Here is a 57,671-nt window from a genome sequence, read left to right on the forward strand (position 1 = left end):
CCGGCCCCCAATGGTCCCGAAGGAGCCTTGGTTATGAAATATCCGTTGGGCTTGGCGTTACTGTACACGCCTTTCTTTTGGCTCGGCCATTGGGCGGCTAGTTTGCTAGGATACCAGCAAGACGGGTTTTCGGCACCTTATCAGGTGGCCATTGCTTTCGGCGGATTGCTGTACGGCCTGCTGGGCTTGGGCGTACTGCGGCGGGTGCTGCTGCGCTACTTCTCCGACGTGGTAACGGCCCTCACCCTCGTGCTGATTGTGTTGGGTAGCAACTACTTCCAGTACGCCGTGTTCGATGCCGGCATGCCTCACACGTACGACTTCACGCTCTACGCCATTCTGCTTTGGGTCACCATTCAGTGGCACGAGCGGCCTCGCCGGTGGTTGGCAGCGGCTATCGGTTTCACCCTAGGGCTACTCATTCTTACGCGCCCTTCCGAGGCCGTTTCCGTAGTGGTACCGCTGTTGTGGGGGATAAGCTCGGTAGCCGCTGCCCGGGCCAAAGCACAACTCTTGCTTCAGCGCTGGCCCGACGTGCTCCTGTTAGGGGCGTTCTTGTTTTTGGGGGTGTTGCCGCAATTGCTGTACTGGAAATGGGCTTCCGGTTCGTTTATCGTGTATAGCTATCAAGAGCAGGGCTTTAGCTTTTTGAAACCGCATACGCTAAGCGTATTGTTTAGCTTCAAGAAAGGATGGCTGACCTACAGCCCCCTGATGGTGCTGCCCCTACTGGGCTTCGTGGTTTTGTGGCGCCACAACCGGAGTATCGGGCTACCGACCCTGGCTTTCTTTCTGTTGAACTTGTGGGTGGTATCGGCCTGGGACGTGTGGTGGTACGGCGGCAGTATTGGGCAGCGCGCCCTGGTGCAGTCGTATGCGGTGCTGAGTTTGCCGCTGGCGGGTTTGCTGGCTTGGGTGTTTGCTCCCAGCCGTCGGCGCGTCATGGTGTGGGTGCTAGCCCCGCTGCTCGTGCTGCTCGTCGATCTGAATCTGTTCCAGCACTGGCAGTACATGTACGGCATCATTCACCCCGAAAATATGACCAGTAACTACTACTGGGCTATTTTCAATAAAACCAAAGTCAGCCAGGACGACTACGCGCTGCTCGATGTAGACACCAGCATTCGGCAAGTCACGCGCCATTTCGAGCGCCGCACGGTGGGCCTGCTCGATTTCGAAAGTATGCCTGCTTCCGATTCTGTGGGCATCACGAATGCACGCGGCTACGAAAGCCGACAAGCCAGCAGCATCGGGGGAGGCCGCCAATACAGTCCGGCGCTGGTAGTGAAGGTGGGCGATGCGCAGCTCGGTCCGGGCCAGTGGGTGCGGGCCTCCTGCCAAGTGTACTCGGATTGGGGCGCCTGGGAAGACCAATTGGTGATGTCGATAGAGCGCGAAGGAAAGTCGGTGGAGTGGAAAGCGGTCCGGCTCGTTACGCCTAACTCGGTAAACAAAGCCTGGAACGAAGTATACTTCGATTTGCCGCTCCCCGCCGACGTCCAGCCCACCGATGAGCTCCGCATTTACGGGCTCAGCAACAACGGTTCCCCCGCCCTCGTCGACGATTTACGCGCCGAGTTGCTCACGCCAACTTCCTCGGCTACGGCCAGCCGCTGAGGCAGTAGCCACTGAACCCCCAAGGGTAGGTAGAATAGGCAGGCTAACCAGCAACAAGCATAACCCGCACAATTATCGATTGTGCGGGTCATGCTTGTTTTACTTCAGGTTGGTTTGCTGCCACCAGGCCTGGCAAGCAGCTAGGTTGTGGGCAGCACGTAAATCCTGGGTTGGCAGCTATTAAATTCCTAGCCCGTACTTCACGATGCAGTAAATAGCGCGGAACCCGTCGCGCCAACCAATTTTTTTGCCTTCGGCATAAGTCCGGCCGTAGTAGCTGATACCTACTTCGTAGATGCGCACATCCGTCACGCGCGAAACTTTGGCGGTTACCTCCGGTTCGAAGCCAAACCGCTTTTCTTCTAGCTTCAGTCCCTGGATAATGTCGCGGCGGAAGAGCTTATAGCAGGTTTCCATATCGGTCAGGTTCAAATCCGTGAACATGTTCGAGAGGAAAGTAAGCACCGCGTTGCCGATGCTATGCCAGAAGAACAGGATGCGGTGGGGCTTGCCCCCCATAAAGCGGGAGCCAAACACTACATCGGCGAAGCCTTTCAAAATAGGCTTGAGCAGCAAGTTGTATTCCTCCGGGTCGTACTCCAGGTCCGCATCCTGAATAATAACATAGTCGCCGGTGGCCTCCCGAATCCCGGTGTGCAGAGCCGCCCCTTTTCCTTGATTTACAGTGTGTTGGAGCAGACGTAAACCCATTTCGGGGTAACGAGCGGCGTACATCTGGATAGCTTCCACTGAATTATCAGAAGAGCAGTCGTTCACCAGAATAATCTCTTTTTGAATATTGTTGACCAGTTTCAGCTCGCGTAGTAGATCCAAAATTTGATGGATTGTACGGCCCTCATTGTAAACTGGGATGACGATAGATAGCTTGTTGAAAGTGACCAAAGCGCGGAGGAAGTAGAAGGAAAATTAGGAAAAATAGAAGGAAAGAGAGTAATAATAGAAATTAATCTTTAAAGTATGGTCAGAGTACCTGAAAAAATGAATATTAACTTTACAGTTAGCTTTTCCTTAGTACTCATTTTAAGTTAATTAGCTGGCTTGTTAATTCACAAATTTCCGGTGCGCCCGCCATCGACTGGCACGTTGATTCCGTTGATGTAACCCGCTGCCTCCGAGGCCAGAAATACCACGGCCGCCGCTACTTCTTTGGCCTGCCCAAAGCGGTTGGCCGGAATTAATTTAAGCATGCCCGCTTCAACCTCTTCCACCGATAAACCGGTTTGCGCAACTCTTTTATCGATGAGGGAAGTGTGGCGCTGGGTAACGGTAGCACCAGGCAGCACGTTGTTCACAGTAATGCCGTCAGAGCCCAATTCGGTTGCCAGGGTTTTCGCCCAGTTGGCTACCGCCCCCCGAATCGTATTCGATACACCCAAGCCCGGCAGAGGCTGCTTCACGGAGGTGCTGATTATGTTGATGATGCGGCCGTAGCCTCGTTCACGCATGGCCGGTACCAACGCCTGCGCTAGCAGATGATTGCAAATAAGGTGCTGCTCGAAAGCTGCCCGAAAAGCATCAATTGGCGCCTCCAAAATAGGCCCGCCCGCCGGGCCACCCGTATTATTAACGAGAATATCGAAGCCGGCCGCCTGCGTGGCCAGATACGCTGATAGCCGCTGGGCCAGCAAGGCAGGCTCGGAAAAGTCGGCTACTAGATAGTCGTGGCTTTGCCCGTTGAGGGTAGGTAGGGCGGCGGCTACTTCGCGCAAACGGCTTTCGTCGCGCGCTAGCAACGTGACGGTTACACCCTGTTGGGCTAGTTCTTCGGCCACCGCGCGTCCAATGCCCTGCGTGCTGCCGCCTACCAAGGCCCGTTGAGAGGAGAAGTCGTATTTCATGGCAACAGCAGCTAAGTTCAGGGTCAAAACTAGGCAAAATACCGTCCTAAACGCGTAAAGCGGCCGGAAGTACCGAACGAACTCATGCGTAAGTTTGCGGAAACATGTGTGGGCTAAGTTGCGCGAGGTCCTATCTGAATTATCGGTCTTGTACGACTAGGTTGCTGCTGGTAGCGTTTATTGGTGAGTTTCTATTCTTCACCTTTCTGCCCAACCTGTTCGGGTTTTTGGTAAGTCCGATAAGGTTCTGGCTGGCCGACGCAGCGTTTGCGCTGAGTGAGTTACGGGCATTTCGGGGAGTAGCCCTACCTGCATAAGGACCCAGCGGGCAGAAGGTACTAGCTATGCTTTGGCCACTACCCTACGTATACTTGTTTGACGCTGGCAGGACGGAGTTTGACTTGTGTCGTGCTGCCATCAAGGCAAAATGATTCTCCGTCCAAGCTGAAGGACTTCCGGCAAGCGTCAGCTATTTGCTGCGAAGCGCATGCGGGGAGGCAGCTTTTGCGTAAGTTCAATGATGTTGCGGGCCGCAAGGGCTACGGCAACTATTTCGTACCTAATTACCCCACGCTATGCCCGTTGCTCGGCCTTTCAACTTTCAAAAGTGGATCGATGAACACCGCCACCTACTCAAGCCGCCCGTCGGCAATCAGCAGGTCTACAAAGACAACCAAGATTTCATTGTGATGGTCGTTGGTGGTCCCAACGCCCGCAAAGACTATCACTTCGATGAAGGCGAAGAGCTGTTCATGCAGATTGAGGGCGATATTGTAGTGAAGATCATCGAAGATGGTAAGCCGGTCGATATTGAGATTAAGGCGGGGGAAATGTTTCTGCTGCCGCCGCGGGTGCCGCACTCCCCGCGTCGGCCGGCGGGTACGGTGGGCTTGGTGCTGGAGCGCTACCGCACAGCCGGCGAGCTAGACGGCTTCCAGTGGTACTGCGAAAATTGCGGCAACAAGCTCTACGAAGAGTATGCCGAAATCACGGACATCGTAAGCCAACTGCCACCCATCATGAACCGCTTCTGGCAAGACGAGCACAAGCGCACCTGCCAAGTATGTGGCACCGTAATGGCGCCACCAGTGCCGGTTGCAGTTCCCGCCGCGTAATTTTGGTGCCTGTTTTTCACTTGTAGTTGCGGCAATGCCCTCGCCTCTTCCTTCCGCTGCTTCGCCGCCTGTCCCGTTGCTTTCCCAGGCCCTTACCGTCGACATTCACACCCACATCTTGCCCGAGCAATGGCCCGATCTGCGCGAGCGGTACGGCTACGGTGGTTTTATTCGGCTCGAGCACCACAAACCCTGCTGCGCGCGCATGATGCAGGACGACAAGTTCTTCCGCGAAATCCAAGACAACTGCTGGGACCCCGCAGTGCGCCTGCGCGAGTACGACAACTTTGGGGTGCAGGTGCAAGTGCTTAGCACGGTGCCCGTCATGTTCAGCTACTGGGCCAAGCCGCTGGACACGCTGGATTTAAGTGAACTGCTCAACGACCATATTGCTGATGTGGTGCGGCGCTACCCCGCACGGTTCGTCGGGCTCGGCACTCTGCCCATGCAGGCGCCTGATTTGGCGGTGCGCGAACTGGAACGGTGCATGCAAATAGGGCTGGCGGGCATCCAAATTGGCACCCACGTCAACGACTGGAACCTCGATGCCCCGGAGCTGTTCGAGGTGTTTGCGGCGGCGGAAGAACTAGGCGCCTGCGTATTCGTGCATCCCTGGGACATGATGGCCCAACAGAAAATGCCGAAGTACTGGTTGCCCTGGCTGGTAGGCATGCCCGCCGAAAGCACGCTGGCGCTTTGCTCGCTGATATTTGGGGGCGTGCTAGAGCGGCTGCCACGCCTGCGGGTAGCGGTGGCGCATGGTGGGGGCTCGTTTGCCAGTACCATCGGGCGCATCGAGCACGGCTTTAAAGTGCGCCCCGACCTGTGCGCCGTCGATAACAACGTAAACCCGCGCCAGTACCTGGGCCGCTTCTGGGTTGATTCATTGGTCCACGACCCGCTCATACTCGACTACCTGATGAAAACGCTCGGGCCCGACAAGATCGTGCTGGGCACCGACTACCCATTTCCGCTCGGCGAGCTGACGCCCGGCGAGTTGATTCAATCCATGCCCTGTCCGGCCGACGTAAAAGCGCGGATGTTGGGTGAAAATGCTCTGGATTGGCTGGGGCTGCCTGATTCACATTTAATGAAAATTCTGGCGGGGCGGTAGCAGCCTATCGGCGTACCTTTGCCTTCGATGACCTCTTTTGAACCCACTCCCGACTTCGCCGCTCAGTTAGATGCGCAGGACCCGCTGCGCGAATTTCGCCACCAGTTTCATATTCCGCTGGCTCCTGATGGCCAGGAAAGCGTGTATATGTGCGGCAACTCGCTGGGGTTGCAGCCGCGCACCGCTCGGGCCGCCGCCGAGCGTCAATTCACGAATTGGGAGGAAATGGCAGTGGAAGGCCATTTCCGGGGCGATACGCCTTGGCTGAATTTCCATGCGCGGCTCACTGAAGCTACGGCTCGTGTAGTGGGCGCCCAACCTGTGGAAGTGGTGGTAATGAACAACCTAACCACCAATCTGCACCTGCTGCTGATTTCCTTTTACCGGCCGACCATTTCCCGTTACAAAGTGCTGATGGAAAGCGGCGCCTTTCCCTCCGATCAGTACGCGCTGGAGTCGCAAGTGAAGCTGCATGGCCTCAGCCCCGACGATACCATTGTCGAGCTAGCACCGCGGCCCGGCGAACACACCTTGCGCACCGAGGATATTGTAGCCAAAATCGAGGAGCTAGGTGGTTCGCTGGCCACCGTCATCATGGGCGGCCTCAACTACTACACCGGCCAGGTCTACGACATGGCGGCCATCACCGAGGCCGGGCACGCAGTGGGGGCGAAGGTGGGATTCGACTTGGCTCACGCCGCTGGCAACATCCCGCTGCACCTGCACGACTGGAACGTGGACTTTGCTTGCTGGTGCACCTATAAGTATCTGAACTCCGGCCCCGGCGGAGTGGCCGGGGCTTTTGTGCACGAGCGGTTTGCCAATCAGCCCGAACTCTTGCGCCTAGCCGGCTGGTGGGGCCACGACGAAGAAGAACGGTTTAAGATGCGCAAAGGCTTCCGGCCTATGCGCGGCGCGGCAGGCTGGCAGCTTTCCAACAGCTCTATCCTAACCATGGCCGTGCACGAAGCGGCCCTAGCCGTGCACGAAGCCGCGGGCGGAATGGCGGCCCTACGCAGCAAAAGCGAGTTGCTTACTGGGTATCTGGAGTTCTTGATCAAGCGCCTTCAGTTGCCCAAAACCCATTTGGAAATTATTACGCCCCCCAACTCTGCCGAGCGGGGTTGTCAGCTCTCCTTGCTGGTGCACCGCAATGGCCGTGCGCTGTTCGACCACCTGATGGCTGCCGGTATCATTGGCGACTGGCGCGAACCCAACGTAATTCGGCTGGCGCCGGTGCCTCTCTACAACTCGTTTCAGGATGTGCAACGCGTCGGTGCCGTACTGGCGGAGTGGGCCGCCACGCAAAAACTGGCATAGGCAAGCGAAGCGTTGCACCGCCGGCTTGTTCTTTGCCACGGCTTAGAGCAGCACAAGTAGTTGAACCTACAGGCGGTAGTTGCAGCTAATTATTGGTGTCGTACAACATTTCGGGCATTATTCGTCAAGTAGCGGTGTTTTACGTTCTATTACCTAACTCCCGTCGTCTTTCTATTGAAGCATAGTGTCATGGCTGATGAATACGCGGAGAAAATGTCCCGCAAACCTCTTTCTGAGCTGCTGCTTTACGTGCAAAACCGCACTGAATACCGTGAGGATGCTGTTTTAGCGGCTCTCGATGAATTGGAACGGCGCGGCGAACACCCTACTGACGCCGCTGCTCTTCGAACGGAACTGCGGCCTATTGTGGAGCAGCAGCGGCAGCAGGAGGCTGCTGTGGTGGCGGCTAAGCCACTCCTAGGCGATACATCTGCTTCGGTGTCGGCCGACGAAGAAGCGCCCGCCCTATACTCGCCGGGTACTATCGTGTTGTTTTCGATACTACCCATATCTATGATGATAGGGGGCGGTGTACTGCTCGGAATCAATCTGTTTCGGCTCCGGCGCATGCGGGCCCTCTTGGGTTTGGTCGTATTTATTGTTGTGTACATGGTGGTGGGGTCCCAGATCCTAACCTGGGCTGTTTTGCAGCAAGGACTGAACCCATTCCTTGGTACGTTGCTCTTCAATGTGCCCGCCGTATTAGCTTACTTGCTGTGGTTCTGGCCGCGTTATGTGCACACCGACACCTATCGGAGCAAGAGCATTCTTCCACCCATCTTCATTTGCTTTCTGATTGTTTGGGGCCTGCAAAAAGCAATGCCGTACCTTATCAAACAACAACCCAAGGAGGTGCAGGTGGAAATGGAAAAAATGATGAAACGGTAGGCGTAGCTTACCTGAATGCTCAACTCCGTGCCTCTCACTCACCTGTCCTTGCCGCATGCCGATGTGCTGCTCGACCCTTATTTTCTCGCCCCGGAGGTTGCCGCTAGCCTATTGGACGAGCTGTCCAACACCATTGCCTGGCGACAAGAGCCGATCAAGCTTTTCGGGAAGGCGGTAATGCAACCGCGCCTAACGGCTTGGTACGGCGACCCCACGTCCCGCTATTCCTATTCCGGCTTAGCGCTGGACCCGCAGCCCTGGACGCCCGCCTTGCAGCAGCTGCGCCAGCAGGTACAAGCTGCCACGCAGGCTAGTTTCAACAGCGTCTTGCTCAATCTGTATCGAACGGGTCAGGACAGTATGGGGTGGCACGCCGACGACGAACCCGCGCTTGGGCCTGCACCTATTATTGCGTCCGTAAGCCTGGGGGCTGCCCGCCGGTTTCGCCTGCGGCCGCGTGATCCTAGCCAGTTGCTCCACCCACCAGTTTCGCTGGATTTGCCAACTGGGAGCTTGCTACTTATGGGCGGTACCACCCAGCAGCACTGACTGCACGCCGTCCCAAAAACAGCTCGCCCCACTGCTCCCCGCCTCAACCTGACGTTCCGGTTGATAGTCGATGCTAAGTAGCTGGGCTTGGTGGATTGGTTTCTGATTAGCAGATAGTTGAGGTCTGCTATTGCGCCGACGGATACCAGTCGGCCGATATTAAAACTAAAACCACGGTGTGCTCTGGGCGCTGAGCGTCAGTAAGTGGCTTACAATCAGAAATTCAAGATGAACTAGTAAAAGGCGCAATAACTACAAAAACCGCCCGTAGGCGGCTCATGCTTACGCAATGTATGGCGCGAGCATAGCTCCTTGGCGTTAGTAGCGAATATCCGGATGACCACCCAAATTCGAACAGTCGCTGCTGCCAATCAAAAATTCGCCAATACGAAAAACTTCCTTGCTGTCGTGCTTGGTTGAATCCGAAACGGGCACAGAAATCGAATTGCAGTCTTGGAGGTCGAATACAACGATTGGCATACTAGTAGGCAGTTGAGATGGAGAAGCCGAGCCAGCCACAACGAAGCAAGGAGAAGATGGGAGAGAACTTGAGTGTTGAGCTTTGCGAAGAAGCTTCGGTTTAAACCTGAGTTTTTGTTCAACTGCTTCGTTTTATAATTCAAATCTAGAGTGCTTAATGGTACACAAGTAAGGTTTCCGATGAACCTAGGGGGAAAACAAGTCGAACCCTCCCGTTTTTCCGGTGAACTGCTTTTTGCTGGACAAGTTGAAATTGATGTTGAACAACTAGCTTCGCCGCTCTTACCGTATAGGTCTTCTCTATGTCTGCCGCCACACCATCTGCCACTACACCTGCCGGGACTATTGCCGAGCCACTCACGCTTATGGGCGCGGGCCTAGTTGGGTCGCTGCTAGCGTTATACTTAGCGCGGCACGGCCATCAGGTCGACGTATTTGAGCGCCGCGCTGACCCGCGGTTGGCCGGGGTTCTGGAAGGTCGCTCCATCAACCTCGCCCTTTCTGACCGGGGGTGGCGGGCCCTGGAAGGAGTAGGTATCGGCGATGAAGTCCGCCAGGTAGGCATCCCCATGTACGGCCGGATGATGCACGACCAGCGCGGCCAGCTCACGCACCAGCCCTACGGGCAAGACAACCAAGCTATTTACTCGGTGTCGCGGGCAGGGCTGAACCGCAAGCTGCTGGATCTAGTGGAAGCCGAACCCGGAGTGTCGCTGCACTTCAACCAGCAGTGCCTGAACGTAGACCTGCGCGAGCACACGCTGCACCTGCGCGATGCCGTTACCGGGCAGGAGCAGGTTCGGCCCTTTCGTCGCTTGTTCGGTACCGATGGGGCCTACTCGGCCGTGCGCAGTGCCATGCAGAAAACCGACCGCTACAACTACTCCCAGAGCTACCTCGAGTACGGCTACAAGGAACTGCACATTGCGCCCGGCCCCGGTGGCGCCTGGCAACTCGAAAAGCACGCCCTGCACATTTGGCCCCGCGGGCAATACATGATGATTGCCCTGCCCAACCTGGATGGGTCATTTACGTGCACGCTGTTCTTCCCGTATGAGGGCCCGCACTCGTTTGCCGCGCTGCAAACTCCGGCGCAAGTGCTGGCTTTCTTCGAGCAAGTATTTCCCGATGCCGTGCCCCTGATGCCCGAACTAGGCGTCGATTTTTTTGAAAACCCAACCGGCTCCCTCGTAACCGTGCGCTGCTTTCCGTGGGCTTTTGATGACGATGTGCTGCTGATTGGGGATGCCTCGCACGCTATTGTGCCGTTTTATGGTCAAGGCATGAATGCCGGCTTCGAGGACTGCTCGGTGCTCAACGGGCTGCTAGCCCAGTACGGCACCGACTGGCGCACCATCTTCCAACAGTTCCAGACCCAGCGCAAACCCGACGCCGACGCCATGGCTGACTTGGCCATCTACAACTTCGAGGAAATGCGGGACCGGGTGGCCGACCCCCGGTTCTTGCTACAGAAGAAGATAGAAAGTGAAATTTCCGCTCAGTATCCGGGCCAGTGGCTACCGCTTTACTCGCAGGTTACGTTCTCGCACATTCCTTACGCCGAGGCCCTGGCCAACGGTCAGCGGCAGGAACGTATTATGAATCGTCTGATGCCCTACATTCAGACCGAAGCCGATTTCCAGCTAAACCAAGTGCAGGAGTTGTTGCGCGAGGAAATGAGCAAGCTGCACTAGCGTGGGTGAGCAATTTAAGTGTCAGGTGTACCTGCGCTTCTGTTGTCCCGATTTATAGCCGCGCTAGGTTAACAGAGCGCCCACGCTGAACCCCACTACCAGTGCTACTCCCAAGGCAAAACCAGCCCATACTTGGGTGGGAGTGTGGGCGTCGAGAGCTAGCCGGGCGCTAAGCACCGTGCCCGCCAGCAAAATGCTGGCTAGCAGCCAGCCCATAGTGAAAGCATTGGGGGCATCGCGCACGTAGAGCACCGCCATCAAACCCACTGCCCCCCCAACGCCCACCCCGTGGGCGCTTATCTTCCAGCGCAACGAGACGAGCAGGGTAAGGAAAACCGCTGCCGTCATGCCCACCAGCATGGTGCGCAACAAGGCATCAATGGCCTCTGGAAGGTTGTTCAGCAGCACCGTGGCTGCGCCGAAGCTAAGCGTAGCGAGCAGCAAGGGCAGGGGCCGTTGCTGCCGCTCCCGCAGTTCCAGGGTACCTGTTATCAGGCCTCGCCACAGCAACAACGCAGTACCCGCCGATGGCAGCACAAACGTGAAGAGCACCACCAAACCGGTTAGCTGCCAGCGGTTGGGCGGCAGAGGGTGCAGCACCACGCCCGGCAGCTGATAGCACACCACATAGAACAGGTAGCTCGGGAGCAGCAACGGATGGCCGACCGCCGAGAAAAAAGTGGCAATAGCGCGGTTCAAGGAATGGCTAGGAACTTTGGTCGGGTCAGACTTAAAACCAAAGCTACTAAACCCACTGGCTTTTGTAGGTACTTGTCCTATCTTTAGCAACCTCGTGCCTAGCGCGTACGCCTATTGCTGTTAGAACCATTTATTCACCTCACTCAACTATATGATACGTACGATACTCGGACCTCGAGGGCGACAACTTTTACTTGGCTTAGCCACGACGGGCACCCTGGCAGGGGGCGCGTGGTGGTGGCAGCACCAACCCAACAATGCGGGTACGCCGCAAGAATTGCGCGAAGATCGGGAAGAGGAAGAAGAGGAGCGAGATAGAGAAGACCGGCCCGACTTGGCCATAGAACAGGAAGTGGCGCGCACCATGGACCCCGCTACCGGGACCGTACCGCGTGAGCGGTTGGTAGCGGCCCAGAAATACGCGCAACAGCTGGTAGCGGAGCGAGCCAATCAGCGACCCGCGTCGGGCAGCCTCACGCTGACGCAGTGGGCCGAACGCGGACCCGCCAACGTTGGGGGCCGAACGCGCGCACTACTCATTGACGCCGCTGATTCGAGCGGGAATACGGTGTGGTGCGGCTCGGTGGGCGGTGGCCTGTGGAAAACCTCCAATGGACTCGACCCCAACGCTACGTGGCAGAGCGTAGACAACTTCTTTTCCAACTTGGCTATCACTGCGTTGGCGGCTGACCCACGCAATGCCGATGTCATGTATTTCGGCACGGGCGAGGGGTTTCTGAACGCCGATGCTATTCGGGGGGAAGGTATTTGGAAGAGCATCAACCACGGTCAAACCTGGGAGCAGCTAGCCAGCACCAGAGGCGTTAACTTCCAGTACGTCCAGAAGCTGCTGGTTCATCCTGCCACTGGCGACTTGTATGCGGGCACTCGCGCGGGCTTGTTTCGCAGTTCCAACGGCGGCTCAAGTTGGATTAAAGTGCTCGGAGCCGGCGTGGGGGCTTTGGTTGACCGTATTGCCGACATTGAAATTGCGGCCGATGGGAAGTTGTTTGCCACGGCCGGCATCGGACAAACGGATGGCATCTATCGTTCCCCCACCGGCGACGCCAACACTTGGACCAAGCTCAACACCCTCACCGACTCTGGGCTGCCCACTACCGGCTACGAGCGCATCGAACTGGCGTGCGCCCCCAGCCGGGCCCGCCGCGTGTACGCCATCATGGAAAGCGCCAGCACCGGCGGCGTACTCAACCTGTTTCGTTCCGATAATGGGGGCGACACCTGGGTAACCATGACCTTGCCCGGTGGCACCGCTACGGCGCTGGCCAGTAGCCAAGCCTGGTACGACCTGCTGGCCGGCGTATCACCTACCAACCCCGACCTGGTTTATGTGGGAGGCTTGGATGTATTCCGTTCCACCACGGCCGCCGATGATCCGGTTATCTGGACGAAAGTATCGAACTGGACGGCGGCGCGCACTTCGGCTGGCTTCCTCCACGCCGACCACCACGCCATTGCCTTCGCTACGCCCGACATCTGCTATTTCGGCAACGATGGCGGCGTGTCCGTGACCACGAATGCTTCGGTGGAAAGTCCGGCTGCCCCCGTCTTCAGTACCCGCGTGGGTGGCCTGAACATCACGCAGTTCTATGCCTGCGCCGTGCACCCCACCAACGTAAACTACTTCCTGGCCGGCTCGCAAGACAATGGCACTCAGCTCTTCAACGGGGCCGGCGTGGTGAGTACTACCACCGCCACCGGCGGCGACGGAGCATTCTGCTTTATCGACGAAGACGAGCCTCAGTTCCAATTTACGAGCTATATCTATTCGCAGTACCGGCGCTCCATTAACGGCGGCAGCAGCTTTGTCACCCAAAACATAAGTACCACGCTGGGTTCCTTTATCAACCCCACCGACTACGATAGCCGTTCCAACGCTATGTACGGCGGCTATGGCGCCAACCAGATGTTCCGTTGGCTGGATGCTACCACCACGGCGGCTACCACGGCCACGGCGGTGTCGTTGCCCGGAGCCGGCACCGTTACGCACGTAACCGTATCGCCGAGCGTGCTCAACCGGGTGTACGTGGGTACCAACTCGGGCCGGGTCCTGCGTATTGATTCCACATTGAATGTGGCGCCGCGGACGCCGGTTATCACCGAAATTCGGGTGCCGGCAGCTAGCCCAGCACCAGGCTCTGTTTCGTGCGTAGCCGTAGACCGCAGCAACGAGCAGCACCTCGTAGTAACCTACTCCAACTACGGCGTAACCAGCGTGTGGGAAACCACCAACGGCGGCACGGCGTGGCGCAGCGTGGAAGGCAACTTGCCCGACATGCCCATCCGTTGGGCCTTGTTCGACCCCACCGACGGCAACCGCATCATGCTGGCCACCGAGCTTGGCGTGTGGGTTACCGACAACCTCACTGCTAGCACCGTAAACTGGCAGCCCGCCAACAATGGCTTGGCCAACGTGCGGGTAGATATGCTGCGTATGCGCACCTCCGACAAGCAAGTGGCCGCCGCCACCCACGGCCGGGGCCTCTACACCACCGACGCCCTACGAGTACTGAGCACCCGCGGCCAGGTCGCCGCTCCCAACAGCTTCGTGCGCAGCACGTATCCTAACCCGTTCCGCGAAACGCTGAACGTAGAGCTGGACCGGCCGGCTGTTGCTGGTACCAGCCTCACGCTTAGCGACATGCAGGGCCGCGTGGTATACCGCACCACAGCCCGCACGGCCGCGCAACAGCTCACGGTGCAGCCGCCTATCAGTCTCGCCACCGGCACCTACGTGCTGACGGTGAAAGGCAACGGCCAAACCGCTACCCAGCGCGTGGTAAAGCAATAAACAACAACTTGTCCACCAAGAAACAGGTCCGAAGCGCATTGCTTCGGGCCTGTTTCTTTGAATAAGAACGTGAATCAGTTGAGTGGAATTCGTTTTTGTTTACTGCGTCTCTACAACTCCTTCCGCAGCCTCGCCACTGGAATGTTGAGCTGCTCGCGGTACTTGGCTACCGTGCGGCGGGCAATGTTGTAGCCGCGGGCGTTGAGCATTTTTTCCAGCTTATCGTCGGAGAGAGGCCGGTCTTTTTTCTCGCCTTCAATGATTTCCTTCAAGATGTGCTTCACTTCCCGGCTCGATGCATCCTCGCCCGAATCGGTGGCAATGCCCTCGGAGAAGAAGTACTTGAGTGGGTAAATACCAAACTCCGTCTGCACCGATTTTGAATTGGCTACCCGGCTCACGGTACTGATGTCCATGTTGATTTCCTGGGCAATATCCTTGAGAATCATCGGTCTGAGCTTGCTTTCGTCGCCCTCCTGAAAGAACTCGCGCTGGTAGCGGACAATGGCATCCATGGTGCGGAGCAACGTGTTCTGGCGCTGCCGAATGGCATCAATAAACCACTTGGCCGAGTCCAGCTTCTGCTTCACAAACGTGACGGCCTCCTTCAGCTTCTTGTCTTTCTTGGCACCCTTATCATAGGCCCGGAACATTTCCGTGTACGCCGGCGACACGCGCAAATCAGGCGCGTTGCGCGAGTTGAGCGTGAGGTTGAATACGCCGTTGTCGTTGGTCAAAATGAAATCGGGAACAACATACTGCGCCTTGCCGCCGCCTACCGGGCCGCTGCCGCCGGGCTTAGGGTTTAGCCTGAGAATGAGGGCAATAGCTTCTTTTAACTCGTCGTCTTCCAGGTCGAGGCGCTGCTGAATGCGCTGGTAGTGCTTCTTGGTAAACTCATCGAACGTTTCGTTCAGAATCCGTTCGGCGTGCTCGGTTGCTTCGTCTTGCGGACGGCGTTCGAGTTGCAGCAACAGGCACTCCTGTAAGTCGCGCGCCCCAATGCCGGGCGGGTCGAAGCTCTGCACCAGATGCAGCACAGCTTCGATTTCAGGCACCGACGTTTCGATGTTCTGCGAGAACGCCAAGTCGTTGGCAATGGCCGATAGGTCGCGCCGGATGTACCCGTCGTTGTCGATGGAGCCGATTAGCTGGCGGCCGATGGCTTCCTGCTTTTCATCGAGGTCGGCAAAGCCTAGTTGGTCGATCAGACTGTCGATGAGCGAGCCGCTGGTGTCGGCCAGGGGCATCTCTCGGTCGTCTTCGTCTTCGCCGGGACCGTCGCCCTGCATTTTGTAGCCCGCAATTTCGTCGTCGTTGAGGTAGTCGCTCAGGTCGAGGTCGTCGTTGCTGCTGCTTTCGCTCTGCTCAAGGGGTTCATCCTTGGCGGAGAGGTCTATTTCGGGTTGCTCTTCGGCTTGGCTGTCGTTATCGAAGTCTTCGTCGAGCGTGTTGTCGGGGTTGTCGAACTCGGCATCCGGGTCATCGAAATCATCGGTATCCTCCGCCGAATCATCGTCGCGCTCCTGGTCCTCCACTTCGTCGTCGGTTTCGTCGCCTTCTTCCAAAGCGGGATTCGCCTCCAACTCCTCCTTGATGCGGGCTTCTAGCTCCGCCGTCGGGATTTGCAGCAGTTTGATGAATTGTATCTGTTGGGGCGACAGCTTCTGCGAGAGAAGCTGCTTCATGTCCAGTCTTTGCATACTCTAAAACTCGTACGCCCTGTTAGGATGAAAACGGAGGCGGTTAGATCAAATATAGGCCTTTCTGTACTTGCGTTTCAGGTAAAATGTTGGGTGAGCCATGGCCGCAGACAACAATTAATCTGCCTGAAATCCCAACAATAAGATGGAAGCAAGGATAAATAGGGCACAGCCAATTCAAGCTGCCCATCACCCCAACAAGACACTACATTTTACACAGAACGAAGTCGAACACCGCTGGGTTCGCGCAGCCGGCGGCAGCACTTACTGAGAGGGGTTTTCGCTGCCTTTCCAAAAGTCCTACCTTTACCGATTCCATACCAAGTATTAACCCCGAGAAGTAACGTTTCGATGTCCGACCTCCGAAAGACCAGCGTGCAGGATCTGCTTGGCAGCACCGACCTGGACCGTGAAGTGCTAGTACGCGGCTGGGTGCGCACCCGCCGCGGCAACAAATACGTGCAATTCATTGCCCTCAACGATGGCTCTACCATTCATACTATTCAAGTGGTAGCCGATGCCGAGAAGTTTCCGGAGGAAAATTTAAAAGAAGTAACCACCGGTTCTTGCCTGGCCGTGCGCGGTAAATTGGTGGCCTCGCAGGGCAAAGGACAGGCCGTGGAAATCCAAGCTTCGGCAATCGAGGTGCTGGGCACGGCCAATCCGGAAGAGTACCCGTTGCAGAAGCGCGGCAGCGACCAGAAAGGTATTTCCTTGGAGGCTTTGCGGGAAATAGCGCACCTACGCCCGCGCACCAACACATTTGGGGCGGTGCTGCGCATCCGGCACGCCATGGCGTTTGCCGTTCATAAGTACTTCAACGACAACGGTTACTTCTACGTCCACACGCCCATCATCACCGGCTCCGATGCCGAGGGCGCCGGGCAGATGTTCCGCGTAACCACGCTACCCGAGGTAAACCCGCCGCTCGACGAGACGGGCCGGGTGGACTACAAGCAGGATTTCTTCGGCAAAGCCACCAACCTCACCGTCTCGGGGCAGCTCGAAGGCGAACTGGCAGCTATGGCCCTGGGGAAGATCTACACGTTTGGGCCGACTTTCCGGGCCGAGAATTCCAACACCGCCCGCCACCTGGCCGAGTTTTGGATGATCGAGCCCGAAGTGGCCTTCAACGACTTACAGGACAACATGGACCTGGCCGAGGACTTTCTCCGCAGCTTGGTGCGCTACGCCCTGGAGCACTGCCCCGACGACTTGCAGTTCCTCAACGATCAGTACGACAAGGAGTTGCTGAACCGGCTTACGTTTGTTGTTGACAACGAGTTCCAGCGTCTTACTTACACCGAAGCAGTAGAAATCCTGAAAACTGCCAAGCAAAAGTTCGAGTTTCCGGTGGATTGGGGCACCGATTTGCAGTCGGAGCACGAGCGGTATTTGGTGGAGAAGCACTTCAAAAAACCTGTTATCCTGACCAACTACCCCAAGGAAATCAAGGCGTTCTACATGAAGCTGGACGAGGACGGCCGCACCGTGCGGGCCATGGACGTGCTCTTCCCCGGTATCGGCGAAATTATTGGGGGTTCGCAGCGCGAAGAAGACCTGACGAAGCTCAAGACGCGCATGGCCGAAATGCACGTGCCCGAAGACGACCTCTGGTGGTACCTCGACCTGCGTCGCTTCGGTACCGCCCCGCACGCGGGCTTCGGCCTCGGCTTCGAGCGCCTTATTCTCTTCGTTACGGGCATGGCCAACATCCGCGACGTTATTCCCTTCCCCCGCTTCCCGAAGAGCGCGGAGTTTTAAAATTAAAGTTATACATAACTGAAAAAGGCGGCTGTGAGGCCGCCTTTTTCAGTTAACAGTAATTCCGAAGCTCTTTGTCGTCAACGGCTACCAGCGCGTCGAGTCGCAGTTCGAATCCATCAGCCAAACGAAGGTATTCCACTTTGTCCTTGATAAACAGGTCTTGGATAGTGCCTTGGTAAGTGCTTGGTGGCGTGTCGGGTTCGGTGCGGTAGGTGAGGGTGCAGACCTGCTGGGTGGTGGCACGGGCTTCTAGCTCGTCGTAGAACGAGCAACTAATGGGTTGATAGGCAGTAGGCATGGTGGTGGGATACGTGGAGAGGTTAGGCTTAGAGGCTATTCAAATAGGCAAGAACCTTGTCCTTGCGACACAGGAGGAATCAGCTTCCTCAGATTCATTCTGCGTCGCAAGGGCAGTACCTTATTTGGATAGCATCTTGGTACGAGAAACAGCATGTGTTCGGTTCAGAAAGCTATTTTAGGACTTCTTAAGAAATGAAGCCTCGACCATTGCATCAGATTTGCTGGGCGAAGTAGATAAGCTAAAAAGCTGTTGCTAAGCGAAATGTTCGAGTGTGAAGCGCCTTAAGGCCGGCGTAGCTCATACTCCTTCACGGCCGTTTCATGGAGTAACTGGTTGTAGTCTTTGCCGGTGGTAGTTGCTTGTTCCCAGAGCTTGTCCTGCACGGCTGGCGACTGTTGCAACTCCTGTTCTAGCGCCTGGATGCGCGCCTGATCGGCGGCAGTAAGCGGGAAGAACATAGCGTAGGCATCGGCACTAAAGCCGTTGTCGAAGGATACCAGATTCTGCTGATTATAAAGCAGCAGGATTACATCTTGGGCTAGTATTTCCTTTTTACGGTCGAGAAGAGCTACTTCGCGGCTGAGCGGCATGTCGGATCGGGCGCCCATTTCCACTAGATTGTTGTAGTACCAAAACTGCGTTTTGTCGCTGAACAGGCTTGGGATGTAGGGGTAAAAGCCAATCAAACCGTAAACGAAACTGTCACCAACGACGAGTAGGTTAGGACGTTGTTGAGTGGGTTTGCGACGCCGGAACGTTACATCGGGGGAATTCATGCGGTACGCCGGCGGCTCCCAGAGCACATTCAAGGCTTGGGCGGCATCGTTGTCGGAGTCGAGGGGGTGGTTGCTGATGCTGGGGCCGGTGGCCGCATAGTCTGGCAGGTCGAAGTGGCCGCGCTGCTCGATGTAGCGAAACAGAGAATCGGCCGCCAGGGGAATGCCGTAGCCACTCCAATGCACTCCACCCCGCGGAAACAAGGGGTACGAGGCCGTGTCCTTCCAGCGCTGGAAGGCTTGCGCAAGATCAAGCAGGTTGATGCCCTGCGCTTGCATTTGCTTGGCGTAGGCCGCGTAATTAGTTGTGGTTCGGGGCTGACGCTTGAAGTAGCTGGGGAAGTGGTCGGGGTAGAAATTAGCTTTACCGGGCGCAATGGCAAAAACCAGCAGAATCCCGCGTTTCGCCAGCGTGTCCTGCACGGCCTTCAACCGCCGCACATTTAAGCATACGGCTTCGTTGCCCTTGAAATCCTGCCCCAGATACGCCCGGATTCCTGCTTCTTCAAATAAGATATCATCATCTCCAACCACTACCTGGCTGGCTCTGGCCGCCCTGAAAAGTGAATAAGCCAGTTGGTTGCGCACCCGGATAAGCAATGTCCGGAAACCAATATGGTCTTCCACGTATTTTTCCAGGGCCAACTGATAACTGTTATCGAGCAGGCCTGACCAACTAAAAACGGGGGCGGAGGCTTTCTGCGCGTAACCTCCTAACCGGCCTATTTTGAATACGGGAAAGCGAGCCTGCAAAGCGGGTACGGACAACACGCCAATCAGCAAACCAAGAAAAATCCGTTTTAAACCTTGGGAAGAAAAAGCCGCCACTCCTTAGAATCTGAAATAAATGAACGGATTGAAAGAGCTTCCTAGGATAGCGCCTCCACTCAGCACCAGTAGCACCGCTGTAACTAGCGTGAGGCCAGCGGTGTAAGGCAAGCTCAGTTTCTCGCTGAACAAGGATACTTCCCAACGCTCGACGGGTGGCCACGCGGCTATAAAGGAGCCTACAGCAGCTAGTAGCAGCACCGCCCAAAATTCGTTGTTGAGGTAAGGCAGCTCCCCCATGCCTCCGCCAAACATCTGCTTTAGATAGGCATAAGCGCCGGCCAGGCTTTCGGCCCGGAATAGCACCCAGCCGACCACTGTAACCAGAAAAGTGGGAACAAGGCTGAGGGCGCCCAGCCGACTAGTGATGCGTAGCAAAAACAGTCGGTCAAGCACCAGAAACAGGCCGTGAAAAGCGCCCCATGCCACAAAATTCCACGCGGCGCCGTGCCAGAAACCGGAGAGAATAAATACGGTGCAGAGGTTGATATAGAGCCGGCTGGGTTTCACCCGGTTGCCGCCCAACGGGATGTAAAGATAGTCGCGCATCCAGCGGCCGAGCGTGATGTGCCAACGCTGCCAGAACTCGGTGATGCTGCGCGAAACGTAGGGGTTGTTGAAGTTCTCGGGAAACTGAAACCCCATCATCCGACCCAGGCCAATAGCCATATCGGAGTAGCCCGAGAAGTCGAAGTAGATTTGGAAGGTATAGCTCAGGGCACCCAGCCAAGCCAGTGGTGCTGACAGCTCAACTGGATTTAGTCCGAAGATGCGGTCTGCTTCCTGCCCTAGCACGTTGGCAATGAGCACCTTTTTGGCTAACCCGATTCCGAAGCGGAACATGCCCGCCAGTTTGTGGTCGATGGTGTCGAAGGCGCGGCGGTCGGTGAGCTGGCCGGCTATTTCGTGGAAGCGAACAATGGGCCCGGCTATCATCTTGGGAAAGAGCATGATATAAAGCAGAAAATCCCAGAAGCTGCGCAACGGCCGGTTCACCCCCCGGTATATATCAATGGTGTAGGTAAGCTTTTCGAACGTGAAAAAGGAAATGCCAATGGGCAGCATCACCTTTTCCCACGTCAGTTCCGACCCACCCAGGGCGGTCTTGACTGCGCTGAAATTTTCCAGAAAAAAGTTGGCGTACTTGAAATAGAACAGCATCGCCACATTGATAACAACACTTGAAATCAAGTAGATGCGCTTCTGCCAACTCTCAGCCCGATCCATGAGTTGGATGAGGAAGAAGTTGACCACCACAGAGACTAGAAATAGGGCTAAGAAACTGAGGCCGCCCCAAGCATAGAAGGCTATGCTCGCCACCAGGGCCACTGCGTTTTTAAATTGAGTGGGAGCGAGAAAGTACAGCAGCAGAAAGCTTGGTAGAAAGTAAAACAGAAAAACAGTACTACTAAATACCATAGAACGCAGCGTGAGCAAAGTGTAGAGTGGACCGAAAATACAATTTTGCTAATTGGCTGCCGCAAAAAAACGCCGGGCTCCACACTGGAACCCGGCGTTATAAAACTGGAAGTAGGGGCTGGTTAGTGCTTGCCGTGGCCTTTGCCGTTGTTGCCCTTGCCTTTCTGACCTTCCACTACATAGACTCCGCCCGGAGCACCGCCCAGCTTCTTAGCTTGACCGGGCGGAAGTCCTTTGCCATTTTCCAGGCGCTTTACCTGGCCCGGGGGCAGGCTAACGGGGTACAGGGTGCGGTGCTGGCTGATCTGCCCCCAGGGCTGCGCGCCCACATAGTCGATAACTACCGGGTGGAAAGACGAAGGCGCGTAGCCGCTGATATTTTCTACGCGCACCCACTGGTTGTCGCGCTGTACCACGTAGCGTTGGGTGCTGACGTCGTAGTAACCGCCGACTTCCGGGATGTAGTAGTATTGCTTGCCGGCTGGTATTACTGGACCCCAAAAGGGCCGTCTCGCTTTGCCGTGGCCTTGGGCCTGCGTGGCGAAAGAAAAACCTGTGAGTGAGAGCACAAGAGCAAGTTTAAAGACCAATTTCATAAGAGATGGAATAGAATTTCATTTTGTTTGCTGAACAAAAGCAAGAAAGAAGCCAGACTATAGTTATGCTTTTTCAAAGTCTCTCGCTGCTGTGGCAAGCAAATGCACCTGATAAAACATAAAAAGAGCGTCTTCAGATGAAGACGCTCTTTTAGGATTACTTAATAAACAGTTAGTTTACCGGCCTCGACCTCGGCCTCCGCCAGAAGCATTTTGTTCGTCGCGGCCTCCCTGCAAACCACGGTCGTTGCGGCTGGGAGTGTTCTGGTTGTCCCAGTTGCTCCGCTCGTCGCGGCGAAAGTTGTCCCGGTCTTTGCGGTCGTCGTGGCCATAGTTACCCCGGTTGTTACGGTCGTACTCGTTGCCGCGGGCATAGCCCCGGTTGTAGTAAGGCGGGTTGCCGTAGCGGCCGGGTGCCGAGCGGTAGTTAGGCGCCGGAGCGTAGCCGCCTCGTCCGCCGCCGTAGTAACCGTTGTTGCCGTAGTAGCGGCCGGGCTGCCAGCCGCGCTGGTTGCAGTAGGCCCGATGGTCGCGGATATAGCCCCAGGGCTGCCGCCCCGCGTAGTTGATTACGATGGGGTGGAAGAAACGAGGGTCATAATTGGCGTAGTACGAGGGCAAGTAAGGCGAGTTCACCCAGTAGCCGTTGTCTAGGTACACGTAACTTTGCGAGTACAGGTCGTAATAGCCGTCGATTTCCGGGATGTAGTAATACTGCACGCTGGGGCCAACGGCCGGCCCCCAAGTAGGAGTCCCCACATTGACGCTTACCCGTACTTGCGCCTGTGTCCTACCGCTTTGTAGCAGCAATCCCAGCAGCAAAATCAGGCCCGTTTTAATTAGCATTTTCATACGTTCAGAAGTGAAAATTTCTGGTTTGTGCTGTGCAAGAACAGCGCCAATTTGAAAGGTTTGGTGGCGTAAAGCACACAATTTCAAGGCTAAGACTAGAACTTCAACGGCGCTGAGACTTTTAGGGTGTCATCGTTGTTATAGGCAGTCTGCCCGCACATATTGTCGGCCGCTTATTCCTGGTTGCGTTAGCCAAACTACTTGGCAAATAAGCTATTCGGGATAGTAGGAAGGTTGGGTTTTACGTACCTTTGCAGACTTATTCGCATTGCTAGTGCATGGCCAAAAAAACAACCGCGGCATTATCTGCTGCATCGCCTAAAGCTCCCAAAACACCAAAGGCCTCCAAGGCTACGGTGGCAACTCAAGAAGCATCGACAGTGGCGGTAGCTCCGGTCTCGTTGCCAAAGCTGGCGCCGATTCTTGCCAGCGGACAACTTAGTGGTTCCGCCAGCAGCATTGAGTCGCCGTTTATCGAGGTGTACGGGGCCCGGGAGCACAACCTGAAGAACGTTTCGGTGCAGATTCCGCGCGGGCGACTTGTGGTATTCACGGGCATTTCGGGTTCCGGTAAGTCGTCGTTGGCCTTCGACACGATTTACGCCGAAGGACAGCGCCGCTACATGGAAACCTTTTCGGCGTATGCGCGCAGTTTCATGGGCGGGCTGGAGCGGCCTGATGTCGATAAGATTGAAGGGTTGTCGCCGGTCATCAGCATCGAGCAGAAAACTACCTCGCGCAACCCCCGCTCCACGGTAGGTACCATCACCGAGATATACGACTTTCTGCGGTTGCTCTACGCCCGCACGGCCGAAGCCTTCAGCTACGCCACCGGTGCCAAGATGATCAGGCAGAGCGACGACCAGATCATCAATTACATCTTGCAGCACTTCGATGGCAAAAAGCTGGTAATGCTGGCGCCGGTAGTGAAAGGCCGCAAAGGCCACTATCGGGAGCTGTTTCAGCAGATTGCCAAGCTCGGTTTCACGAAGGTGCGGGTGGATGGCGAACTGCTCGACCTCACGGCTAAGATGCAGGTGGACCGCTACAAGATTCACGACATCGAAATCGTAATCGACCGGCTGGTGGTGAAAGAGGAAGACCGGTTCCGCCTCTCAGGCTCGGTGCAGAACGCGCTGACGCACGGCAAAGGCACCATGCTGGTGCTGGACCCCGAGGAGAAAAACGCCGCCAAGAAAACACAGTTCTTCTCCCGCTTCCTCATGGACCCCGTCACGGGCATTGCCTACGACGACCCGGCCCCCAATACGTTCAGCTTCAACTCGCCCTACGGCGCGTGCCCGGTGTGCAACGGCTTGGGTGAAGTACAGGAGATAACCGAGGAATCGGTGATGCCAGACCGCAAGCTGAGCGTCAGCCGCGGCGGTATTGCCCCGCTCGGGGAGTACCGCGACATTTGGATTTTCCAGCAGCTTAGCGCCATCCTCAAAAGGCAGAAGTTCAGCCTTAGCACTCCCCTGGAAAAGCTGCCCGACGACTTGATAGAACGGCTGCTCTACGGCATACCCGAAGACGACGAAGCCGACCCTAAGAAAGCCAATTACACCGAGCCGTTTGAGGGCATTATCCCGTTTCTGCGCCGTCAGATGGAGTCTGATTCCGAAAATATTCGGGAGTGGATTCAGCAGTACACCCAGGCAAAAGACTGCCCCGAGTGCCACGGCTACCGCCTCAAGAAGGAGTCGTTGCACTTCAAGATCAACGACAAGAACATTGGGGAGCTGTCGGTGATGGACTTGAACGAGCTGGCTGGTTGGTTTGAAGGCTTGGAAACGCGCCTAACCGACCGCCAGAACCTGATTGCGCGCGAGTTGCTCAAGGAAATTCGGAAACGCATCGGCTTTTTGCTGGAAGTGGGCCTCGACTACTTGAACCTGCACCGCTCGGTGCGGACCCTGAGCGGTGGGGAAAGCCAGCGCATCCGCCTTGCCACCCAAATCGGTACCCAGCTTGTGGGCGTGCTCTACATCATGGACGAGCCCAGCATCGGCTTGCACCAGCGCGACAACGAGCGGCTAATCAAGGCCTTGCAGCACCTGCGCGACATCGGCAACTCAGTGATTGTGGTAGAGCACGACAAGGACATGATTCTGCACGCCGATTATGTGCTTGATATAGGCCCGGGTGCTGGTATCCACGGCGGGCACATTGTAGCATCGGGTACGCCGCAGGAGATTTTCAATTCGGGCAGCCTTACCTCGCAGTACTTAAGCGGGCAGAAGCACATCGAGCTACGCAAGAAAAAACGAGCCGGTGAAGGCAAAGAACTGATCTTGAAAGGTGCCAAAGGGCACAACCTGAAGAACGTAACGGTGAAGTTTCCGCTGGGCAAACTCGTAGCGGTTACGGGTGTGTCGGGTTCCGGCAAGTCCTCCCTCATTCACGACACGCTTTACCCAATTCTCAACCAACACTTCTTCAACGCCAAGCGCGAGCCCCTACCCTACGGTAGCATCGAGGGCTTGGAGCTGATTGATAAGGTAATTGAAGTGGACCAGTCGCCGATTGGCCGCACGCCCCGCTCGAACCCCGCCACCTACACCGGCGTGTTCACCGAGATTCGGCAGTTATTTTCGTCGTTGCCGGAAGCGAAGATCCGGGGCTACGGGCCGGGCCGGTTCTCGTTCAACGTGAAGGGTGGCCGCTGCGAAACCTGTGAGGGGGCCGGTATCCGAACCATCGAAATGAACTTCCTACCCGACGTGCACGTGCCCTGCGAAACCTGCAAAGGCCGGCGCTACAACCGCGAAACGTTGGAAGTGCGCTTCAAAGGCAAGTCCATTACTGATATACTCGATATGACTGTGGAAAAAGCCGTGGACTTCTTCGAGTTTCAGCCCCGCATCCTGCGTAAGATTCAGACGCTGAATGAGGTAGGCTTGGGGTACCTTACGCTTGGCCAGCAGGCCACCACGCTTTCAGGTGGAGAAGCTCAGCGCGTAAAGCTCGCCACCGAACTTAGCAAAAAGGACACCGGCAAGACGTTCTACATTCTCGATGAGCCCACCACTGGCTTGCACTTCGAGGACATCAGCCACCTCGCCGACGTGCTCCAAAAGCTAGTTGACAAAGGCAATACCGTTCTTATCATCGAGCACAACCTCGACCTGATCAAGGTGGCTGACCACGTCATTGACATCGGGCCGGAGGGTGGCGCGGCAGGCGGTACCATTGTGGCGCAAGGCACACCAGAGCAAGTAGCCAAGTCAGGCAAGGGCCACACCAGCCGCTTTCTGGCTGAAGAACTGCGCACCAGTAAATACGCGGACGCTTAACAGGCGAAAGTAGACCAACTGCAAACGCAAAGCCCCTCGTGCTTAGACAAGCACGAGGGGCTTTGCGTTTGTAACTAGCGAAGCACCCTATTATTTCAGCGCGTTTGCGCGCTCGAACAAGGCGGCCGTTTCGGTTTCGTGAGCCCGTTGCTTTGGCAGCATTTCCGTGACGTAGGTAAGCAACTCAGGGTTGCTGAGCTTGGTGGCAGCCTCGGCATAGCGTTTCACTGTACGCTCGTGCAAGGCCTTTGCATCCCGCAGGTACTTCTTGTCGAAGCCGAGGTATTTGCGGTCGTCTACATCATCATAAATGGCGCGGTCGTCTGCGCTCATCATGGTAGGCAGTGTGATATTATTGCGGCTAGCAATGGCTTCCAGTTTGGAACCAGCTTCGCTGTAATCTTGGTCCATTTTTTTGCCCCACTCCTTCACTTCCAGTGCAATAGCCTTTTGCTGCGCTAGCTTACCCAGCGACACTTCCAGCATGTTTGCACTAGCGGCAGCTACAGCAAACTCGGAGTCATATTTCAATTGCTCTTTGGTGTAGGGCGAGTTTGGCGCTAGGTTCTTGCTGCGCTTCTTGTTGAGCTTCTCGGCTTGCTTAGTTTGTGCCTGCGCGGATATGATACCGCCTAAGATGCTGCAAATGAAGAACAAAAGGGTTGCAAATCGTTTCAATTGCTTTTCCATGGGTCGAGAAAATCGGGTGGAGTCGAACTAGCCAAGCAGCACTTGGTGCCTAACCTTTATAAGCACGCAAGCCGATGGGCTGCTGGCTTGCTGCTGTATACTCAACAAGTGGTAAGTGGTTCTAACCTTGTCAGCTAGGGGAATTTCAAGTCGGTCTTTGCCGTTTATGCCGGTTGCGTTTCCAGCCGTTCCCGCACTTCCACTTCACTCGTTGATAGTGACATCCATAGAGTTGGGATGCTGGAAAGAGTAGATGAAACTACCAAAAAAAGCCGCTGCCTAATTCAGGCAGCGGCTTTCCTATTGCTTTATGGAAGCACAGGCAAAATTCGATACTACATCATGCCCGAATGCTCTTTCGACATCGTCAAGTGCTTCTCGATGACGGGTGTAGTCTTGGTGATGAAGGTCTGCAAATCTGTGTCCTTCGTCATGGTTTGATGGGCCGCCATGGTGTTCAGCGTCTTCTGGTGGTCGACTACCATTTGGTCCATAAACTTCTTTTCCAACTCTTTACCCGAGAGCTTGCGCATTTGCTCGGCTATTGCTTTGTGCTCGGCGTCCATGTCGGTGGGCAACTTTACACTTTTCTTCTGCGCTATGGCTTTTAAATCGGCCGTCGACTTGGTATGATCGGTAATCATCATGTCAGCGTGGGTTTTAGCCATGCCAGTAGCACCTTTTTCTAGTGCAAGCTTGCTCAATTGAATTTCGTTCTGGTCACTATGCGCGGCCGACATCATGAAGGTAGGGTCATCGCTGTGCGGGGCAGTTGGGCCACTGGGGTTAGCCATTGCTGCGCCACCTGCGGCACCTGCCGAGGCGGTATCGCCGCTCATACCGCCCGTAGCGGAAGAGTCCATTGCACCAGCTTCGGTGTTGGTAGGGGCACTACCCGTAGCGCTATCCGCAGTGGTAGAAGAGGTGTCGGTAGAGCCACAGCCACCGAGGGCGAGGAGGCCAAGGCAAGAGGCACTAAAAAGAAAGCGTTTCATAGCAAATGTTGTTGAGGTGTTGGATGAAAGAACGTACTCGCTTTGACCAGCTTAGGTTATGGTTGAGCTTGGCCGGTGGAGTCGGTAGCCATGGCCGAATCGGCATCAGCCGACACAGTGGGGCCCGCATCATTATCGATTACGGTGGCATCAGCTTCTACGCCGCCTTCATCGGCAGCCTTGTCCATATCACTTACTGCTTCGCCGGCGGTACCATCGGTGCGCTTCTCGGCATCGCCGCAGCTACTGAATGAGAGCATTGTGGCGAGGGCCAGCAAGGAAAGAAAGTTGGTTTTCATAGAGGAAATGGTATGTGGTGGATTGGAGTTACTTGGGCAACTTGTCGGCCGCTTGCTCCGCGGCTTCGCGGTGCCTTTTCAGGATTGGAAGGTACTTAGCCGCAAAAGCCCGGATGTCGCCATCGTAGGCTTCGTCGCTCATATCATTGAACTCATCGATGCTACGCTTGTGGCTATCTTCCAAGAGGTCGAGGTATTTGCGGTCGAAAGCTGGGCCGTTCAAAGCAGAAAGTTCGCCTACACGGTCTGCTTGATCTTGCCCCAAGTTGGTGGGAAGCACAATGTTTTTCCTGTCGGCTACAGTCTTTAGGTCCGTTTGCATGGGGCCATGCTCTCCGGCTACGGTCTGCGCTACATATTTCACGTCGGGCGAAGTGGCTTTGCGCTGCGCTATCTGGCTTAGTTCTAGATCCAGCATGCTGCTGCTGGCAGCCGTTACCATAAATTCAGCGTCACGCTCCTGCTTTTCGGTTATAGCTTCATTCCCAATGCGTTTCTCGTTCTGAAATTTGGCTTCCGCAACCGGGTCTTTGTTGCTTTCTCCCCCCGAGCAAGCGGTGAGCAGGGGCAGCGCCAGTAAGGCAACTAATTGGAAACGACGCATGATTTCAGGTTTTTATGCAAGAGTCCCAGGATATACGGCGGGCTCAGCTAGCGGTTGGGTTAGAAGAGGAATTGAGTTTGTAAATCAGAGTGACTAGGTGGATTACCTTGTGCAGAGTACCAGCTAAGGCGTAATAGACAGTTGGTCAATTAGGCAATTACCGACGAGGGGCCGAATCCATTAGGATTCGGCCCCTCGTCGGTAATTGCCTAATTGACCATTGCACCTTCAATGGCCCAAGCGAAATAAATAATGCCTAAGTATAGCCAAGCATAAAATAGTTAGTTATTCATATAAGTAGTATAGCATAGTTAGGAGCAGGTAGCTTATCAACTTGTCTTGGCAGTGAGCGGAGACGAACTAGTATCAACATAAGTCTTACTCGGAGAAGGGGCTGATAAGGTGCTGTGCGAAGTGCTACTGTACGACGTCACCAAGATACTTCACTCTATAACTCTGCGGTATCACATAATCATGTGAGTTAGTCCGTTATCTATGCCTTGCTAGCCATGAGAGGTAAAAATTTTCAACGAGTAGTACTAAGGCTCCTGGTTGACGCTAATGGGGCGTGCAAAACGGAGGCCTATTTGTTTTCTTGCCGCAGCAACACCTCGGCCAACAGCAAATCCTCGGGCGTGGTGATCTTTAGGTTACAATAATCACCCGGCACGAGGCGAATGGGATGGAGGTCCTCCACCACACTGGCATCATCCGTGAAGGTGGCTAGTTCTGGTAGTTGATAAGCACGGCGTAGCAGCCCAATTTCAAAGCACTGCGGCGTCTGTACCAAGCGTAGCCGGGCGCGGTCCAGCGCGTAGGAACCCTGCTGGCTTAGTCCCCGCACCGAATCTTTGGGAAGTACCGCCGCTATTGCCGCCCCGTGCTCTGCTGCGGTAGTGTAGGTGTTTTCAATAACGGATAGAGGCGTAAGTGGGCGTACTCCATCGTGCACAGCCACTACGCCCACCTCGTAGCCGGCCAACTCTCCCAAACCCTTGCGCACCGACGCCCACCGCGAGGCGCCACCCGTCACCACGGTATGCGGGATTTGTACCTTGTGGGTAACACACAGTTGCTTCCAAGTCTCAAGCTGGTCGGTTGGTAGCACTACCACGATGGTGGTTACTCGCAAGTTAGGGTCGGCAAACCGGCGAAGCGTGTGGAGCAATACGGGTTCACCATTCAACTCCAGGAATTGCTTGGGTTGGTCGGTTCCCATGCGCGTGCCACTGCCGCCTGCTACCAGAACAGCAAAGCGCGGTCCTGCCGCAATGGTACTGAGTGGCAGAACAACATCAAGGGCATCTGAATGGGCCATGGTATTCTCAGGCTAGACTACTAGAAATTGTCGCAAAGAAAAGCCCTGCCACCGCAAGGTAGTAGGGCTTTCCCTGACTGCTGAGTTATTCGGCTACTCCGTTGCTTACAGAATGAGCATGGCGTCGCCGTAGCTAAAGAACTTATATTTCTCTTTAATAGCCACGTTATACGCCTCAATCAGAAGTTCATAGCCAGCAAAAGCGGCGGCCATCATCATTAGTGTGCTCTCCGGGGTATGGAAGTTGGTGAGCAGCGTATTAGCGATTTTGAAATCATAAGGAGGGAAAATAAACCGGTCGGTCCAACCTTCGTTGGCCTTCAAGCGCGAGTTGGCCGACACCGACGATTCCATGGCGCGCATAGAAGTGGTGCCCACGGCACACACACGCTTTTTGGCATCGAGGGCGCGGTTGACAACCGTAGCGGAAGTGCCGGGCACGATGAAATTCTCGGAGTCCATCTTGTGCTTGGTCAGGTCTTCTACATCTACCGTGCGGAAGGTGCCCAAGCCTACGTGCAGCGTAACGGGTACCACTTCTACCCCTCTGATTTCGAGGCGCTTCAATACCTCGCGGGTGAAGTGCAAACCTGCGGAAGGAGCAGCCACCGCGCCAGTGTGCTTGGCATAAATGGTCTGATAACGCTCCTTGTCGGCGGGTTCGGCATCGCGGGTGATAGATTCGCGGGGCAGGGGCGTCTCGCCTAGGTTGTGCAGCGCTTTGTAAAATTCCTCGTCGGAGCCGTCGAACAAAAATTTGATGGTCCGGCCGCGGGAGGTGGTATTGTCGATAACCTCGGCCACCACTTCCCCCTCATCGTCGAAGTAGAGCTTGTTGCCGACCCGAATTTTGCGGGCGGGATCCACGAGCACGTCCCAAAGATGAATCTCCTTGTTCAGTTCGCGAAGCAGGAACACCTCGATCTTAGCGCCGGTTTTCTCTTTGTTGCCGTAGAGGCGAGCCGGAAACACCTTCGTATCGTTCACCACGAATACGTCGCCCTCGCCGAAGTACTCGATAATATCTTTGAACGTGCGATGCTCAATTTTGCCACTGTCGCGGTGTATCACCATTAGGCGGGATTCGTCGCGGTTTTTGGCCGGGTGTTGGGCCACCAGGGCTTCGGGCAAATCAAACTTAAACTCGGAAAGCTTCATAGAGGCGGGTAAGGCAAAGGCAATAGCTAGGGAAGCTAAAGAAAATTTGAGTCGGCGAAAGTACGCAACCTAGCTTGATTTATCGTTACTTTTCGCCCGGAAAGGTGAAATTGTGAATTTGTGAAATGATGAGTTTGAGGTTCAAGCTGCATCATTTGCGCCAACCAAACGAACCTAAAATTCACTTTTTCACCGAATTGCCTCATGAAAGCTCTGCGCCTGACTTTAGAAAGCTTCCGCTTCGCGTGGCAAGCACTCAAAGCAAATTTGCTGCGAACCGTGCTTTCCCTGCTTGGGGTTACCGTGGGCATTTTCGCCATCATTGCCGTTTTCACGGTAGTTGATTCGTTGGAGGCCAATGTGCGCCAGAGCATGAGTTTCGTGGGCGACAAGGTGATTTACGTAATGAAAATGCCTTGGACTTTCGACCAACCCGATTATCCGTGGTGGCGTTATTTCCAACGGCCGGCACCCACCGTACGCGAGTTTGAACTCTTGCAGCGCAGCCTCTCCAACAACCAGCGCGGGGTTGCTATCTATGCCGTAACGGGCGGTAATACCTTGCGTGTAGGCTCTAACAGCATGCAAGACTGCGCGCTTATGGGCGTCACTTACGACTACCGCAACGTGTCGGACCTGCCCATTGCCGAAGGGCGCTACTTTACCACTCAAGAAACTGAGTCGGCCCGTAATGTGGCGGTTATTGGGGCCGATATTGCTACCAATCTATTTCCGAACGGCTCGGCACTGGGCCAGGAGTTCAAGGCGCGGGGCCTGACTTTCACGGTTATTGGCGTAGTGAAGAAAGAAGGCAAAAAAATTCTGGACACTCCCAGCAACGACACCAACTGCGTTATTCCCTTCGGGGCTTTCACCAAGCTGTTCACCTTAAGCACCAATGGCCTAACGGGCGTGACGCCTACCATTGCCGTGAAAGGGCGCGAAGAGGATGCGGGCCTGCTAGACTTAGAGTACGAAATGAAAGGCTTGATGCGCAACATCCGCACCCTCAAGCCCCGCGAGGAAGATAATTTTGCCTTGAACCGCCCCGAAATGCTTACCAACATGATTGGCAAGCTCTTCTCGGTTATTGGTATTGCCGGAGCCGTCATTGGGTCGTTTGCCATGTTGGTTGGGGGCTTCGGCATTGCCAATATCATGTTTGTGTCGGTGAAGGAGCGCACCAACATTATCGGTATTCAGAAGTCGTTGGGCGCCAAAAACTACTTCATCCTCTTCCAATTTTTGTTTGAGGCCATTTTTCTGTGTTTGATTGGTGGCGCGGCCGGTATTTTTCTGGTTTGGCTGATTACGCTGGTACCCCAGGATGTTACGCCGGTCAATCTTTCCGGCTCCAACATCACGCTGGGCCTCACCGTATCCGTGGTGATTGGGGTGCTGGCCGGTATTATTCCGGCCGTGCTGGCCGCTAATCTGGACCCGGTTATTGCTATCCGAAGCAAATAAATAGCACCCGATAACTGCTTTTCCTGAATTCGTCCTCGCTGGCCGAGTTCCTTGCCTACGCTGTGCTTAGCAAGCGGCTTGTAGGGTATCGGTAGGTAATAATCCAGCCCAATGGGCTAAAAGGCTCGACGCCATAGTACGGCAGAAATATGGGCCTGCGGTAGCAAAGATGCGTTGTGGCTTTACTTTTTCGTAAGCACAACCATCACGCTATGTTAACAAAATGTTAATTTGCACACCCGTACTTTTAGCCGCTCTATTTTGTGTGGGGCGGCTTTCTTTTTTTTAATTCCCCAACCTAGCAGTCTGGCTTCACACCAGTCTTGCCATTTTATGAAAGTTTACCAGTAATGTCTAAGCTCAAAAAAACCAGTCGTACCAAAGCCTCCGACGAGGCGCTGAATGCCGGTAGCGGCCAAACCATCCGGCAGCCGGATGTCAATAACAACAAGGTCACTAGCATCAGTGATATCCGGGAGCAAACCCACGGCGTACGGACGTTGCAGCTCGACGATGAGCAGCGCATTCGCAAAGCCTTCGTTGATAAAGACTGGAATGAAATCAAGATTGCCGACTCTTGGCAAATCTTCAAGGTGATGGCCGAGTTTGTTGAAGGCTTCGAGAAAATGTCGAAGATTGGGCCGTGCGTGTCCATTTTCGGTTCGGCTCGTACCAAGCCGGAGAACCCTTACTACCAAATGGCCGAGGAAATAGCGGCCAAACTCGTGCGCCACGGCTACGGCGTTATCACGGGTGGTGGCCCTGGTATCATGGAGGCCGGCAACAAAGGCGCGCGCTCTGAAGGGGGCCGCTCCGTAGGCCTGAACATCGAGCTGCCATTCGAGCAGTTCAACAACATCTACATCGACCCGGATAAGATCATCAACTTCGACTACTTCTTTGTGCGTAAGGTGATGTTTGTGAAGTACGCCCAGGGCTTCATTGGCATGCCCGGCGGCTTTGGCACGCTCGATGAGTTGTTTGAAGCCATTACCCTGATTCAGACCAAGAAAATTGGGCGTTTTCCCATTGTGCTGGTGGGTACGGCTTACTGGAAAGGGATGTTTGAGTGGATCGAGCAGGTGATGCTCAACGAAGAGCACAACATCTCGGCCGAAGACATGCACTTGGTCCAGTTAGTTGACGACGCAGCTTCGGCAGTGAAAATCATCGACGATTTCTACTCTAAATACTTGCTTTCGCCGAACTTCTAAGGCTGCTTCGTTTTGCTTGACAAGCCAACTCGTCCTCGGGATGAGTTGGCTTTTATTTTTATATTAGATATAGTAAATGTCAAACTTGTTCCTAGAAAAAGCAGGTCGAATCAAATTAATAGTATTTTAGAGCTCACCCTGAATCATTCGTAGCTATGCAGCAAACTTCTACAATCCGCGAAGTACGAGACATATTTATTGTGCCACGCTGGGCAGGTGCTCCACATGACGATTGGTATCCTTGGCTTGCCGATCAGCTGGAATCCGTAGCCGCCGAAGACAACTTCGACTACCGCATTCATCGGCTAGCTATGCCCGCCTGGGACCTGCCGGTTATCGGACAGGCCGTGGAGTATTTACAGCAAGTGATACCTGCTACTTCGTTGAATTCCAAGGTAATACTGGTGGGGCATAGTGTGGGCTGCTTGGCTATTCTGCACTACTTGGCTAGCATGGCGAAGGCAAACCCGGAAGCGCAGCAAGTGGGTGGGGTATTGTGCGTAGCCGGCTGGTTTTCTGTGGACAGCCCTTGGCAAGATATTTTGAATTGGATGGATGCGCCCATCGACTACGAAGCGGCGCGCCGATTAATCCCGCAAAACAAGCTCATTGTACTGCTCTCCGATGACGACCCGTATACTTCAGGCTACCAAGCGAATGAACGTTTGTGGGTGGAGCGGCTGCACTCCCAGGTCAGCATTCTGCATGGCCGGCAACATTTCAGCGCTCAGCTTGATTTCGACGTGCGCGACGCAGTGCGCGACCTCGCCGGCGCTACAGCGGCTCTTACTCTTACTTAGCCTATCGGCCAAGAGGGCGGCTGTACTAACTTGTAACAACTACTTTGTTTAAGCGGTTACTCACTGTGGCAGCAACTTTTGAATACGATTATTTGATAGCGGGCGGCGGCGCGGCAGGACTTAGCTTGGCTTATTACATCAGCCAAGAGCCACGTCTAGCTGACAAGCGTGTGCTGGTGATAGAGCCAGAAGCGAAAAACCAGAACGACCGGACCTGGTCGTTTTGGACTGATGCGCCTACGCCGTTCGATTCTATAGTAGCGCATGAATGGGAACAGCTAGCGTTCAGAAGTCCGCAGTTTGAACAGGTTTTCAAGTTGGCACGGCACCGCTACAAAATGATCAGAGGGCTCGACTTCTATAATTTTGTGGGGCAGGCGCTGACTGCTGCGCCGCAAATAGTGCGTGTGCAGGGCACCGTAGAAACGCTCGAGAATACCTCTACGGGCATAGTAGCGCAAACCAGTGCCGGAACCTTCACGGCTCGCTATGCCTTCGATAGCCGCCCGCCGCACTTCCAGAAGCGCCCCGACAAGTATCGCTACTTGCTTCAGCATTTTGTGGGGTGGGAGGTGGAAGCTGCCCAAGATGTCTTTAATCCGAAGACAGTGGAGTTCATGGATTTCCGCGGCGAGCAACAGCACGAAGCCCGGTTCATGTATGTGTTGCCCTTCAGTAAGCGGCGGGCATTGGTAGAATACACGCTATTCTCGGCCGAAGTGTTGCCCAAGGCAGAGTATGAAAAGGCTATGCGGGACTATCTGCGCGAGTTAGGGGTTACGGATTTCCGGATTGAAGCCGAGGAAGTGGGCGCAATTCCCATGACTGACCATCCCTTGCCTACAACTGTGGGCCGCCACATCGTCAACCTTGGCACCCGAGCCGGCCGGGCTAAACCGAGCACAGGCTACGCCTTCAAGCGGATACACGCGCATTCGGCCCACCTTGTCCGCGCACTGGCTGCCACCGGCCAGCCCCCCGCCGACCCCACCGGCGACCAGTGGCAGTTCAGCTTTTTCGATACTCTGCTCCTCGACATTATGCAGCGCCAAGGAGAACAGACCCGCCACATTTTCACCGAGCTATTCACTTATAATACCCCGGAGCGACTCTTCGATTTTCTGGATGAGCGCACTTCTAACTGGGAAAATCTGCAAGTTCTAAACTCCGTGACGCCGGGGCCGTTTCTGCGGTCTATTGCACACGTGTTACGCGGCCGGCCAGGACGAAGAGTGGAGAAGTAACTATTATACTACATTGTGTTGTGGTCTTGCGGCTTGTCTGGGAGCCTCTTACTTTTATGCAACAAGGCGAAATTGCCAGGGCGTTTCAGTGTTTTTATGCATCAAACCAGTACACGGCAAATGTTGTGCCTTGGCCTACTATGCTGGTCACCTCTAAGTGCCCGCCCCGACTGGTAATAATGCGCTGCACCAGATAGATGCCGACACCGGCTCCTGCCACATGAGGATGTTGGCGCGCAAAGGGTTGAAAGACTGGAGTTGGCGTGTCCGGCAACGTCATGCCTAAGCCGTTGTCTTGCACCGTAAGTACGGGCTGGTTGGTAGCGGAAAGACTACTCTTTACCGTGACGCGTGGTGAGCGGTCGGGGTGAGCGAATTTAAGGGCGTTGCTGAGCAGGTTGTGCAGCACAGAGCGAAGATTAGCCCGGCCGTACGTTAGCGTGGGAGCAGCCTCGAAGCTCAACTCAACTTTCGCCTCTGACTCCAGCATCTGCGCCCGCAATCCTAGTAGTACCTCATCGGCTACGCTGCGCAAATCCAGCGACTCGGTGGGCGCGGAGAGGCCGCGCTGGTCTTGCACGGTGGCAGCCAAGTCTTGCAGCGTAAGATCGAGCTGGCGTAGTGCCTCGTCCACCATGGTTAAGATTTGACCTTCCTGCGGATCATTGAACGAGGCGCTGCGGCGTAGCTCATCGAATAGGCCACGCAGGTTGAGTAGGGGCTGCTTGAGGTCGTGGGAGGCCGTGTACACGAACGTATCCAGGTCGCGGTTGGTGCGGGCCAGTTCGTCGTACTGGGTTTGCAGCACTTCACGCAAGCGGTGCTGGTCGTCTACGTCGGTGCAGGCGCCAAACCAGCGCAGGCCCCGCGCATCGGTTAGCTGGCGGGCCCGGATGATGTGCCAACGGTAGCGCCCGTCGTGCCGGCGCATTCGATACAAGCCTTCGTACGGCTCGCCAGTGGCTATGCTGTGCACCCACCGACGAGCGGCGCCGGCTTGCTCACTAGGGTCCAGCAAGCTGATCCAGCCGGTCGGCCCCAAGTCTTGGCTTGGCAGGCCAGAATATTCCTCGGAATATTGGTTGTAGTAGTCTACAAATCCTTCGGCGGTAGCCGTCCAGATAAGCTCCGGAATGCTGTCAGCCAGAAACCGTAACTCGGCTTCGCCGCGGCGAAGCGCTTCGGCTAGCTCGCGCTGATCGTGAATTTCGGTGAGGGCACCGTGCCAAAATACGGGCTTATCGGGGGCATGCAACTCGGGCAGGGCCCGGCTCAGCACCCAGCGGTATTGGCCATCGTGGCGACGCAGCCGGTATTCGTAGCTCCAGCCAGTGCCAGCAGTTCGGGCGGCATCGGTTTGGTATAATATCCGCAGTCTGTCGTCGGGATGGATGAGCAGCGGCCACATGGCGTTAAGGTCGGCGGTGGGGGGCTGACCCGTAAAATAGTGCCACTGCGGACTTACGTACTCGTAATTGCCTTTGGCATCAACGCTGAAAGTTATCTGGGGTACAGTTTCCGTTAACACCCGCAGGCGCGTATCCAAGCGACGGGTTTCAATGGCTAATTCGTGGGTCCGTTGGCGAGCCTCTTCCTGCCCTGTCACATCAACGGCGAACAGCAGCAAGCCACTTACTGGCCCTCCACCTTCGCGCACGGGTTCGAGCGCAATATCGAAATAGCGGGCATGCGCAGGTTTGCCGTGTGCGCTTGGGAGAGGCAGCCGGTAGGCCTTGGCTACATACGGCTGCCCGCGGTGGTATACTTGCCGCATTACTTCCAGTAGATCAGCTGGTAACGTGACGGGTTGCTCGGCTACGGACTGCCCTTCCGTAACAGATGCGCCCAGAACAGCTTGCATAGCTTCGTTCACAAAACCGTACCGCAACTCGGGACCTTGCAGAGTAGCGACACCGGCCGGCATATGCCGAAGAATGTCCTGCAGTTGCTGCTCACGCATAAGTGGTAATTGGAAATACAAAGAGGGCCCACTCCCACCAGCGGTTGATGCAAGGCAAGAATAAAGCGGCGGCAAGTAACGGCATTTACTCGTTTGGTAGGGCTGAGGGGATAGAGGCGTCGGCCCCGAATACAGCTAGCCGGATCAAATCAAGCAACGTGGCGTCAGCAATAGTAAGGGAAATAGGGGCCGAGGGCATATAATTAGGTCGCCAGAAACCTTGTAAGGTTTCAAATCCTACCGGTTCCAAAGGGTGAAAAGCCATCGACCAATCCGGGAAGCTCCGCACACTGATTAGCTTACTCACGAGCTTTACAACATTGGAGTGACGACCATCACGGGAGATTTTCTCGAACAATGGCTCTAATATTTCTGGCTCTCCTTCAATGAGTTGCGCGATGTTGCCGTGGCTGTAAAACAACACACCCGTCACGTTGTGCTGCGCGTTGTCGCGGCGGCATTGGCTTAACAGGGCCTGCAAGTCTTGGTCGGAGAGCGGATGCACGGCCCGGCTGATGTAGATAATGTGAATCATGCGAGATGAACGGTGGAGCTTGCTGCCCCACGGGTATGTACGGAAATTCACCAGCTAGATGGATGCTCGTCAGCAAGGCGGGTAGAAGCTAGGACGGCTGTCAACCTTGGGCTGAAGAGAATTCTGGTGTGTTGAAAAGCAATAAACTTAGAACCAACGAAGAGAACTTCCGAAACAAGCTTATTACTGGTATTGATTGGTGTTAACGGGCTACTGTTGCTGTGGCGGCTATAGGCTCGTGCTTGGATAGCTAAACGGGGAGGCCAATCGAGAGCAAAGAATCCAAGGTTGAAACATTACTGTAAAACACAAAGAGTGACTTGCTTACCAGCACGATGGTTGTACGGGCTTTGAAGTGGGGCCATAATACTGCTTTACACCGGCGAAGCTTCCAAAAATTCTTTGGCGGCTCGCACCGTATCGGTAGTCAACGCCTCTAGGTGCGGCTGGGGGTGCGACAAGTTCAGCAAGTAGCCTGACAAGGCCAGCAGATTGTCGAGGTCGTGGGTGATGCAGAGGACGGTTTTGTGGTGCTCAACCACCCAGACCTGCATCAAATCGAAGACGCGGCGGCGGTAATACACGTCGAGCTGCTGGGTGGGTTCGTCGAGAAGATAGAGGGGCGCGTCTTGCAGGCTAAGCTGCGCTAGCCATACGAGTTGTTGCTCTCCGCCCGAGAGCAACGTGAAGTCCTGCTCAGCTAAATGAGCGGCTCCGACACGAGTTAGCGCGGCATCGGCCATCTGGTAATCAACAGTGGAATAGGTGCTAAACAGGCCGTGCTGACGGTAGCGGCCCATCACCACTAGCTCACGCACCCGAATCGGAAAGCCCACCGTGGTGCGTTGGGGCAGATAAGCCAGCAAGCCTTCCGCTGCTGGTCGCCGGATTGAACGCAACGTATGGCCAGCCAGCCAAATGTCACCCTCGTAGGGTAGTTGCTTGGTCAGGGCTCGAAACAAGGTGGTTTTGCCACAACCATTATGGCCCACAATAGCCACAAAGGAGGACGTGGGCACCTTTAAAAAAAGGTTGCGGAGCAGAACGCGTCGTTCATACCCCGCAACCAGATTTTCAATGAGTAACGAGTAGTTGGTATCCGGTAATGAGATATCAACCATACTGCTGCGAACGGGATGCAAAGCAATCCATCTATCTAACTACTCAGTACTGCATACCAACTACTAGTATTCGTCTTCGTTGAACATGAAGTCTTCCTTGGTCGGATAATCCGGCCATACTTCTTCGATGCTCTCGTAGGGCTGGCCGTCGTCTTCCAGAGCCTGCAGGTTTTCTACTACCTCCATGGGCGCACCCGAGCGGATAGAATAATCAATGAGTTCATCCTTGGTGGCGGGCCAGGGAGCATCTTCCAGGTACGAAGCGAGTTCCAGCGTCCAATACATAAGCGTGTGGGGTACTTAAAAAGGTGGTCAAAAGAAAGGTACTATCGGCCATCAAAAATCCGGCCGAGGCATTTTAACTGACAACGTGGCCCGGATGGTCTTGTTGTAGTTGGCAGCAACGTAAGATAGCCGCGAAGGTTGGGCTACGCAACTAAGCGTTGGCGCAACATCTCAATTAGGTCGTTTTTAGTGCGAATTTTTCGTTCAAATGCGCGGATTTTGCCTTGCAGCATCTGCCGGAACGCATCGTTGGCAGGAGCAGAGCTGAGCTTGCCTAGGTTTTCTTCCAAGGTTAACTGCTCTTGTTGGTCGTACTTGATGAAGTCGCGCAGGGCTTGTACCCGCATATTCACTTGTTCTTCGGGCCTAGCCGTGGCATTTTCGGGCCGCTTGCGGATAAAGTGCTCCAACGCACTTAGCTCGAACACCCGGTCGCAAGCCAGAATAAATTGCTCCCACACCCGATCCGATTCCGGCCCGCGGACGGGGCCCACCTTTTTCCAGGCGGCCTGTAACTCTTTGGCGCGGGCCACCGCCTCCGACATCGGCCGGTTGAGCAGCTCTACCGCCTCGGCTACCAAGGCGCGCTTGCGGCTTAGGTTGTCATCAGTAGAACTGTCCTTGGACTCGTTGCGCTTGCTTTCGATATGCACCTTCAGGCGCTCGAAGAAGTGATTGTGCGCGGCGCGGAACTGCGTCCAGAGGTCGTTGGCTTGCTTGCGGGGCAAGGAGCCGCCCACTTCTTTCCAGTCTTGCTGTAGCTTTTTGAGCTTGGCCGTGGTGCCTTCGAAATCAGTGGAATTTTGTAGGCCCTCCGACTGCCGGATCAAGCTCCGGAACTGGTCGGCGGCCCGGTTGGTCATGGCCTTCTTCTCGTTCTGGAAGGCCTTGCGCCGCACAAAAAACTCGTCGGCCGCCACCCGGAACCGGTTTTCCAGCTCGTCGGTAAGCTGCTTGTCCACGGGACCGGTCTTGATCCAAGCCTGCCGTAGCTCTTGCAATTCGTCGCCGGCAGTGGCCCAATCGAGGGCGTTGTGCAGGGCTTCTACCTGCTGAATAAGGCTGATTTTGGTAGCTAAGTTTTTCTCGCGGTTGCGGGCTACCGTTACCTTAATGGCCTCTTCGGCCTCGGTAAGGCGGCGGTGCAAGCTCTCGAAGTCGCCGAGGGCGTCGTAGTTAGCTACTTGCTCTTTGAGGTGCAAGGCCTTCATCAAAAACGAGCCCTTGTTCTCGGATTCTTCGATTTTCTGCAGCAGATCTTCTACTTTGCCTCGGAAAAGCTCGAAGCGGTTAGCAAAATATAGCAGGGAAGCATCAGCCGATTCTTTCACTTGCCCTACTTTGCGGGCCGGCAGATTCATAAATGGTTTGAGCCACACCTCGTCGCCCTCAATGTAGCCGTAGCGGCGGGCTTCTGCCAGCAGGTGGTCTTGTTGTTCCATAAACTCAAATAACGCGAAGGCGAATCGGTGGTGGTGGGATGAAAGAGCGCGGTAGTAATACCTAAAATCGAAAGATGTGCAAGTTTACGTCTTGTTGCAATATATGCCGCATTCCGCATAGGTGGCAAACCAAGCGGCGGCTGGTTACCTTTGACAACCCTAGCCGTTGCAAAATACCCGTTTAGCCGAACGTAAGCCCGGTTCGGAAGGTTGAGCGGACTCTTGCCGCAGGGTGCCAACCCTCTTAAAAATAGCAATTTTGAAAATCAGGCGCCCACATCAGGTATGATTTATTAGCTGGCAATTGGCAGGGGCCTACTGGCCGCCTGGCTACCCGCGGATAGCTCACTCCTGAAAACCAACAATCCACACGTCACTTTCGCATAAGCAGCCTAGCTAACTTTTCGGTATGCGCTGATGCTTATGACTTATTCCAACTCCTTTCTGCATGAGCGACCAACCCACCATTATCTTCTCCATGGCGGGGGTAAGCAAGGTTTACCCACCCCAAAAACAGGTTCTTAAAAATATCTACCTCTCGTTCTTCTACGGCGCTAAAATTGGGGTACTTGGCCTCAACGGTTCCGGTAAGTCGAGTTTGCTGAAAATCATTGCCGGCGTCGACAAGCAGATTCAGGGCGACGTGGTGTTTTCGCCGGGTTACTCGGTGGGCTACTTAGAGCAGGAGCCGCAACTTGACCCCACCAAAACCGTGATGGAAGTGGTGCAGGAAGGCGTGGCCGAAACCGTGGCGCTGCTCAAGGAGTTCGACGAAATCAACGAAGCCTTCGGGGCCGAAGATGCCGACTTCGACAAGCTGCTGGAGCGCCAAGGCACCGTGCAAGAGCGTCTGGATCAGCTGGATGCCTGGAACCTCGACAGTAAGTTGGAGCGCGCCATGGACGCGCTACGCACGCCCGATGCCGATGCCATTATCGGCAACCTCTCGGGTGGGGAGAAGCGTCGCGTAGCCCTCTGCCGCCTGCTGTTGCAAGAGCCCGACGTACTGCTGCTCGACGAGCCGACCAACCACCTCGACGCCGAAAGCGTGCTGTGGCTGGAGCAACACTTGCAGCAATACAAAGGCACCGTCATTGCCGTAACCCACGACCGGTACTTCCTCGACAACGTGGCCGGTTGGATTCTGGAGCTAGACCGGGGCGAAGGCATTCCGTGGAAAGGCAACTACAGCAGTTGGCTGGAGCAGAAGTCGAACCGCTTGGCGCAGGAAGAGAAAACCGAGAGCAAGCGCCAGAAAACTTTGCAGCGCGAGCTGGAATGGGTTCGTATGGCCCCCAAAGCCCGCCAAGCCAAGAGCAAGGCGCGTATTGCCGGCTACGACAAGATGGTGAACGAAGATGCCCGGGAGAAAGAGCAAAAGCTGGAGTTGTTCATCCCCGACGGCCCGCGCCTCGGTGGCCAGGTAATTGAAGCGGAAGGCCTGACCAAGGCGTTCGGCGACAAGCTGCTGTTCGAAAACCTGAGCTTCAACCTGCCACAAGGCGGTATCGTGGGCATCATCGGGCCGAACGGTGCCGGCAAAACCACGCTTTTCCGCCTTATCACGGGCCAGATGGCGCCCGATGCCGGCAGCTTTGTGGTTGGCCCCACCGTGCAAGCCGCCTACGTGGATCAGCAGCACGAAAGTCTGGACCCTACCAAGTCAGTATTCGAAACCATTTCGGGGGGCACCGAAACAATGCTGCTAGCGGGCCGGCCCGTAAACTCACGGGCCTTTGTGAGCAACTTCAACTTCCGCGGCGGCGACCAGGAAAAGAAGGTGGCCATGCTCTCGGGCGGCGAGAAAAACCGCGTGAACCTGGCTACCACGCTCAAGCAAGGCGCCAACCTGCTGCTGCTCGACGAGCCGACCAACGACCTGGATGTCAATGCCATTCGGGCCCTGGAAGACGCGCTGGAAAACTTCGCCGGTTGCGCCGTTATCATCAGCCACGACCGGTGGTTCCTTGACCGCCTGGCCACCCACATTCTGGCCTTCGAGGGCAACTCGGAAGTGGTGTGGTTTGAAGGCAACTTCTCGGACTACGAGGAAGCCAAGAAGAAGCGCCTCGGTGATGTGGAGCCCAAGCGGGTACGCTACAAAAAGCTGGGATAACTAGTAACAGCAACACAAAACGAGCCGCCGGAAATGCTTCCAGCGGCTCGTTTTGTGTTGCTGCGGTTTGGTATCCAGCGCTAGTTTCTTTTGCTTAATGCGGCATGTGATTGATTTTCGACTCGTCCAAATCAAGTTGAGCTTCCTGGTGGCGCAGCATTTCCTCTTCAAACACATCCTCGCGGCGCAAGGCAAACAACTCTTCTCGCTGCACTTGCAGCACATCGAGCAGCACCGCGTGGTAGCGTTGCAAGGCCAAGCGCTTGGTTTCGTCGTAGTCGAGGGATTCGAGCAGGGTACCTGTGCGTTGGGCTTCGGCCTGCATGCGGTGCTGAAGGGCACTGATCAGCTCGTTGTCTCGGATGTCGGCCTCATAAGTATTGGCCAGATGGGCAAGCGCTACGCGGCGCAGGCGGAGCCGGATACCGGCTTCCTGCTCTTCGGGTGGTATGCGTTCTTCCATTTCTGCCACCTTGGTAAAGCGAATGATGGCGGGCAGCGTGAGGCCCTGAAATACCAGCGTGACAAGGATAACCACGAAGGTGATAAATAGAATGAGGTTGCGCTGCGGAAAGGCCTCACCGTTGCTTAGCAGCAACGGCACCGACAGCGCCGAAGCCAACGACACCACGCCCCGCATTCCGGCCCACCCCAAAATCAGAGTGCCTTGCCAACCCGGACTCGTTTCGGAGGTACGGATGCTGCGAAACAACCAGCGTGGTACAAAAGCGGCCGGATACATCCACACTAGTCGGATCAGGATGACGATGACGCTGATGGTGAGCCCATACGTAATGGCCTGCTGGATGGAATAGCCATCTAGGCCTTGCACCACCACGGGTAGCTCCAAGCCTATCAGAATGAAAACTAGTCCGTTGAGCACAAAGCCCACGCTACTCCAGACGCTACTGGCTTGCAGGCGAGTGTCAGCATCAAATACTCGATGCGAATGAAACGACAACAGCAACCCGCCACTCACCACAGCCAGTACCCCCGAGAAATGAAATTCCTCGGCCAGCAGGTACATCACGTACGGCGCAATAAAGGTGAGCACCGTGTTGATGCTGGGCGTTGTGGGAAAGTAGCGGTGAATCAGGTAGAACAGGTGCGCTACTGCCACGCCAATTGCCAAGCCCATGCCACTGGCCAGCAGAAAACTAGTAGCCGCCTCTTGCCACACAAAAGTGCCTGATACAACGGCTGCCAGGGCGAACCGAAACACAATCAAGCTGCTGGCATCGTTGATCAGGCTTTCGCCTTCCAGGATGCTCGTTACCCGGCGCGGCACCTTGATGCCCTTTAGTACGGAGGTGGCCGCTACCGCATCGGGCGGGGAGATGATGCCACCCAGCAAAAACCCCATCGACAGCGTAAAGCCCGGAATCATGGCCCTGGATACATAGGCCACAAGGGTAGACGTAAAGAACACCAGCCCGAAAGCCAGCAGCGCAATAGGGCGCCGCCATCGCCAGAAATCCCGCCACGAAGTGTCCCAGGCCGCTTGGTAGAGCAACGGCGGCAGGAAAATCAGGAAAATTAAGTTCGGATCTATGGTGATTACCGGTAGGCCCGGCACGAAACTAAGGGCTAAGCCGGCCAGCACCAGAAAGATGGGATAAGAAATACGCAGCTTCTGGCTCAGCATAACCAGCAGCAGCATGGCAAACAGAAGACCCAGGACCAGTAAGACAGTTTCGTGCAGCGTATTGTCGTGCATCGGCAGAAGAACTAAAGCGGAATGATCCATAGCGGACCACAGCCGGAAGGTAGCCGCTCCTCAGTAGAAAGTCTATGAGTGAAATTAAGCTTCACTTCCGGAAATAATTTTGCCGTCACCTTCTACTGCCTTGACCGAACCCTAAGCAGTTGCTACACAGAGCGCCGTTTCGAGCACAAGCAATTGCTTTAAATGACTATACCACGCTTTAGTAAGGTCATCTTCATAAACTAGCAGAATCAGCTTTGCTTGTGAGATTCACTGCTGTTCAGCACACAAATAAGACAGCTACATACAGCTATTTAATAAAAACAAAGCCTTCCAGTATACACTAGAAGGCCTTGTTCCTGTTGAACATATTACCTGTGCGACTAGGGCAGGCAGGAACTGTATTTATGCTGGATTGTCGGCGTCGCCGATTGTGCCACCGTCGTTGGCGGCGCTAGGGGCTGCGTTGCCGGTGCCATAGTCTGAACGGTCGGCGGTGGTGTTCTTGGTTTGGTTTTTACGCTCGTTGTCGGAGCCGCCGCCGGTATTATTGGATTCTGCATTGGGCTCGTCGCCGCGGTGGCTGCTGCCACGGGCGTCACGAGTGGTTTGGCCATCATCGTTGCCGTGGTTACCACCATGGCGGCCACTCGTGTCGTTGGGCTTGTCGGGCGTTTGGGTAGCGGCACCTTGCTGCTGGCCAGCCACGCCGTGCGCATTTTCGACGCGAGGAGTATCGGTGCCGTCGTTGGCTATTTGGGCCTGGGTGCGGTTATGCTCGTTCTGCTCCATGAGTAGGGTGGTTAAAAGGATAGTAGGAAAAGCGGAATAGGCTTTAGCTATACGTGGTGTAAGTGAGGTAGTTGACAGATTAGGGCGCTTTTGTAAATGAGGACTGACTAGCTCTGTGTTATCTGGTTCAGCGTACCACAAAGGAACCTTAAGCGCTATCATTCTAATGTCACACTCTCGTTTCCGTTGCTAATCAGCCAGTTAATGCCAAGAACGAACAGTAAGTTTGCGCGTCTGCCATAGTTGCGGCCAAAAGCACCAGTTATAGCCGTATTGTTTGAGAGTCGATAGCGAATGTTACCAACCGAGCGCCAGGAGTCGCGGGCGTTGATATTCTTGCTGCGGTCAGCGCCGGTTACAGTCCTTACTACTGCTTCGTAGCTAACGGCCAAACTGGAAAATTCCAGCTCGATTTTGCCGCCAGCATCAAAATTTTCCACCTTGATATATCTTCCCACCTCCGTGGTATCGGGTAGGGTTTGGTCCCAGATTTTTCGGACAATACCATAAATATTTAGGTGGTAAGAAGACGAGCTAGTAGCTTCTTGGTTGAGTGCTGGGACAGGAAAACGGTTTAGGGTAAGTCTCTTAGAATAGGCGACAGTAGCCCACAAGCCAGTCCGTCCACTGCGCCGGTTAGCATAAGTGTTGTCTGGGAAAAGCGTGCTGTGGGCAAAAGCACCATCAATTTGGAAAACCGGCCTTTGGCTCAACGCCTCGCGCAATCTGTTTCTGGACTGCTGCAAGTAGTTTCGTTGAGTAGGGTAAAACTCTTTGTAATACCGCTGCCGGGTTGCTTTTTCGGCAAATAGGGCGTCCGGGTAGGCTTTGTCGAACCGGGCCAATACTGTGTCCAGCGCCACAATAGATTCAGCGTGGGCTGCGGTCAACTCTTCGACTGCCTTCACGCTTACAACCTTGAATACGGTTGCCCGCCCCCCATACGAGAAAGAGCTGGTGTTGGCACTAGTGCTGGCAGTCCCTGCTGCCGGCTGTTTGTTGACGAATGCCACAGAAATGGAGGCGCGCGCCAGAGGTGAAGAATTCTGCTGCGTTCCTGCCGCATTCGTGCCGAAGTAGTTGAAGATGTTCATCTTCGCGTGTTTGGTGAACCAAAAGGGCGTAAATTCTGCGGCGTAACTGTTAGGGAAGCTAGTGTTTTGACTGATAGAATTGAAGATGCCGGCGGCCAGTGCGCGGGCTGTCTGAGGACGGTCAATCGTGGTCGGAGTTTCATCGAGCACTGCGAATGCCGGCGAAACAGGTACGGTAAGGTCTTGTAGTTTAAGACTGTCTCGCCCTTGGGCAAAAGCTGAAATTGCGGCCAACTCCCCCAGTAGACAACAGCCCGCCAGTTTTAGGTTGCGTAGATTTTTCATTTCTATACCAGATTGATGCGTTTGATTACGAACACCAAGGAGTTGTCGTCGTCAAGTGGCTCTACATCATCCGTATCGTAATTAAACACTTGCTGTCCGGCTGGTCCGCCAGTTAAAGTGTAGGAAACGAACAAGCTGCTAAGCGCATTCTTCCGTTCTTTCTCCGTAAAAGCTCCCATTTCAAGAGCTACCCGAATAGCCAGTCGGGCATTGTTCAGCGTTTTGCCCGCTCCAATGCTAACGGACGGAATATTGCCTGATTCCTTTGCTCCGGAGTTTGCAATAGGCGTGGCCTGTCCACCCTCCCGCTTCAAAAAGATAGCCGATTTGACGGGCGCAATAGTGCCCACTGCTACCGCAACCGTTACATCCTTATTGTCGGAGTTGATGTTATAAGCACGTTCCATAGAGCGGATAGAGTGAGTTCGTGAAAAGGAAATCTAATTGCACACTGCATCAGGTCGATACGCAAGCAAAATTGGCCTTACGTGCTGGTCTTATCAGTCGGGGCGGGCTTGATGCCCACGTTGCGGATGTTGACAAAGCGGCACAGCGTATCAAACCAGAACGGGGCGCCCAGCATCATGGCAAGCGCGGTAAGCAGCCAGCTTCCTATCATGCTCCAAAGACTGATAGGGAGGAGAAAAAAGGAGGCGCCAAGCAGTTGGGAGTGTCCCGTTTTCTCGTCCAGCTTCCACCGCCGAGCGTATGGCGGCATCTTGTAGTCGTCGGCAGTTAGAGCCCACGAGTAGAGGCCGGGCTTCGCATAAGTCCTTTTACCGGTGACTTTGTCTAAGTGAGTGGTGGTATCACTTCGAACAACATCGGTGTTGTTCCACCTCAGAAATCCTAGCGGCAAGCCTACCTGCGGAACGGCGGCTAGGGTGTTTTTTAATTCAGTGTTTGCCGTTTTTAGCGCCGTACTCCATTCCCGCTCCCGCTTCTCGTACTCCGCTGCCTGTGTGGCATTGTTCAAGTCGTAATCAAGGCTAGTAGGTCGGGCTCCTTGCGTTGCTGTCACGCCTGTTGCTACTAGCGCCGTGCGGGCCTTGGCGTTGTTGGAGTCGGCCAGGAAACGCGCCAGCCGTACCGTGTCTACATCAGCCAGCAAGGCTACCAGCAAGCCCATACCGAAAAGATACTTGCGGTTATCGCGCTTGTAGCGCCCGGTTAGCCGCTCCCCGAAATCGTGAAACCAGTGTTCTAGGTTCTGGTGCAACGCTTTGCTCTGGTCCTCCGCAGTACTGCCCACGCTGATGGCATTGGTATAGAGGGTTTGGAGCGTCCCTGTGAAATTGGCGTTAGGGTTGGGGGGAGGCGTTGTCGGAGCAGGTTTTTCAGATCTAGAAGCCGATGTATCGGCCTCCTTAGAACCTGTTGGAGCCGTATCAGCGGATGCTTCAGAAATAAGGGTATCCAGACCCGCCTTGAACTGCGCAATTGGCGTCAGGCCGGCAGCAGGCGCCGGCCCAATTACGCACGCTGTAATAGTCTGCGCGAATAAGGTTTCGCTGATGTAGGCGGGGTGCAGCTTCACCAATCCCCCAAACGTCAGGGTTTTCTCTGTCTTCGGCGATGCAATAGACTGGATACTAGCCGCCTTATAAAACTTGTCGTGAATATCCGGCCCGAGTGCTTCCCGTAATCTGTTGTATAAGTAACTGCCACGCGTGTTCAGGAAGCCAGCGGGCAGCTCCACTAAGGAAAGCGTCAACTGGCTGAAAAGCAGATACAGTGTAATAAGGGCAATAAGCGTATCGAATAGTGGATGGTCGAACATAGCAGGTCAATGAGAATTTATAAGTGCTTCTCAAAAGTCTGCTTGCTGAAGTTGTTTGTATTCCGTGCTACCACTGAGTTTTAAGTGGCTCTACATTCGTGTACAAGCCATTCCGCTCCGACCTTCCTCAACCTCCTACCACACCCCCTTCACCTGCATGGGCAGCACGAACACTGCCTCCGAAGCCGTGATAAACAACGTCTTTCGGTCTTTGCCGCCGAAGCAGACGTTGCCGGTCCACTCAGCGGGCACTTCAATGTGCTGAATTTGCTGGCCGGTGGGGTTGTAAACGGTAACGCCTTTGCCGGTGAGGTACACGTTGCCTTGGTTATCGATGGTCATGCCGTCGGAGCCTTGCGCTACGAAAAGTTGGCGGTTGGCAAGCTTGCCATCAGCGCCAATCTGGTAACGGTAGGTTTTGTTGGCTTTGATGTCGGCCACGTAAAGCTGCTTGCCGTCGGGCGTACCAATGATGCCGTTGGGTTGTTGCAGTTGGTCGTCGGCTACTAGGGGTTGCTGCTGGCCTTTGGGCAGGTAATACAGTTTCTGGCCACCGAGGGTAGGATCAGGCGCGGTGCGGGTCCAGTAGTCGCGCTGGTAGTAGGGGTCGGTGAAGTAGATGGCCTGGCTGGTCGGGTGAATCCAGAGGTCGTTGGGACCATTAAAGCGGTGGCCTTGCACCTCTTGCAGGAGTACCGTCACTTTGCCGTCCGGTGCTATCGACCAGAGTTGGTTTGACTCGTCGGCGCAGGCGAGCAGGTTGCCTTGCTTATCGAAGTAGAGGCCATTGGCCCGACCAGCTTTGTCGAGGAAGACGCTGAGTTCACCGTCGGTGCTGTACTTCCAGATTTTGTTGTTGGGCTGATCGGTGAAAAACACGTTGCCGGCTTTATCCACGGCCGGGCCTTCCGTGAACTTGAACTGCCGCGCCACCAACTTCGGAGTAGCGTCGCCGGCCACGAGGCCACTAGTTGGATTGTTTTGCGCCAGTGCGGCAGAAACAACAAAAGTAAGGCCGGTAGTGGCCGTAAGGCTGGCAAGCAACAAGCTGGGGCGGAAAGGAAACGAACTCATAAGGAAGAGAAATGCGTAGCGCAGTAGTACAAGGAATTTAGCAATACGCCGTGCTGCTCGTCTGGTTGGAACGGCTCAAACGTATTTAAATCAGCAGGGCAGTATTCCTTGTGGCTCCATTATCTGCGAAGCTATGCTTGAGTCTATTGCTACGCTTTTCCGCTAGATGAATAACCTGCCTGTTGACAACCCACGGAAACTGCATCCAAATCCGATGTCACACTGCTGACAGTAGCGGAAAGCCCGCTGTCAAGAGCAGGAAATAGAATTAAAATAATATTAATTGTAGTCAACAGTGAACTACAAGCTGCTACCTAGGTTATAAGAGCTACTCATACTTTCAAGCAAACAAAACAGGTAGGATGTGCCGTAAGAGTAAATGGCTAGTCTTGTCAAACATGTTGTTTTGATTCCTATGCTCACGGAAAAAAGAATTCCTTTCAAATACATCTTCAAACAGATTCGCTTTGACATCGCCAGAGTGTTTCTCTTCTCGGTTCTCTTCCAGCTGCTTGAGTGGTTCTTTGCCGAGTATTTACCCCTCGTGCCGGGCTTGCTGCCTACCATTTTGGGTAGCGCTATTTCTCTGATCCTAGCTTTCAAAATCAATCAGTCGTACGACCGGTGGTGGGAAGCGCGCAAGGTCTGGGGCGCCATCGTCAACGATTCTCGTTCCTTGGTACTGCAATTGAAGGGCTTCCTGGAAGACGATTTGCTGGGCTACGATGCAGTGCAGGAAGCTATCCGCAGAATTGGGCACCGGCAAATTGCGTGGTGCTATAGCTTAGGTCAATCCTTGCGCGGGCAAAATCCCTTGGCCAATCTTGAGAAGTATGTATCGGCCAACGAACTATCTTACCTGCGGAAGCACAACAACAAGCCTTTGGCCTTACTGGCTTTGCACACGGAAGATCTGAAGATCTTGCGCCGGCAGCAGGCTCTTGATTCCTACGAGCACATCCAACTCGATAACACTTTGGTCCGGCTCTGCGACTCCATGGGCAAAGCTGAGCGCATCAACAGCACCGTATTTCCGGTCACTTACCGGATATTTATTCACTTTTTTATCTACCTGTTTCTCATCGTGTTGTCGCTGGCTCTGGTGGAAACCATTGGCTTGCTTGAGCTACCGATTCTGTTGATTTTTGCTTCTTCGTTCTTTCTGCTCGAAAAAACGGCTACCTACCTGCAAGACCCATTCCGCAACCGTCCTACCGACACGCCTGTTTCGGCTATAGCCCGCACCGTTGAAATAAATCTGAAGCAACTGCTCGACGAAAAAGAAATTCCGAGCCCAATGGCACCTGAGGCCTTCTACTTAATGTAGAGCTCAATACCTGCTGGACAACCCGAGTAGGGGAGGTGCTGCCTACATCTGAGAGGGTGGAACCCAGTAGCAGGCGGATAAGCTAGCCGCTAATGAGTTTCTACATAAATCTGTTCATTCCAAGCAGCACTTCCAGTAGTATCCTATTCAATTATATGCGCTTGCGCCGACGCCTGCCGTGGTGTTGGCAAGCGGGATAGTACTTAGATGAGTCAATGATAGCATTGGTGGCACAGATTTAGCTTCTTACTGAATCTGCTATGTAATGGCATAAGAATCATATATGACCAATAAGTTATAAAGTTATACTTATAGGATATAGTGATTACGAAAATGCTTTATAAACACGAAATCCGTGTAATATTTTGCATTCTTTGGTTGATGATCAAAACATTGGTAGCTTACTTTGCTTGATTAAGTTGTATTCGTCTATACTTTTCATTTTATGCAGCGTCTTTTCCCCTTTCTTTTCTGCTTGTTTTTATCAGCTATATCGGGCACCGCCTTGGCGCAGCAATCGACTACTGCGCCCGCTGACTCAGTTGCGCAACCTGCGCCCCCACCCGGCTGCCTGTCTTTGACTGGTTTAGTGACCGACGAAAATTTCCAGCCTCTAACTGGGGCTACTGTGCAAGTGCAGGGCATCAATGACGCATACAGCACCAACTCCGAGGGCCGGTATATTGTCACATCCAAGAAACCGCTTCCGCGTCCTGCCCGTCTGAAAATCAGTGCAGTAGGCTACGAGACCGAGGAATTTGCCTTAAATACTTGCATTCCTCCCGATGTGGCTTTGCGCTTAGCTCCCGGCACTCGTTTCAAGCGCGACGGTCGCATCAAAAAAACCACCATCACGGGCAAGGTTAAGTGGTAAGCCAAGTATAGAATAGAATTAGTGTAGAAGGGATAAAGCTAAGCCGCTCTTAAACCGTAGGGCAGTAGTGCCCACGGAAAAAGCGCCTGCTGTAGAGCGCAGGTCGATGGCAAATCATTGGCCTGTTTCCTTTCTCTAGGACCTGCTTGTACGTTGGAAACCCAGTTTGAGAAGCAGTATCCGTAGGCAAACTTTAGGGAAAAGGAAAGACGAAGGTCAACGAAGCTTGATCAGCAAAGGCAAGGGTTTGGCTAGCGCAGAGCAAGCAGAACGGAACACTTTTAAAGTGGCAGGCCCAAGGTTATGAGCCGTGCCACTACGCAATCTTACGCTACGCCCACCCAGCCTTCGCGAACGGCTTGCACCACTAAGCCTACGAGCGTTTTGGCACCTGTCTTTTGCAGCAGAGCCCGGCGGTGGCTTTCCACGGTGCGCACGCTTAAACACAGCTTATCGGCTATTTCCTGGTTGCAGAGGTCGGCCACTACCAGCCGCAGCACTTCCACTTCGCGGTTGCTGAAGGGCGTAGGTGGGGCAATGCGGGTGGGTGTAACAGAAGGAGGCAACGTCCAGCTCATGGCCCCACTCACAAAGGGCGTAATAGTAGCCAGCAGCGCCGTTGGCGCCACATTATGCGGGAGCAAGGTTACCGTTCCGGCTTGCAGCAACTGTTGCCGTTGAATAGGCGTTAGGCGCGGACCGGTTAGCACAAGCAAAGGCTGGCAACTGCGGATGCTGCGGATCTGCCGGAGCAGTTCCGATAGGGGAAGACCGTTGAGGGTACTGTCTAGTACAATAAGGGCGTACGATTGCTTGCGGACAAGCATCGGTAGCTGACTGGTATCAGCCGTGACGCTACACGAAAGAAGTGGCCATTGGTCGTGCAGGGTAGCGAGCAAACCTTGGCGCTGCAAAGAAGGGGAGGCAGCCACGAGCACATTTGCCGTGCAGAAATGAGTGGTGGAAAGCATAGGTTTGGCGGAAAGAGGGTAGAAATAACAGCACAAGAGGGCAACTGCTAATGGGCAGTCAGGGAGCGGTAACTATACAATAGGGTGGTAGATGAAGGCAGAACCAAGCTTGCGCCGAATAACTGCCAGAGCGGATATTCGAAACTAGTAGATGCAGAAGGCTATGTCAATACCTAGTTCTAGGTATATTATAAGTAAATATTGGATAGATTAATATAGTTTAGTTAAGCTATTAGGAGTTCTTTGCCACTGCCCAAGTCGGTACGGGTTAGCGTCTAGAGGTACACCACGCACGCCTTTCATCGACATCGAAGCCAACCTCATTCTTCCGCCGCTCACGTACTTCGGCAACCAACCTTACCGCAATGAGCGGTGCATTGAAGAGCGCCGCTCTGAAGTAACCGACGGCTTGCCGGGCGGCGCCCGCAAAATAAAATACCCGCAACAGATAAATATTTGTTTACTTAAGCCACACTATATTCCAACTTCCTATGGCGCTTAGCGTAGAGGGGCGGCAGGTTCGCTTTTGGTGCCGAACAATATAACTTCCCTAGGGAGGTCTCATTTGTCTGAGGGCTGGTAGGCTTCAGCAGGACTTCCGCTTTTCATTCATTTTCAATCCTGGCTGCAATGCCCGACCCCGTCGTTCAATTTCAGCATCTGGTAGAGGAAATTCCTTCTGTTTTCTTTGTCTACGACCTACCAAGCCAGCGCATTACGTATGTAAATGCCGCTTATGAGCAGATGTGGAACGGTCATCGGAAGCAAGTAAACGAGGAATTGCCCGCCCTGCTGGCGCGTCTGCACCCCGACGACCAAGAGTACGCCGCCGACTGCTTCGCCCGCCTTTGCACTGGGCTTCTGCGCGAGAATGTAGAGTTGCGGTTGCTCGGGCCCAACGAGGAAGTGCAGTGGCTTTGTGTGCGTGCCTCTTTGTATCGGCCCGCTGATAGCTCGCCTAGCGTGTCAGGTTTCATTGATGATATCACCGTTGAGAAAGCGTATCACCAAAACGCCGAAAAATTTAATACCAAGAAGAACTCCACGCTTGAAATTCTTTCGCACGACTTGGCGGGACCGCTGCAACTGATGCACAACCTGACCGGGCAGCTACACCAGCAGCTACAAGCGCACCCCGACCCGCACCTGCACGAATTATTGCGCATCATTACCACCACCTGCTCCGAGAGCATAGATTTGATTCATGATTTTGTAGACAACGAATTTCTGGAGTCGTCGAGCGTAGAGTTGAAGCGCGAGCGGGTAAACTTGGTGGAGCGGGTAGGCATCATGGTCGACAATTACTGCCGCACCGAGCTAACGCTGGCCCTAAAGTTCACGCTGGAAACGTCGGCCCCCTCTATTTACGCCAGCATCGACGAAAACAAGTTTCTGCAAGTGCTCAACAATTTAGTGGGCAATGCCATCAAATTTACCCCGGCGGGCGGCCATATTCGGGTGGGCCTGCACGAAAACCCCGACCATGTGTTGGTAACGGTGGCCGACGACGGAATCGGGATTCCGGCTGATTTGCAGGACGGGCTGTTCGACAAGTTTACCAGAGCCCGCCGCCCTGGCCTACGCGGCGAGAAAAGCACGGGGCTGGGCATGTCCATTGTCCACACCATTGTGTTGCTGCACCAAGGACGTATTTGGTTTGAAAGCGAAGAAGGCCACGGCACCACCTTCTATATCGAATTGCCGAAGGGATTGTGAGAGCGGGAGTATTCGTGAAAACGTTGGAATCAACACCGGGGGCCACCCGGCTGGAATGCAGAATACAGAACCCTTAATCCCTCAGGATACGTACTTTTGAAGCTCACAAGAATAATACGACTGGCGCAATAGCCCCTTCACCACCACACTTTCATCGGAGTATGAGTAGCGAAAATCAAAAGCAGATGCTGTTTAAGGACATGGAGGAACGACTTACGCGGTTAGGTTTCTCCATCGACAAGCAGGACCAGACCCGGCCGTGGGGTGGTTTCTTCGTGATTGACGAGACGCAGGCTCCCGCCTTTGCCGATACGTACTTCGAAGGATTGCCCGTAGAGGATCTGCGAATTTCGGGGAAGCTTAGCCCCAAAATTCTGATTGTGGCCCCGCAAAAGCGGTTGTCGTGGCAATATCACCACCGGCGCGCCGAAGTATGGAAGGTGCTGCAAGGCCCCGTTGGCGTAGTGACGAGCGACACCGACGAAGAAGGAGAACTCAGAATTTACGAGCCCGGCGAGCTAATCACGCTTGAGCAGGGCGAGCGGCACCGCCTCGTTGGCCTCGACTCGTGGGGTGTGCTAGCCGAAATATGGCAACACACTGACGCCTCGAACCCTTCCGATGAGAACGATATTGTGCGTGTGCAAGACGATTTCGGCCGCTAGAAAGAGCTTCCTAACGTATTGCAAAGCGCCATGCCGAGCTTACGGAGTAGTCCCCCATATGGGTTGGATACTTCCGCAAGCTCGGCATGACGCTTTAGTAGGGTGCCTGAAGCCGGCCCCTAAGAAGACGCCAGAAGTATTTTTGAACCACCTAGGCGGCACCTTTGGCGCGGCAGAAGCCGTAGTAGCCTGACGCGGGGCGGCCGCCCCCGATTGTGGTTTCCTGCTTTCCTACTGTTTCGTGTCCAACGCGCTTGTTCCTGCTGCTACCACTACCGAACCGCCTTCCTCTAAAGTTGCCATTGTAGCGGCTCTGGCGGCTAATCTGGCTATTGCCATCATCAAATTTGTAGCGGCCGGCTTCACGGGTAGTTCCGCCATGCTGGCCGAAGGCATTCACTCCGTAGTGGATACGGCCAATGAATGGCTGTTGCTGTTGGGGCTGCGCAAAAGCCAACGGCCGGCCCACGAGGGGCGGCCGTTCGGCTACGGTAAAGAACTGTACTTCTGGTCGTTTATCGTTTCGATCTGCATTTTCGCAATCGGGGGCGGCATTTCCCTATACGAAGGCATCGAGCACCTGCGCAACCCAGCCCGTATGGGAGAACCCACTTGGAACTACGTGGTGCTGGGGCTGGCCTTCCTCTTCGATGGCGCTTCCTTTCTGGTAGCCCGCCGCACCTTCAACGCCCAACGGCACGGGCGCAGCTTCTGGCGAGCTTTCCGCAGCAGCAAAGACCCGTCTACTTTCGTAGTGCTCTTCGAAGATGCTGCCGATTTACTTGGCTTGATAGTGGCATTTTTGGGCGTGTTCTTGAGCCATTATTTCAATGCGCCTGCCCTTGACGGTGTTGCGTCGTTGCTCATCGGCGTAATCCTGTTGGTAGTAGCGGGCCTGCTGCTGCGCGAAAACAAAAGCTTGTTGCTGGGTGAGCCCGCCGAAGCTTCCTTGCTACAAGAAGTAAGCACTTTAGTTGGTGCTGATGCCGCCGTGGCGGCTACCGATACGTCGCTTTCAACGTACTTGAGTCCGCACGAAATTCTATTGGTATTGCGCATCGAGTTTCACCCCACCCTAACGGCCGTGCAACTCACCGAGGCTGTTGGCCGGCTTGAAACGACCGTCAAGAACCGCTACCCCGATGTTCGGCACGTGTTTGTGGAGCCCTGCTTCGTGCGGCAACCAGCCCGCAACGGCTGAGTTGTGCATTGCAACTTGTTACACGGCTACTTTGCTGGCGGCCGGGTTTTCGGTGGGTACTGGTTCGCGTCGTTTGCCCAGAATGAAGCGCGAGCCGCGCTCCTGGCTGAAGTAGCTGGAAGTCCAGTTCATGAACACCGCAAAGCGGTTGCGGAAGCCAACCAAAGCAATCAGGTGCACAAACACCCACATCGCCCAAGCCAAGAAGCCCTGAGTCTTCCATTCTTTACCAACCAGCTTAAGATCGGCTACGGCGTGGTTGCGGCCGATGGTGGCCATGGCGCCTTGGTCGTGGTAGTGGAAAGGGAGCATAGGTTCGCCGGCTAGCTGGCGCGCTAGGTTCTCGCCGAGCAACTTGCCTTGTTGGATAGCGGGCTGCGCTACCATAGGATGGCCTTCCGGGTATTGTTCGGTGACCATGGCGGCAATATCGCCGATGGCGTAGATGTTGGTGTAACCAACGACGTGGTTGTAACTATCCACTTCGTAGCGGTTACCTTTGCGGAGGCTTTCCGGCCGGATGCCCTCGATGGGCGCGCCCGCCACGCCCGCTGCCCAAATCAGGGTGCGCGTAATCAGTTGCTCGCCGGTATTGAGCGTAACGGTGTAGCCATCGTAGGATTTCACTCGCCGGTCGAGCATCACCTTCACCCCGAATTTCTGAAGAAATTCCAGCGCCTTTTGCGAGGCTTCCTTGGACATGCCTTTGAGCAGCGAATCGCCACTCTGAATCAGGCAGATGTCCATTTCCCGAAAGTCGATTTCGCGATAATCCTTGGGGAAAATGTGTTTGCGCAACTCACTCAACGCGCCGGCCACTTCCACACCGGTAGGGCCACCGCCCACAATCACGAAGTCGAGCAGGCTATTGAGTTGCTCCCGGTCCCCGACCTGTAAGGCCTTTTCGAAGTTGGAAAGCACCGTGTTGCGAAGCTCTACGGCGTCCTCCACGCTTTTGATGGCCACGGAGTTACGCGCCATTTCTTCGTCACCGAAATAGTTGGTAGTGGCGCCGGTAGCGATAACGAGGTGGTCGTAAGGAATCAGGCCAATCGAGGTTTTCAGGGTGTGCGTAGCGGTATCGACGTGCAGCACCTCGGCCATGCGGAAACTAAGATTGGTCTGGTCTTTTAAAATCTTGCGAAACGGTGAGATAATATCGGCTGCTTCCAGGCCGGCCGTGGCCACTTGGTACATCAAGGGCTGAAACGTGTGGTAGTTCTGCTTGTCGACCAGCACTACTTGCACGTTGGT

49 protein-coding genes (2 of these 49 cut by a window edge) are annotated in these 57,671 nt (G+C 54.8%); 20 read left to right on the forward strand and 29 right to left on the reverse strand.

The window, feature by feature from the left end; all coding sequences use genetic code 11:
- Window positions 1-1,617: the 3' portion of a hypothetical protein gene (locus tag ACFE7X_RS05500; RefSeq protein WP_375434663.1), read on the forward strand. 252 nt of this gene lie to the left of the window's left edge; 1,617 of the gene's 1,869 nt are visible here — the last part of the coding sequence; its start codon lies off the left edge, out of view; its stop codon occupies window positions 1,615-1,617.
- Window positions 1,618-1,797: 180 nt separating this feature from the next.
- On the opposite strand, the gene ACFE7X_RS05505 is transcribed toward ACFE7X_RS05500, so the two are convergent.
- Window positions 1,798-2,520: a glycosyltransferase family 2 protein gene (locus ACFE7X_RS05505; RefSeq protein WP_375434664.1), complete on the reverse strand. Its 723-nt coding sequence runs from the start codon at window positions 2,518-2,520 to the stop codon at window positions 1,798-1,800.
- A gap of 164 nt (window positions 2,521-2,684) precedes the next feature.
- Window positions 2,685-3,476, reverse strand: a complete 792-nt coding sequence (locus tag ACFE7X_RS05510; protein WP_375434665.1) for an SDR family oxidoreductase — start codon at window positions 3,474-3,476, stop codon at window positions 2,685-2,687.
- Window positions 3,477-4,051: 575 nt separating this feature from the next.
- Here ACFE7X_RS05510 and ACFE7X_RS05515 point away from each other — a divergent pair.
- From ACFE7X_RS05515 to ACFE7X_RS05535, 5 genes are all read left to right on the forward strand, one after another.
- Window positions 4,052-4,591: a 3-hydroxyanthranilate 3,4-dioxygenase gene (locus ACFE7X_RS05515; protein ID WP_375434666.1), complete on the forward strand. Its 540-nt coding sequence runs from the start codon at window positions 4,052-4,054 to the stop codon at window positions 4,589-4,591.
- 34 nt (window positions 4,592-4,625) lie between these two features.
- Window positions 4,626-5,705: an amidohydrolase family protein gene (locus ACFE7X_RS05520; protein WP_375434667.1), complete on the forward strand. Its 1,080-nt coding sequence runs from the start codon at window positions 4,626-4,628 to the stop codon at window positions 5,703-5,705.
- A 27-nt stretch (window positions 5,706-5,732) separates the two neighbouring features.
- Window positions 5,733-7,025: a kynureninase gene (gene kynU / locus ACFE7X_RS05525; protein ID WP_375434668.1), complete on the forward strand. Its 1,293-nt coding sequence runs from the start codon at window positions 5,733-5,735 to the stop codon at window positions 7,023-7,025.
- A 213-nt stretch (window positions 7,026-7,238) separates the two neighbouring features.
- Entirely contained in the window at window positions 7,239-7,913 is a 675-nt protein-coding gene (locus tag ACFE7X_RS05530; protein WP_375434669.1) for a hypothetical protein, read from the forward strand.
- 15 nt (window positions 7,914-7,928) lie between these two features.
- Window positions 7,929-8,462, forward strand: a complete 534-nt coding sequence (locus ACFE7X_RS05535; protein ID WP_375434670.1) for an alpha-ketoglutarate-dependent dioxygenase AlkB — start codon at window positions 7,929-7,931, stop codon at window positions 8,460-8,462.
- Window positions 8,463-8,780: 318 nt separating this feature from the next.
- On the opposite strand, the gene ACFE7X_RS05540 is transcribed toward ACFE7X_RS05535, so the two are convergent.
- Entirely contained in the window at window positions 8,781-8,942 is a 162-nt protein-coding gene (locus ACFE7X_RS05540) for a hypothetical protein (protein WP_375434671.1), read from the reverse strand.
- Between the two features lie 302 nt (window positions 8,943-9,244).
- Here ACFE7X_RS05540 and ACFE7X_RS05545 point away from each other — a divergent pair, with 302 nt between their 5' ends.
- Window positions 9,245-10,636 (forward strand): FAD-dependent oxidoreductase, encoded by a 1,392-nt coding sequence (locus tag ACFE7X_RS05545; protein ID WP_375434672.1) that lies wholly within the window; start codon window positions 9,245-9,247, stop codon window positions 10,634-10,636.
- A 63-nt stretch (window positions 10,637-10,699) separates the two neighbouring features.
- Here ACFE7X_RS05545 and ACFE7X_RS05550 read toward each other — a convergent pair whose 3' ends face one another.
- The gene (locus tag ACFE7X_RS05550) at window positions 10,700-11,335 is read right to left on the reverse strand and encodes a hypothetical protein (RefSeq protein WP_375434673.1); all 636 of its coding nucleotides are present in this window, start codon (window positions 11,333-11,335) and stop codon (window positions 10,700-10,702) included.
- A 151-nt stretch (window positions 11,336-11,486) separates the two neighbouring features.
- Here ACFE7X_RS05550 and ACFE7X_RS05555 point away from each other — a divergent pair, with 151 nt between their 5' ends.
- On the forward strand, window positions 11,487-14,147 hold the full coding sequence (locus tag ACFE7X_RS05555; protein WP_375434674.1) for a T9SS type A sorting domain-containing protein: 2,661 nt from the start codon (window positions 11,487-11,489) through the stop codon (window positions 14,145-14,147).
- 110 nt (window positions 14,148-14,257) lie between these two features.
- Here ACFE7X_RS05555 and rpoN read toward each other — a convergent pair whose 3' ends face one another.
- Complete coding sequence (rpoN, locus tag ACFE7X_RS05560) at window positions 14,258-15,850, reverse strand: RNA polymerase factor sigma-54 (RefSeq protein WP_375434675.1); 1,593 nt, start codon at window positions 15,848-15,850, stop codon at window positions 14,258-14,260.
- A gap of 351 nt (window positions 15,851-16,201) precedes the next feature.
- Here rpoN and asnS point away from each other — a divergent pair, with 351 nt between their 5' ends.
- Window positions 16,202-17,614, forward strand: coding sequence for an asparagine--tRNA ligase (gene asnS / locus ACFE7X_RS05565; protein ID WP_375434676.1), 1,413 nt, complete (start codon window positions 16,202-16,204; stop codon window positions 17,612-17,614).
- 52 nt (window positions 17,615-17,666) lie between these two features.
- On the opposite strand, the gene ACFE7X_RS05570 is transcribed toward asnS, so the two are convergent.
- The 5 genes from ACFE7X_RS05570 to ACFE7X_RS05590 form a co-directional block, all read right to left on the reverse strand.
- Complete coding sequence (locus tag ACFE7X_RS05570; RefSeq protein WP_375434677.1) at window positions 17,667-17,915, reverse strand: hypothetical protein; 249 nt, start codon at window positions 17,913-17,915, stop codon at window positions 17,667-17,669.
- A gap of 284 nt (window positions 17,916-18,199) precedes the next feature.
- Window positions 18,200-19,462, reverse strand: coding sequence for a hypothetical protein (locus tag ACFE7X_RS05575; RefSeq protein ID WP_375434678.1), 1,263 nt, complete (start codon window positions 19,460-19,462; stop codon window positions 18,200-18,202).
- A 63-nt stretch (window positions 19,463-19,525) separates the two neighbouring features.
- Window positions 19,526-20,941, reverse strand: a complete 1,416-nt coding sequence (locus tag ACFE7X_RS05580) for an MBOAT family O-acyltransferase (protein ID WP_375434679.1) — start codon at window positions 20,939-20,941, stop codon at window positions 19,526-19,528.
- 122 nt (window positions 20,942-21,063) lie between these two features.
- Window positions 21,064-21,537, reverse strand: coding sequence for a hypothetical protein (locus tag ACFE7X_RS05585; RefSeq protein ID WP_375434680.1), 474 nt, complete (start codon window positions 21,535-21,537; stop codon window positions 21,064-21,066).
- A 177-nt stretch (window positions 21,538-21,714) separates the two neighbouring features.
- Window positions 21,715-22,389: a hypothetical protein gene (locus tag ACFE7X_RS05590; RefSeq protein WP_375434681.1), complete on the reverse strand. Its 675-nt coding sequence runs from the start codon at window positions 22,387-22,389 to the stop codon at window positions 21,715-21,717.
- A gap of 419 nt (window positions 22,390-22,808) precedes the next feature.
- Here ACFE7X_RS05590 and uvrA point away from each other — a divergent pair, with 419 nt between their 5' ends.
- Entirely contained in the window at window positions 22,809-25,685 is a 2,877-nt protein-coding gene (uvrA, locus tag ACFE7X_RS05595; protein ID WP_375434720.1) for an excinuclease ABC subunit UvrA, read from the forward strand.
- 90 nt (window positions 25,686-25,775) lie between these two features.
- Here uvrA and ACFE7X_RS05600 read toward each other — a convergent pair whose 3' ends face one another.
- From ACFE7X_RS05600 to queA, 6 genes are all read right to left on the reverse strand, one after another.
- Complete coding sequence (locus ACFE7X_RS05600) at window positions 25,776-26,375, reverse strand: DUF4142 domain-containing protein (protein ID WP_375434682.1); 600 nt, start codon at window positions 26,373-26,375, stop codon at window positions 25,776-25,778.
- A 335-nt stretch (window positions 26,376-26,710) separates the two neighbouring features.
- A complete protein-coding gene (locus tag ACFE7X_RS05605) occupies window positions 26,711-27,370 on the reverse strand; it encodes a DUF4142 domain-containing protein (protein ID WP_375434683.1) in 660 nt (219 codons plus the stop codon).
- 56 nt (window positions 27,371-27,426) lie between these two features.
- The gene (locus tag ACFE7X_RS05610; RefSeq protein WP_375434684.1) at window positions 27,427-27,669 is read right to left on the reverse strand and encodes a hypothetical protein; all 243 of its coding nucleotides are present in this window, start codon (window positions 27,667-27,669) and stop codon (window positions 27,427-27,429) included.
- A 28-nt stretch (window positions 27,670-27,697) separates the two neighbouring features.
- The gene (locus tag ACFE7X_RS05615; protein ID WP_375434685.1) at window positions 27,698-28,273 is read right to left on the reverse strand and encodes a DUF4142 domain-containing protein; all 576 of its coding nucleotides are present in this window, start codon (window positions 28,271-28,273) and stop codon (window positions 27,698-27,700) included.
- A gap of 583 nt (window positions 28,274-28,856) precedes the next feature.
- Window positions 28,857-29,591 carry a 2-C-methyl-D-erythritol 4-phosphate cytidylyltransferase gene (locus tag ACFE7X_RS05620; RefSeq protein WP_375434686.1) on the reverse strand — a complete coding sequence of 245 codons (735 nt, stop codon included), beginning with the start codon at window positions 29,589-29,591 and terminating at the stop codon, window positions 28,857-28,859.
- A gap of 105 nt (window positions 29,592-29,696) precedes the next feature.
- Window positions 29,697-30,749, reverse strand: coding sequence for a tRNA preQ1(34) S-adenosylmethionine ribosyltransferase-isomerase QueA (queA, locus tag ACFE7X_RS05625; protein WP_375434687.1), 1,053 nt, complete (start codon window positions 30,747-30,749; stop codon window positions 29,697-29,699).
- A gap of 204 nt (window positions 30,750-30,953) precedes the next feature.
- Between queA and ACFE7X_RS05630 the strand changes: the two genes are divergently transcribed.
- The 4 genes from ACFE7X_RS05630 to ACFE7X_RS05645 all read left to right on the forward strand — a co-directional run bounded on the left by ACFE7X_RS05630 (window position 30,954) and on the right by ACFE7X_RS05645 (window position 35,474).
- Window positions 30,954-32,216 carry an ABC transporter permease gene (locus ACFE7X_RS05630; protein WP_375434688.1) on the forward strand — a complete coding sequence of 421 codons (1,263 nt, stop codon included), beginning with the start codon at window positions 30,954-30,956 and terminating at the stop codon, window positions 32,214-32,216.
- A 350-nt stretch (window positions 32,217-32,566) separates the two neighbouring features.
- Complete coding sequence (locus tag ACFE7X_RS05635; RefSeq protein WP_375434689.1) at window positions 32,567-33,430, forward strand: TIGR00730 family Rossman fold protein; 864 nt, start codon at window positions 32,567-32,569, stop codon at window positions 33,428-33,430.
- A 155-nt stretch (window positions 33,431-33,585) separates the two neighbouring features.
- A complete protein-coding gene (locus tag ACFE7X_RS05640; RefSeq protein WP_375434690.1) occupies window positions 33,586-34,230 on the forward strand; it encodes an RBBP9/YdeN family alpha/beta hydrolase in 645 nt (214 codons plus the stop codon).
- Between the two features lie 65 nt (window positions 34,231-34,295).
- Window positions 34,296-35,474 (forward strand): lycopene cyclase family protein, encoded by a 1,179-nt coding sequence (locus ACFE7X_RS05645; RefSeq protein WP_375434691.1) that lies wholly within the window; start codon window positions 34,296-34,298, stop codon window positions 35,472-35,474.
- Window positions 35,475-35,568: 94 nt separating this feature from the next.
- Here ACFE7X_RS05645 and ACFE7X_RS05650 read toward each other — a convergent pair whose 3' ends face one another.
- The 5 genes from ACFE7X_RS05650 to ACFE7X_RS05670 all read right to left on the reverse strand — a co-directional run bounded on the left by ACFE7X_RS05650 (window position 35,569) and on the right by ACFE7X_RS05670 (window position 40,817).
- A complete protein-coding gene (locus ACFE7X_RS05650; RefSeq protein WP_375434692.1) occupies window positions 35,569-37,434 on the reverse strand; it encodes a PAS domain-containing protein in 1,866 nt (621 codons plus the stop codon).
- Window positions 37,435-37,519: 85 nt separating this feature from the next.
- Entirely contained in the window at window positions 37,520-37,969 is a 450-nt protein-coding gene (locus ACFE7X_RS05655; RefSeq protein WP_375434693.1) for a BLUF domain-containing protein, read from the reverse strand.
- Between the two features lie 374 nt (window positions 37,970-38,343).
- Entirely contained in the window at window positions 38,344-39,090 is a 747-nt protein-coding gene (locus ACFE7X_RS05660) for an ABC transporter ATP-binding protein (RefSeq protein WP_375434694.1), read from the reverse strand.
- A gap of 63 nt (window positions 39,091-39,153) precedes the next feature.
- A complete protein-coding gene (locus ACFE7X_RS05665; RefSeq protein WP_022821757.1) occupies window positions 39,154-39,375 on the reverse strand; it encodes a DUF2795 domain-containing protein in 222 nt (73 codons plus the stop codon).
- Window positions 39,376-39,518: 143 nt separating this feature from the next.
- Window positions 39,519-40,817, reverse strand: a complete 1,299-nt coding sequence (locus tag ACFE7X_RS05670; RefSeq protein WP_375434695.1) for a DUF349 domain-containing protein — start codon at window positions 40,815-40,817, stop codon at window positions 39,519-39,521.
- Between the two features lie 448 nt (window positions 40,818-41,265).
- Between ACFE7X_RS05670 and ettA the strand changes: the two genes are divergently transcribed.
- On the forward strand, window positions 41,266-42,933 hold the full coding sequence (gene ettA, locus ACFE7X_RS05675; RefSeq protein WP_375434696.1) for an energy-dependent translational throttle protein EttA: 1,668 nt from the start codon (window positions 41,266-41,268) through the stop codon (window positions 42,931-42,933).
- A 94-nt stretch (window positions 42,934-43,027) separates the two neighbouring features.
- On the opposite strand, the gene ACFE7X_RS05680 is transcribed toward ettA, so the two are convergent.
- The 6 genes from ACFE7X_RS05680 to ACFE7X_RS05705 form a co-directional block, all read right to left on the reverse strand.
- Window positions 43,028-44,680 (reverse strand): Na+/H+ antiporter, encoded by a 1,653-nt coding sequence (locus ACFE7X_RS05680; RefSeq protein ID WP_375434697.1) that lies wholly within the window; start codon window positions 44,678-44,680, stop codon window positions 43,028-43,030.
- Between the two features lie 363 nt (window positions 44,681-45,043).
- A complete protein-coding gene (locus tag ACFE7X_RS05685) occupies window positions 45,044-45,430 on the reverse strand; it encodes a hypothetical protein (RefSeq protein WP_375434698.1) in 387 nt (128 codons plus the stop codon).
- Between the two features lie 158 nt (window positions 45,431-45,588).
- Complete coding sequence (locus ACFE7X_RS05690) at window positions 45,589-46,809, reverse strand: hypothetical protein (RefSeq protein WP_375434699.1); 1,221 nt, start codon at window positions 46,807-46,809, stop codon at window positions 45,589-45,591.
- 2 nt (window positions 46,810-46,811) lie between these two features.
- Window positions 46,812-47,216: a hypothetical protein gene (locus ACFE7X_RS05695; RefSeq protein WP_375434700.1), complete on the reverse strand. Its 405-nt coding sequence runs from the start codon at window positions 47,214-47,216 to the stop codon at window positions 46,812-46,814.
- A 77-nt stretch (window positions 47,217-47,293) separates the two neighbouring features.
- On the reverse strand, window positions 47,294-48,589 hold the full coding sequence (locus ACFE7X_RS05700; RefSeq protein WP_375434701.1) for a hypothetical protein: 1,296 nt from the start codon (window positions 48,587-48,589) through the stop codon (window positions 47,294-47,296).
- A gap of 135 nt (window positions 48,590-48,724) precedes the next feature.
- Entirely contained in the window at window positions 48,725-49,663 is a 939-nt protein-coding gene (locus tag ACFE7X_RS05705; protein ID WP_375434702.1) for an SMP-30/gluconolactonase/LRE family protein, read from the reverse strand.
- Between the two features lie 415 nt (window positions 49,664-50,078).
- Between ACFE7X_RS05705 and ACFE7X_RS05710 the strand changes: the two genes are divergently transcribed.
- A complete protein-coding gene (locus ACFE7X_RS05710) occupies window positions 50,079-50,990 on the forward strand; it encodes a bestrophin family protein (RefSeq protein WP_375434703.1) in 912 nt (303 codons plus the stop codon).
- Window positions 50,991-51,435: 445 nt separating this feature from the next.
- A complete protein-coding gene (locus tag ACFE7X_RS05715) occupies window positions 51,436-51,864 on the forward strand; it encodes a carboxypeptidase-like regulatory domain-containing protein (protein WP_375434704.1) in 429 nt (142 codons plus the stop codon).
- A 326-nt stretch (window positions 51,865-52,190) separates the two neighbouring features.
- Here ACFE7X_RS05715 and ACFE7X_RS05720 read toward each other — a convergent pair whose 3' ends face one another.
- Entirely contained in the window at window positions 52,191-52,835 is a 645-nt protein-coding gene (locus tag ACFE7X_RS05720; protein WP_375434705.1) for a DNA-binding response regulator, read from the reverse strand.
- 630 nt (window positions 52,836-53,465) lie between these two features.
- On the opposite strand from ACFE7X_RS05720, the gene ACFE7X_RS05725 reads away from it, so the two are divergent.
- From ACFE7X_RS05725 to ACFE7X_RS05735, 3 genes are all read left to right on the forward strand, one after another.
- Complete coding sequence (locus ACFE7X_RS05725; RefSeq protein ID WP_375434706.1) at window positions 53,466-54,551, forward strand: ATP-binding protein; 1,086 nt, start codon at window positions 53,466-53,468, stop codon at window positions 54,549-54,551.
- A gap of 185 nt (window positions 54,552-54,736) precedes the next feature.
- Window positions 54,737-55,216, forward strand: a complete 480-nt coding sequence (locus ACFE7X_RS05730) for a phosphoheptose isomerase (RefSeq protein ID WP_375434721.1) — start codon at window positions 54,737-54,739, stop codon at window positions 55,214-55,216.
- Window positions 55,217-55,457: 241 nt separating this feature from the next.
- On the forward strand, window positions 55,458-56,417 hold the full coding sequence (locus ACFE7X_RS05735) for a cation diffusion facilitator family transporter (protein WP_375434707.1): 960 nt from the start codon (window positions 55,458-55,460) through the stop codon (window positions 56,415-56,417).
- An 18-nt stretch (window positions 56,418-56,435) separates the two neighbouring features.
- Here the strand turns inward: ACFE7X_RS05735 and ACFE7X_RS05740 are convergent, their stop codons facing one another.
- On the reverse strand, window positions 56,436-57,671 hold the 3' portion of the coding sequence (locus ACFE7X_RS05740) for an NAD(P)/FAD-dependent oxidoreductase (protein ID WP_375434708.1). It continues 111 nt past the right edge of the window; only the last 1,236 of its 1,347 coding nucleotides appear in the window; its start codon lies off the right edge, out of view; the stop codon is at window positions 56,436-56,438.

Source organism: uncultured Hymenobacter sp., from assembly GCF_964242765.1.
Lineage (GTDB): Bacteria > Bacteroidota > Bacteroidia > Cytophagales > Hymenobacteraceae > Hymenobacter.

Bases quoted from the DNA above. Each gene is read 5' to 3' on its own strand.
- ACFE7X_RS05510 (WP_375434665.1), bottom strand. From the start codon at position 3,476: ATGAAATACGACTTCTCCTCTCAACGGGCCTTGGTAGGCGGCAGCACG.
- ACFE7X_RS05515 (WP_375434666.1), top strand. From the start codon at position 4,052: ATGCCCGTTGCTCGGCCTTTCAACTTTCAAAAGTGGATCGATGAACAC.
- ACFE7X_RS05520 (WP_375434667.1), top strand. From the start codon at position 4,626: ATGCCCTCGCCTCTTCCTTCCGCTGCTTCGCCGCCTGTCCCGTTGCTT.
- kynU (WP_375434668.1), top strand. From the start codon at position 5,733: ATGACCTCTTTTGAACCCACTCCCGACTTCGCCGCTCAGTTAGATGCG.
- ACFE7X_RS05530 (WP_375434669.1), top strand. From the start codon at position 7,239: ATGTCCCGCAAACCTCTTTCTGAGCTGCTGCTTTACGTGCAAAACCGC.
- ACFE7X_RS05535 (WP_375434670.1), top strand. From the start codon at position 7,929: ATGCTCAACTCCGTGCCTCTCACTCACCTGTCCTTGCCGCATGCCGAT.
- ACFE7X_RS05540 (WP_375434671.1), bottom strand. From the start codon at position 8,942: ATGCCAATCGTTGTATTCGACCTCCAAGACTGCAATTCGATTTCTGTG.
- ACFE7X_RS05545 (WP_375434672.1), top strand. From the start codon at position 9,245: ATGTCTGCCGCCACACCATCTGCCACTACACCTGCCGGGACTATTGCC.
- ACFE7X_RS05555 (WP_375434674.1), top strand. From the start codon at position 11,487: ATGATACGTACGATACTCGGACCTCGAGGGCGACAACTTTTACTTGGC.
- rpoN (WP_375434675.1), bottom strand. From the start codon at position 15,850: ATGCAAAGACTGGACATGAAGCAGCTTCTCTCGCAGAAGCTGTCGCCC.
- asnS (WP_375434676.1), top strand. From the start codon at position 16,202: ATGTCCGACCTCCGAAAGACCAGCGTGCAGGATCTGCTTGGCAGCACC.
- ACFE7X_RS05570 (WP_375434677.1), bottom strand. From the start codon at position 17,915: ATGCCTACTGCCTATCAACCCATTAGTTGCTCGTTCTACGACGAGCTA.
- ACFE7X_RS05580 (WP_375434679.1), bottom strand. From the start codon at position 20,941: ATGGTATTTAGTAGTACTGTTTTTCTGTTTTACTTTCTACCAAGCTTT.
- ACFE7X_RS05585 (WP_375434680.1), bottom strand. From the start codon at position 21,537: ATGAAATTGGTCTTTAAACTTGCTCTTGTGCTCTCACTCACAGGTTTT.
- ACFE7X_RS05590 (WP_375434681.1), bottom strand. From the start codon at position 22,389: ATGAAAATGCTAATTAAAACGGGCCTGATTTTGCTGCTGGGATTGCTG.
- ACFE7X_RS05600 (WP_375434682.1), bottom strand. From the start codon at position 26,375: ATGGAAAAGCAATTGAAACGATTTGCAACCCTTTTGTTCTTCATTTGC.
- ACFE7X_RS05605 (WP_375434683.1), bottom strand. From the start codon at position 27,370: ATGAAACGCTTTCTTTTTAGTGCCTCTTGCCTTGGCCTCCTCGCCCTC.
- ACFE7X_RS05610 (WP_375434684.1), bottom strand. From the start codon at position 27,669: ATGAAAACCAACTTTCTTTCCTTGCTGGCCCTCGCCACAATGCTCTCA.
- ACFE7X_RS05615 (WP_375434685.1), bottom strand. From the start codon at position 28,273: ATGCGTCGTTTCCAATTAGTTGCCTTACTGGCGCTGCCCCTGCTCACC.
- ACFE7X_RS05620 (WP_375434686.1), bottom strand. From the start codon at position 29,591: ATGGCCCATTCAGATGCCCTTGATGTTGTTCTGCCACTCAGTACCATT.
- queA (WP_375434687.1), bottom strand. From the start codon at position 30,749: ATGAAGCTTTCCGAGTTTAAGTTTGATTTGCCCGAAGCCCTGGTGGCC.
- ACFE7X_RS05630 (WP_375434688.1), top strand. From the start codon at position 30,954: ATGAAAGCTCTGCGCCTGACTTTAGAAAGCTTCCGCTTCGCGTGGCAA.
- ACFE7X_RS05635 (WP_375434689.1), top strand. From the start codon at position 32,567: ATGTCTAAGCTCAAAAAAACCAGTCGTACCAAAGCCTCCGACGAGGCG.
- ACFE7X_RS05640 (WP_375434690.1), top strand. From the start codon at position 33,586: ATGCAGCAAACTTCTACAATCCGCGAAGTACGAGACATATTTATTGTG.
- ACFE7X_RS05650 (WP_375434692.1), bottom strand. From the start codon at position 37,434: ATGCGTGAGCAGCAACTGCAGGACATTCTTCGGCATATGCCGGCCGGT.
- ACFE7X_RS05655 (WP_375434693.1), bottom strand. From the start codon at position 37,969: ATGATTCACATTATCTACATCAGCCGGGCCGTGCATCCGCTCTCCGAC.
- ACFE7X_RS05660 (WP_375434694.1), bottom strand. From the start codon at position 39,090: ATGGTTGATATCTCATTACCGGATACCAACTACTCGTTACTCATTGAA.
- ACFE7X_RS05665 (WP_022821757.1), bottom strand. From the start codon at position 39,375: ATGTATTGGACGCTGGAACTCGCTTCGTACCTGGAAGATGCTCCCTGG.
- ACFE7X_RS05670 (WP_375434695.1), bottom strand. From the start codon at position 40,817: ATGGAACAACAAGACCACCTGCTGGCAGAAGCCCGCCGCTACGGCTAC.
- ettA (WP_375434696.1), top strand. From the start codon at position 41,266: ATGAGCGACCAACCCACCATTATCTTCTCCATGGCGGGGGTAAGCAAG.
- ACFE7X_RS05680 (WP_375434697.1), bottom strand. From the start codon at position 44,680: ATGGATCATTCCGCTTTAGTTCTTCTGCCGATGCACGACAATACGCTG.
- ACFE7X_RS05685 (WP_375434698.1), bottom strand. From the start codon at position 45,430: ATGGAGCAGAACGAGCATAACCGCACCCAGGCCCAAATAGCCAACGAC.
- ACFE7X_RS05690 (WP_375434699.1), bottom strand. From the start codon at position 46,809: ATGAAAAATCTACGCAACCTAAAACTGGCGGGCTGTTGTCTACTGGGG.
- ACFE7X_RS05695 (WP_375434700.1), bottom strand. From the start codon at position 47,216: ATGGAACGTGCTTATAACATCAACTCCGACAATAAGGATGTAACGGTT.
- ACFE7X_RS05700 (WP_375434701.1), bottom strand. From the start codon at position 48,589: ATGTTCGACCATCCACTATTCGATACGCTTATTGCCCTTATTACACTG.
- ACFE7X_RS05705 (WP_375434702.1), bottom strand. From the start codon at position 49,663: ATGAGTTCGTTTCCTTTCCGCCCCAGCTTGTTGCTTGCCAGCCTTACG.
- ACFE7X_RS05710 (WP_375434703.1), top strand. From the start codon at position 50,079: ATGCTCACGGAAAAAAGAATTCCTTTCAAATACATCTTCAAACAGATT.
- ACFE7X_RS05715 (WP_375434704.1), top strand. From the start codon at position 51,436: ATGCAGCGTCTTTTCCCCTTTCTTTTCTGCTTGTTTTTATCAGCTATA.
- ACFE7X_RS05720 (WP_375434705.1), bottom strand. From the start codon at position 52,835: ATGCTTTCCACCACTCATTTCTGCACGGCAAATGTGCTCGTGGCTGCC.
- ACFE7X_RS05725 (WP_375434706.1), top strand. From the start codon at position 53,466: ATGCCCGACCCCGTCGTTCAATTTCAGCATCTGGTAGAGGAAATTCCT.
- ACFE7X_RS05730 (WP_375434721.1), top strand. From the start codon at position 54,737: ATGCTGTTTAAGGACATGGAGGAACGACTTACGCGGTTAGGTTTCTCC.